The organism is Pseudomonas glycinis, assembly GCF_054871425.1.
On sequence record NZ_JBTYHF010000011.1, the window covers coordinates 112,157 to 169,827 of the forward strand.

At 60.2% G+C, this 57,671-nt stretch carries 45 protein-coding genes, 3 tRNA genes and 1 pseudogene (2 of these 49 running past the window's edge); 13 read left to right on the forward strand and 36 right to left on the reverse strand.

Annotated elements, in window-relative coordinates; genetic code table 11:
- A protein-coding gene (locus tag ACYSTU_RS24215; protein ID WP_071174376.1) for a peptide ABC transporter ATP-binding protein crosses the window boundary here: on the forward strand, window positions 1–272 show its 3' end. 709 nt of this gene lie to the left of the window's left edge; 272 of the gene's 981 nt are visible here — the last part of the coding sequence; the start codon falls outside the window, past its left edge; it ends in the stop codon at window positions 270–272.
- A 207-nt stretch (window positions 273–479) separates the two neighbouring features.
- On the opposite strand, the gene ACYSTU_RS24220 is transcribed toward ACYSTU_RS24215, so the two are convergent.
- The 3 genes from ACYSTU_RS24220 to ACYSTU_RS24230 all read right to left on the reverse strand — a co-directional run bounded on the left by ACYSTU_RS24220 (window position 480) and on the right by ACYSTU_RS24230 (window position 4,533).
- Entirely contained in the window at window positions 480–743 is a 264-nt protein-coding gene (locus ACYSTU_RS24220) for a hypothetical protein (protein WP_016771725.1), read from the reverse strand.
- Window positions 744–902: 159 nt separating this feature from the next.
- Window positions 903–2,033, reverse strand: coding sequence for an MFS transporter (locus ACYSTU_RS24225; RefSeq protein ID WP_499002048.1), 1,131 nt, complete (start codon window positions 2,031–2,033; stop codon window positions 903–905).
- Window positions 2,034–2,949: 916 nt separating this feature from the next.
- Window positions 2,950–4,533, reverse strand: a complete 1,584-nt coding sequence (locus tag ACYSTU_RS24230) for a peptide chain release factor 3 (protein WP_016771727.1) — start codon at window positions 4,531–4,533, stop codon at window positions 2,950–2,952.
- A 357-nt stretch (window positions 4,534–4,890) separates the two neighbouring features.
- On the opposite strand from ACYSTU_RS24230, the gene ACYSTU_RS24235 reads away from it, so the two are divergent.
- The 5 genes from ACYSTU_RS24235 (at window position 4,891) to ACYSTU_RS24255 (ending at window position 10,117) form a co-directional block, all read left to right on the forward strand.
- Complete coding sequence (locus ACYSTU_RS24235; RefSeq protein WP_166554532.1) at window positions 4,891–5,580, forward strand: ABC transporter permease; 690 nt, start codon at window positions 4,891–4,893, stop codon at window positions 5,578–5,580.
- A gap of 20 nt (window positions 5,581–5,600) precedes the next feature.
- Entirely contained in the window at window positions 5,601–6,494 is an 894-nt protein-coding gene (locus tag ACYSTU_RS24240) for a glycine betaine ABC transporter substrate-binding protein (RefSeq protein ID WP_130927378.1), read from the forward strand.
- Window positions 6,495–6,507: 13 nt separating this feature from the next.
- Window positions 6,508–7,161, forward strand: a complete 654-nt coding sequence (locus tag ACYSTU_RS24245) for an ABC transporter permease (protein ID WP_123443381.1) — start codon at window positions 6,508–6,510, stop codon at window positions 7,159–7,161.
- Entirely contained in the window at window positions 7,158–8,315 is a 1,158-nt protein-coding gene (locus ACYSTU_RS24250) for an osmoprotectant ABC transporter ATP-binding protein OsmV (RefSeq protein ID WP_016771732.1), read from the forward strand. The genes ACYSTU_RS24245 and ACYSTU_RS24250 overlap by 4 nt, the downstream gene beginning before the upstream one ends.
- A gap of 638 nt (window positions 8,316–8,953) precedes the next feature.
- Window positions 8,954–10,117 carry a type III PLP-dependent enzyme gene (locus ACYSTU_RS24255; protein WP_499002053.1) on the forward strand — a complete coding sequence of 388 codons (1,164 nt, stop codon included), beginning with the start codon at window positions 8,954–8,956 and terminating at the stop codon, window positions 10,115–10,117.
- 177 nt (window positions 10,118–10,294) lie between these two features.
- On the opposite strand, the gene ACYSTU_RS24260 is transcribed toward ACYSTU_RS24255, so the two are convergent.
- Both ACYSTU_RS24260 and ACYSTU_RS24265 read right to left on the reverse strand, forming a co-directional pair.
- The gene (locus tag ACYSTU_RS24260; RefSeq protein WP_499002056.1) at window positions 10,295–11,050 is read right to left on the reverse strand and encodes a tetratricopeptide repeat protein; all 756 of its coding nucleotides are present in this window, start codon (window positions 11,048–11,050) and stop codon (window positions 10,295–10,297) included.
- Entirely contained in the window at window positions 11,047–11,727 is a 681-nt protein-coding gene (locus tag ACYSTU_RS24265; protein WP_217879330.1) for a Fe2+-dependent dioxygenase, read from the reverse strand. Before ACYSTU_RS24265 ends, ACYSTU_RS24260 begins: the two co-directional genes overlap by 4 nt.
- Before the next feature lie 208 nt (window positions 11,728–11,935).
- Between ACYSTU_RS24265 and ACYSTU_RS24270 the strand changes: the two genes are divergently transcribed.
- The 3 genes from ACYSTU_RS24270 to ACYSTU_RS24280 all read left to right on the forward strand — a co-directional run bounded on the left by ACYSTU_RS24270 (window position 11,936) and on the right by ACYSTU_RS24280 (window position 17,616).
- Window positions 11,936–14,257, forward strand: coding sequence for a TonB-dependent receptor (locus tag ACYSTU_RS24270; protein WP_499002059.1), 2,322 nt, complete (start codon window positions 11,936–11,938; stop codon window positions 14,255–14,257).
- Window positions 14,258–14,493: 236 nt separating this feature from the next.
- A complete protein-coding gene (locus tag ACYSTU_RS24275) occupies window positions 14,494–17,022 on the forward strand; it encodes a PepSY domain-containing protein (RefSeq protein WP_499002154.1) in 2,529 nt (842 codons plus the stop codon).
- A gap of 225 nt (window positions 17,023–17,247) precedes the next feature.
- Window positions 17,248–17,616: an endonuclease domain-containing protein gene (locus ACYSTU_RS24280; RefSeq protein ID WP_024011583.1), complete on the forward strand. Its 369-nt coding sequence runs from the start codon at window positions 17,248–17,250 to the stop codon at window positions 17,614–17,616.
- Between the two features lie 741 nt (window positions 17,617–18,357).
- On the opposite strand, the gene ACYSTU_RS24285 is transcribed toward ACYSTU_RS24280, so the two are convergent.
- From ACYSTU_RS24285 to ptsP, 4 genes are all read right to left on the reverse strand, one after another.
- Window positions 18,358–19,899 carry an alkaline phosphatase D family protein gene (locus ACYSTU_RS24285; RefSeq protein ID WP_499002062.1) on the reverse strand — a complete coding sequence of 514 codons (1,542 nt, stop codon included), beginning with the start codon at window positions 19,897–19,899 and terminating at the stop codon, window positions 18,358–18,360.
- A gap of 175 nt (window positions 19,900–20,074) precedes the next feature.
- Window positions 20,075–21,808 (reverse strand): PTS fructose-like transporter subunit IIB, encoded by a 1,734-nt coding sequence (locus ACYSTU_RS24290; protein WP_499002065.1) that lies wholly within the window; start codon window positions 21,806–21,808, stop codon window positions 20,075–20,077.
- Between the two features lie 11 nt (window positions 21,809–21,819).
- Window positions 21,820–22,761, reverse strand: a complete 942-nt coding sequence (gene pfkB, locus ACYSTU_RS24295; RefSeq protein ID WP_499002067.1) for a 1-phosphofructokinase — start codon at window positions 22,759–22,761, stop codon at window positions 21,820–21,822.
- Complete coding sequence (gene ptsP, locus ACYSTU_RS24300; RefSeq protein ID WP_217879327.1) at window positions 22,761–25,622, reverse strand: phosphoenolpyruvate--protein phosphotransferase; 2,862 nt, start codon at window positions 25,620–25,622, stop codon at window positions 22,761–22,763. The genes pfkB and ptsP overlap by 1 nt, the downstream gene beginning before the upstream one ends.
- A gap of 305 nt (window positions 25,623–25,927) precedes the next feature.
- On the opposite strand from ptsP, the gene cra reads away from it, so the two are divergent.
- Both cra and ACYSTU_RS24310 read left to right on the forward strand, forming a co-directional pair.
- Entirely contained in the window at window positions 25,928–26,923 is a 996-nt protein-coding gene (cra, locus tag ACYSTU_RS24305; RefSeq protein ID WP_122699955.1) for a catabolite repressor/activator, read from the forward strand.
- A gap of 3 nt (window positions 26,924–26,926) precedes the next feature.
- Entirely contained in the window at window positions 26,927–27,703 is a 777-nt protein-coding gene (locus ACYSTU_RS24310) for a TatD family hydrolase (RefSeq protein ID WP_264364519.1), read from the forward strand.
- 124 nt (window positions 27,704–27,827) lie between these two features.
- Here ACYSTU_RS24310 and ACYSTU_RS24315 read toward each other — a convergent pair whose 3' ends face one another.
- The 5 genes and pseudogenes from ACYSTU_RS24315 to ACYSTU_RS24335 all read right to left on the reverse strand — a co-directional run bounded on the left by ACYSTU_RS24315 (window position 27,828) and on the right by ACYSTU_RS24335 (window position 33,707).
- Window positions 27,828–28,757, reverse strand: a complete 930-nt coding sequence (locus ACYSTU_RS24315) for a methyl-accepting chemotaxis protein (protein WP_371915159.1) — start codon at window positions 28,755–28,757, stop codon at window positions 27,828–27,830.
- Window positions 28,734–29,825 (reverse strand): annotated as a pseudogene (locus ACYSTU_RS24320) (methyl-accepting chemotaxis protein); the annotation flags it as partial. The gene ACYSTU_RS24315 and the pseudogene ACYSTU_RS24320, both read right to left, overlap by 24 nt.
- Before the next feature lie 243 nt (window positions 29,826–30,068).
- A complete protein-coding gene (gene ampE / locus ACYSTU_RS24325) occupies window positions 30,069–30,908 on the reverse strand; it encodes a regulatory signaling modulator protein AmpE (protein WP_016771744.1) in 840 nt (279 codons plus the stop codon).
- Window positions 30,905–31,465 (reverse strand): 1,6-anhydro-N-acetylmuramyl-L-alanine amidase AmpD, encoded by a 561-nt coding sequence (gene ampD, locus ACYSTU_RS24330; RefSeq protein WP_136491931.1) that lies wholly within the window; start codon window positions 31,463–31,465, stop codon window positions 30,905–30,907. Before ampD ends, ampE begins: the two co-directional genes overlap by 4 nt.
- A 64-nt stretch (window positions 31,466–31,529) precedes the next feature.
- Window positions 31,530–33,707 carry a DUF1631 domain-containing protein gene (locus tag ACYSTU_RS24335; protein WP_136491930.1) on the reverse strand — a complete coding sequence of 726 codons (2,178 nt, stop codon included), beginning with the start codon at window positions 33,705–33,707 and terminating at the stop codon, window positions 31,530–31,532.
- Between the two features lie 267 nt (window positions 33,708–33,974).
- Between ACYSTU_RS24335 and nadC the strand changes: the two genes are divergently transcribed.
- The gene (gene nadC / locus ACYSTU_RS24340; RefSeq protein WP_016771747.1) at window positions 33,975–34,823 is read left to right on the forward strand and encodes a carboxylating nicotinate-nucleotide diphosphorylase; all 849 of its coding nucleotides are present in this window, start codon (window positions 33,975–33,977) and stop codon (window positions 34,821–34,823) included.
- 89 nt (window positions 34,824–34,912) lie between these two features.
- On the opposite strand, the gene ACYSTU_RS24345 is transcribed toward nadC, so the two are convergent.
- The 17 genes from ACYSTU_RS24345 to rlmE all read right to left on the reverse strand — a co-directional run bounded on the left by ACYSTU_RS24345 (window position 34,913) and on the right by rlmE (window position 51,008).
- Window positions 34,913–35,212 (reverse strand): DUF6388 family protein, encoded by a 300-nt coding sequence (locus ACYSTU_RS24345; RefSeq protein ID WP_110603487.1) that lies wholly within the window; start codon window positions 35,210–35,212, stop codon window positions 34,913–34,915.
- Between the two features lie 229 nt (window positions 35,213–35,441).
- Window positions 35,442–35,517 (reverse strand) — tRNA-Thr (locus ACYSTU_RS24350).
- Window positions 35,518–35,674: 157 nt separating this feature from the next.
- Window positions 35,675–37,780 carry a polyribonucleotide nucleotidyltransferase gene (gene pnp, locus ACYSTU_RS24355; RefSeq protein ID WP_024011572.1) on the reverse strand — a complete coding sequence of 702 codons (2,106 nt, stop codon included), beginning with the start codon at window positions 37,778–37,780 and terminating at the stop codon, window positions 35,675–35,677.
- Window positions 37,781–37,984: 204 nt separating this feature from the next.
- Complete coding sequence (gene rpsO, locus ACYSTU_RS24360) at window positions 37,985–38,254, reverse strand: 30S ribosomal protein S15 (protein WP_016771751.1); 270 nt, start codon at window positions 38,252–38,254, stop codon at window positions 37,985–37,987.
- Window positions 38,255–38,397: 143 nt separating this feature from the next.
- Window positions 38,398–39,315, reverse strand: a complete 918-nt coding sequence (gene truB / locus ACYSTU_RS24365) for a tRNA pseudouridine(55) synthase TruB (protein ID WP_024011571.1) — start codon at window positions 39,313–39,315, stop codon at window positions 38,398–38,400.
- Window positions 39,316–39,319: 4 nt separating this feature from the next.
- Entirely contained in the window at window positions 39,320–39,721 is a 402-nt protein-coding gene (gene rbfA, locus ACYSTU_RS24370; protein WP_016771753.1) for a 30S ribosome-binding factor RbfA, read from the reverse strand.
- Window positions 39,722–39,880: 159 nt separating this feature from the next.
- Complete coding sequence (infB, locus tag ACYSTU_RS24375; RefSeq protein ID WP_024011570.1) at window positions 39,881–42,409, reverse strand: translation initiation factor IF-2; 2,529 nt, start codon at window positions 42,407–42,409, stop codon at window positions 39,881–39,883.
- Between the two features lie 27 nt (window positions 42,410–42,436).
- Window positions 42,437–43,918, reverse strand: coding sequence for a transcription termination factor NusA (nusA, locus tag ACYSTU_RS24380; protein WP_024011569.1), 1,482 nt, complete (start codon window positions 43,916–43,918; stop codon window positions 42,437–42,439).
- A 47-nt stretch (window positions 43,919–43,965) separates the two neighbouring features.
- Window positions 43,966–44,424 (reverse strand): ribosome maturation factor RimP, encoded by a 459-nt coding sequence (rimP, locus tag ACYSTU_RS24385; protein ID WP_125917891.1) that lies wholly within the window; start codon window positions 44,422–44,424, stop codon window positions 43,966–43,968.
- Window positions 44,425–44,563: 139 nt separating this feature from the next.
- A tRNA-Met gene (locus ACYSTU_RS24390) sits at window positions 44,564–44,640 on the reverse strand.
- A 97-nt stretch (window positions 44,641–44,737) separates the two neighbouring features.
- Window positions 44,738–44,823: transfer RNA gene (locus ACYSTU_RS24395), tRNA-Leu, on the reverse strand.
- A 22-nt stretch (window positions 44,824–44,845) separates the two neighbouring features.
- A complete protein-coding gene (gene secG / locus ACYSTU_RS24400; protein ID WP_016771756.1) occupies window positions 44,846–45,229 on the reverse strand; it encodes a preprotein translocase subunit SecG in 384 nt (127 codons plus the stop codon).
- A gap of 4 nt (window positions 45,230–45,233) precedes the next feature.
- Window positions 45,234–45,989 carry a triose-phosphate isomerase gene (gene tpiA / locus ACYSTU_RS24405; RefSeq protein WP_007915248.1) on the reverse strand — a complete coding sequence of 252 codons (756 nt, stop codon included), beginning with the start codon at window positions 45,987–45,989 and terminating at the stop codon, window positions 45,234–45,236.
- 65 nt (window positions 45,990–46,054) lie between these two features.
- Window positions 46,055–47,392, reverse strand: a complete 1,338-nt coding sequence (glmM, locus tag ACYSTU_RS24410; RefSeq protein ID WP_130910361.1) for a phosphoglucosamine mutase — start codon at window positions 47,390–47,392, stop codon at window positions 46,055–46,057.
- 16 nt (window positions 47,393–47,408) lie between these two features.
- Complete coding sequence (folP, locus tag ACYSTU_RS24415) at window positions 47,409–48,260, reverse strand: dihydropteroate synthase (RefSeq protein ID WP_499002080.1); 852 nt, start codon at window positions 48,258–48,260, stop codon at window positions 47,409–47,411.
- An 8-nt stretch (window positions 48,261–48,268) separates the two neighbouring features.
- A complete protein-coding gene (ftsH, locus tag ACYSTU_RS24420) occupies window positions 48,269–50,176 on the reverse strand; it encodes an ATP-dependent zinc metalloprotease FtsH (protein ID WP_016771759.1) in 1,908 nt (635 codons plus the stop codon).
- Window positions 50,177–50,378: 202 nt separating this feature from the next.
- Window positions 50,379–51,008 (reverse strand): 23S rRNA (uridine(2552)-2'-O)-methyltransferase RlmE, encoded by a 630-nt coding sequence (rlmE, locus tag ACYSTU_RS24425; protein WP_016771760.1) that lies wholly within the window; start codon window positions 51,006–51,008, stop codon window positions 50,379–50,381.
- Between the two features lie 101 nt (window positions 51,009–51,109).
- Here rlmE and ACYSTU_RS24430 point away from each other — a divergent pair, with 101 nt between their 5' ends.
- Window positions 51,110–51,418 (forward strand): YhbY family RNA-binding protein, encoded by a 309-nt coding sequence (locus ACYSTU_RS24430; RefSeq protein WP_003221534.1) that lies wholly within the window; start codon window positions 51,110–51,112, stop codon window positions 51,416–51,418.
- 9 nt (window positions 51,419–51,427) lie between these two features.
- On the opposite strand, the gene ACYSTU_RS24435 is transcribed toward ACYSTU_RS24430, so the two are convergent.
- From ACYSTU_RS24435 to dapB, 5 genes are all read right to left on the reverse strand, one after another.
- Window positions 51,428–51,832, reverse strand: coding sequence for a hypothetical protein (locus tag ACYSTU_RS24435; RefSeq protein WP_016771762.1), 405 nt, complete (start codon window positions 51,830–51,832; stop codon window positions 51,428–51,430).
- A gap of 28 nt (window positions 51,833–51,860) precedes the next feature.
- Window positions 51,861–52,337: a transcription elongation factor GreA gene (gene greA, locus ACYSTU_RS24440; protein ID WP_038861135.1), complete on the reverse strand. Its 477-nt coding sequence runs from the start codon at window positions 52,335–52,337 to the stop codon at window positions 51,861–51,863.
- A 2-nt stretch (window positions 52,338–52,339) separates the two neighbouring features.
- Window positions 52,340–55,561, reverse strand: coding sequence for a carbamoyl-phosphate synthase large subunit (gene carB, locus ACYSTU_RS24445; protein WP_016771764.1), 3,222 nt, complete (start codon window positions 55,559–55,561; stop codon window positions 52,340–52,342).
- Window positions 55,562–55,685: 124 nt separating this feature from the next.
- On the reverse strand, window positions 55,686–56,822 hold the full coding sequence (gene carA / locus ACYSTU_RS24450; RefSeq protein WP_016771765.1) for a glutamine-hydrolyzing carbamoyl-phosphate synthase small subunit: 1,137 nt from the start codon (window positions 56,820–56,822) through the stop codon (window positions 55,686–55,688).
- Window positions 56,823–57,079: 257 nt separating this feature from the next.
- Window positions 57,080–57,671 carry the 3' portion of a 4-hydroxy-tetrahydrodipicolinate reductase gene (gene dapB, locus ACYSTU_RS24455; protein WP_016771766.1) on the reverse strand. 212 nt of this gene lie beyond the right edge of the window, so the window shows 592 of its 804 coding nt (coding positions 213–804); its start codon lies beyond the right edge, outside the window — the gene reads right to left on this strand; the stop codon is at window positions 57,080–57,082.

Here is a 57,671-nt window from a genome sequence, read left to right on the forward strand (position 1 = left end):
CGAAAAACGACATCTACGAACGCCCGCTTCACCCGTACACCCAGGCGCTGTTGTCGGCGACCCCGACCATCCACCCGGACCCGAACAAGCCGAAAATCAAGATCGTCGGCGAACTGCCCAACCCGCTGAACCCGCCACCAGGCTGTGCTTTCCACAAGCGCTGCCCGTACGCGACCGAACGTTGCAGCACGGAAGAACCGCTGTTGCGCGAACTGGATAATCGGCAGGTGGCCTGCCACTACGCCGAGCAGTTTCTCGACGGCGCGGCGTAGGCCCACGAAATATCTCATGTGGGAGCGAGCCTGCTCGCGAATGCGGTGTAACAGTCACCAACATTGTCGACTGAAATGACGCTTTCGCGAGCAGGCTCGCTCCCACAGGGAGTTCGTGTTGATTCAGGAATTCATGCGATAACAAAACCCCTTCCACCTCGATTGCGCATCAGTCGAGGCCGAAGGGGTTTTTCTTTGCCCGGCGATCTATGTCTGGCTATCGCCTTCGTCATCCGGGTCATCGGTATCCGGCTCGTCCGTGGTCGAGTCGTCGTCATCGGCGCTGCCACCCTGATTCATATCCCCCGGTTCCGACTCGGACTTGGCCAGCATCAGGCCGCTATGCCCTACCTGGCCGTTAAACGCCTGAGATTCGTGATCCTCGCACTCGGCCCACGCCGTTGCGGTGCCGAGGGATAGCATCACCATCACTTTCAACAACATCAAAACCCGTAGCAATCTGCTTTTCATGGCCGACTCCATCCTGTTGCGCTAAGACATGCTTGCCGGACTGGCTCGATGTGAAATCTAGTTGCGATCCGACCGGCTCACCACTTAGGACGCGACCGCGCAGGCAGAAATGCCATCGACCGCCAGATTGCTTTCGAATAACCCTGATAACCGAATCAGCTAAGCGCCGCGCGTGGCCTGCCAGGTCAGTGGAATGGAGATCAACACCAGCAGCGCACTCATCACCCAGACGCTGTGCCCGCCAAACTCGCCATAGAGCTGCCCACTGAGCACCGGCGACAACAGCGCGCTGGCACTCCAGCTCATGAAGAACAAGCCGAAGTACTGACCGCTCTTGCCGCTCTGGGCAAACTGCATCGCCAGTACATTCAACGGCGGCATGAACAAGGCCTCGCCCAGCGTCCAGATCAGTGTCGACAGACAGACAAAAGCCAAGCCGGAACCGAACGGCAACATGCCCAATCCGCAGGCCAACAGCACACTGCCCACGAGCATTTGCCAACGCGAGCCCCAACGCTCGACCGAGTGCGACAGCGGGATTTGCAAAGCGATCACCAACAGCGCATTGAGCCCGAACTGCCAACCGATCGCTTCGGTGCTTAGGTGGTAGTAATCACGCAGATAATTGCCCAGCGTGCTGTAGACCGTGTCGAACGCAATGCCGAGCACGGCCGTCGCCGCCAGCAGCCAGAGGAACGGCTTGTCGCGATACGGCAGGCTTGAGCCATCGGTCGATTCGTCTTCAACCACCAGCACCGGCCGCCGCCACGTCGTGCGCACGAACCACAGCAACGCCAGCATCGTCATCGCCGCACTGGCAAAAAACACCCAACGAAAATCCGCCTGAGCCAGCACTCCGCCCGCCACCCCGGCAGCGGCCATGCCCAGATTACGCGCGACCCGGCTCAGAGCCTGCGCACGCGAGCGTTGCGCGACCTCGCAATACTCCATGATCAGGCGCTGATGCAACGTCCGAATCGCGCCGTCGATGACACCGCTGAGCAACAGCAAACCGGCCAGCCACGGCACCTGCGTCACCAGCCCCAACAGCATCAGCACCCACACCGAAACGAAAAACAGCGCCGCCGTCAGCCGCGCCGTGCGCACATGATCACTGAGCCAACCACCGAGCATCGAACCGACCAGCAACCCGGCGCCATAGGCTGAAAGCAACCAACCCACGGTTTCAATCGCCAGGCCCAGCTCCTGACGCAGGTACAGCGCCATGAACAGCTTGACCATGGCGCTGAGGCGATTGATGAACAACAGCGCCGCGAGGACCCAGGCCATGGGGGTGAAATAGCCTTTAAGAAGCAGCAGGGGATTCAGCCGACTTGTCACTCCATTGACCTCTTCGAACGACTTGCAGGGACTGGAACACTACCGGTCAACATGGCGGTTGTCGCATACCAGCACATCCAAAACACGGGAAAAAGGAACCGCCCTACAACACGCTGTAGGAAATGTCGCAGGCTGAGAACTTTTGACCTTGCTTTTCAGGCTCGCAGTCTTCAACGACCGAATTGGATTGAGTGCATCAAGCAGAAAATCGTCGGCTCGCAGATTGCCTTCGCGAGCAGGCTCGCTCCCACAATTTGACCGCGTACCTCCTCAGAAACAGGCCGGCTGTCAGGCCGCTTCGCGAGCAGGCTCACTCCTACAATTTGACCGCGTACCTCCTCAGAAACAGGCCGGCTATCAGGCCGCCTTCGCGAGCAGGCTCGCTCCCACAATGCAACCGCAAAGCAGCGCAGCTGCTCGCGGCGAAGCCGCCCCACTCAACAATGAGCGCAAGCTCGAGTGCTTTTGATCTTGCTGTTGATCCACTGGCGACGTCGGAAGGCTGAGTGTAGGGATTGATCCGGGGGTGGGAGCGTAGCGACCGTTCGACGCAGTCGAACACAGCGGAAGGAGGTGCAGCGAAGCAAACCGTAGCCGCTGCGCCCGGATCGATCCCGGAGCGAAGGAACCCGAGCCTGCGAGGGCCGAACGTAGGAGCAAGCCTTTTCGGTTACCTTTTTGGCGTTTGAAAAAGGTGACTCGCCGTAAGGGCGAAACCGCCAGCCGCAGCACCCGCAGCAACGGATATTCACCCAAAACCCCAACAGCCTGGTCGGCCCAACGGCCGCCAAGAGCAAAACCGGCAGCCCATAAAAAAGCCCCCAAGGCCTACACCTCAGGGGCTTTCAGAAAAACACCTCAAACCTTAATGATGCTCCCGCGTCGCGCGGAATTTCACATCCGGCCAGCGCTCTTCCATCAACGCCAGATTCACCCGCGTCGGCGCCAGGTAAGTCAGGTGACCACCGCCATCCAGCGCGAGGTTCTCCACCGCTTTGTTGGAGAATTCCTCAAGCTTCTTCTTGTCGTCACATTCGATCCAGCGCGCCGAATACACGGTGATCGGCTCATACGAGCACTCGACCTTGTATTCCTCTTTCAAACGGCTGGCGACCACATCGAACTGCAGCACACCGACGGCGCCGAGAATGATGTCGTTGCTGCGCTCGGGAAAGAACACCTGCGTCGCGCCCTCTTCCGCCAACTGCTGCAAGCCCTGACGCAACTGCTTGGACTTCAGCGGATCACGCAGACGCACGCGACGGAACAGTTCCGGGGCGAAGTGCGGAATACCGGTGAAACCGAGGACTTCGCCTTCGCTGAAGGTGTCGCCAATCTGGATCGTGCCGTGGTTGTGCAGACCGATGATGTCGCCGGCGTAGGCCTCTTCCAGTTGCTCACGCTCGGAGGAGAAGAACGTCAGGGCGTCGCCGATGCGCACGTCCTTGCCGGTACGCACGTGGCGCATCTTCATGCCTTTTTCGTACTTGCCGGAGCAGATACGCATGAAGGCGATGCGGTCGCGGTGTTTCGGGTCCATGTTCGCCTGGATCTTGAAGATGAAGCCCGAGAACTTCTCTTCCACCGGCTCGACAGTACGCTCGTTGGCTACACGGGCCAGCGGACGCGGCGCCCAATCGACGACAGCATCGAGCACGTGGTCGACACCGAAGTTGCCCAGCGCGGTACCGAAGAACACCGGGGTCAACTGGCCGTCGAGGAATTCCTGCTGGTTGAATTCGTGGCAGGCGCCCTGCACCAGTTCCAGCTGTTCGATGAAGCGCTCGTACTCATCGCCCAAGTGCGCGCGCGCCTCGTCGGAGTCGAGTTTCTCGATGATCTTGGTTTCGGTGCGCTCGTGACCGTGACCGGCGGTGTAAACAATGATGTAGTCGTCGGCCAGGTGATACACGCCCTTGAAATCGCGGTAGCAACCGATCGGCCAGGTGATCGGCGCAGCCTTGATCTTCAGAACGGCTTCGATCTCGTCGAGCAGTTCGATCGGGTCGCGGATGTCACGGTCGAGCTTGTTGATGAAGCTGACGATCGGCGTGTCACGCAGACGGCAGACGTCCATCAGCGCAATGGTCCGAGGCTCAACACCCTTACCGCCGTCGAGCACCATCAATGCCGAGTCCACCGCTGTCAGGGTGCGGTAGGTGTCTTCGGAGAAGTCTTCGTGGCCCGGGGTGTCGAGCAGGTTGATCATGTGTTCGCGATAGGGGAACTGCATGACCGACGTAGTAATGGAAATACCCCGCTGCTTCTCCATCTCCATCCAGTCGGATGTCGCATGGCGATCGGATTTACGGGATTTCACCGTACCGGCCACTGCAATCGCCTTGCCCATCAACAGGAGCTTTTCGGTGATCGTGGTTTTACCGGCATCGGGGTGGGAAATAATGGCGAAAGTGCGGCGTTTCGCGACTTCGGCGGCCTGTTGGGTCATGGGAAATCGCCTGGCGGTGATTCAAAAAAGGGCCGCGATTATAGCCCAACTCGCTGCAATAACCGAACCGTTGAGCACATTAAGGGTGGCCAAATGCTGCCGCAGATGGGAACCTTTTAAAGCACGGAGACGTCCATCCCCTGTTACGAACTTTCGTCAGGGGCTGAAAAATCAGCAAGTTAGCCTGACGAGGCTGCGCTCATGGCTCGCTTTCGCACCGCTTGGCCGGTGCTGGAAAACGGCTACTTTTCGCGAACGCTGACTCCGGCAGCCAGGAATGGCTTGCCACGCGGAGCAGCGCTCGCCGACTACAAAAAAAGGAGTCCGCCTGTGGCTATCCGCTATGGCAAAGGGCTGATGGGAGGTGCGGTGGTGATCGCGCTCCTGGCCCTGCTGGTCCACTGGATCGGCATCAACACGATCGAACACTACCGCGACGATTTGTTGTTTTACCTGCAAGCTCATCTGATTCTCGTCCTCGCTTCCATGCTGGCCGCCCTTGTCGTGGGCATTCCCGCCGGTATCTTCCTCAGCCGCCCGAGCATGGTCGGCCGCGCCGAACGCTTCATGCAGATCTTCAATATCGGCAACACCGTGCCACCGCTGGCCGTGCTCGCGATTGCGCTGGGCATCCTCGGCATCGGCAGTGGCCCGGCGATCTTCGCCCTGTTCCTCGCCTCGCTGTTGCCGATCGTGCGCAACACCTATGAAGGCCTGAAAAATGTGCAGGGCTCGCTGAAGGAAGCCGCTGTCGGCATCGGCATGACCCCGCGCCAAGTGTTGTGGAAAGTCGAATTGCCCAACGCCGTGCCGATCATCGTCGGTGGCGTGCGTGTCGCGCTGGCGATCAACGTCGGCACCGCGCCGCTGGCGTTCCTGATCGGCGCCAACAGCCTCGGCAGCCTGATCTTCCCCGGCATCGCCCTGAACAATCAGCCGCAACTGCTGCTCGGCGCCGCGTGCACCGCGCTGTTGGCGCTGTTGCTCGATGGCGTGGTCACCCTCGCCAGCCGCTTATGGCTGGAACGCGGTTTGCGCCCGTCTTAAGGCTTTGCGAAGGAATATTTATGAAACGACTTAGCTTGATCTTAGGCTGCGTCCTGCTGTTCGCAGGAATCGCGCAAGCCGCTGAAAAACCAGTGATCCGCCTCGGCGCCCGGGTCTTCACAGAGCAGACCCTGCTCGCCGAAATCACCGCGCAATACCTGCGCAGCAAAGGCTACGACGCGCAGATCACCGGCGGTCTGGGCAGCAACCTCGCCCGCAGCGCCCACGAAAGCGGCCAATTGGACCTGCTCTGGGAATACACCGGCGTGTCGCTGGTGGCCTACAACCATGTCACCGAGAAACTCGACAGCGCGCAATCCTACGCCCGGGTCAAAGAACTCGACGCGAAAAAAGGCCTGGTCTGGCTGACGCCGTCGAAATTCAGCAACACCTATGCCCTCGCTTTGCCGAAAAAAGTCGCCGAGCAATACCCGCAGATCGGCAATATCAGCCAGCTCAACGAAGTGCTGCGCGCCGAGGCCAAGACCAACCACCTGGTGGCGCTGGATACCGAGTTCGCCAACCGCTCTGACGGTCTCGACGGCATGGTCAAGCTCTACGACATGAACCTGACCCGCAAGAACATCCGCCAGATGGACGCCGGCCTGGTTTACACCGCGCTGCGTAACGGTCAGGTGTTTGCCGGTCTGGTCTACACCACCGATGGCCGTCTCAATGCCTTCGGCCTGAAATTGCTGGAAGACGACAAGCATTACTTCCCCGACTACACCGCCGCTCCCGTGGTGCGTCAGGCCACACTGAATGCCAACCCCAAACTGGCCGAACAACTCAAGCCGCTGGCCGAACTGTTCGACGACGAAACCATGCGCCAGCTCAACGCGCGGGTCGACGTCGACCACGAAAGCCCATCGTCCGTTGCCGCCGATTTCCTGCGCCAGCACCCACTGAATTAAGAGAGGAGAAGTCATGGAATTCCTGAACGCCTTTTCCCATCTCGACTGGCAGCAGGTGATGCACCTGACCTGGCAGCACATCACTCTGGTCGGCATCGCCGTGACCCTGGCGATCGTCATCGGCGTGCCGCTGGGCATCCTGATGACGCGTTTTCCCACCCTCGCCGGCCCGCTGCAAGCCAGCGCCACGGTGCTGCTGACCGTGCCGTCGATTGCCCTGTTCGGTCTGCTGCTGCCGTTCTACTCCAAGTTCGGCCAAGGGCTGGGGCCGCTGCCGGCAATCACCGCCGTGTTCCTCTATTCGTTGCTGCCGATCATGCGCAACACCTACCTCGCCCTGACCGGCGTCGAGCCGGGCATCCGCGAAGCCGCGCGCGGCATCGGCATGACCTTCGGCCAGCGCCTGCGCATGGTTGAACTGCCGATCGCGGTGCCGGTAATCCTCGCTGGCGTGCGCACCGCCGTGGTGATGAACATCGGCGTGATGACCATCGCCGCGACCATCGGCGCCGGCGGCCTCGGTGTGTTGATCCTCGCCTCCATCAGCCGCAGTGACATGTCGATGCTTATCGTCGGCGCGCTGCTGGTCAGTCTTCTGGCGATCTTCGCCGACCTCCTCCTGCAGTGGCTGCAACGCACGCTGACTCCAAAAGGACTCCTGAAATGATCGAACTTCAAAACCTCAGCAAAACTTTCCAAAGCAACGGCAAAGATGTCAAAGCCGTGGACTCGGTAAGCCTGACCGTCAATGAAGGCGAGATTTGCGTGTTCCTCGGGCCATCGGGTTGCGGCAAAAGCACCACGCTGAAAATGATCAACCGCCTGATCAAACCGACCTCGGGCAAGATCCTCATCAACGGCGAAGACACCACCGATCTCGACGAAGTGACCCTGCGCCGCAACATCGGCTACGTGATTCAGCAGATTGGTCTGTTCCCGAACATGACCATCGAAGAGAACATCGTCGTGGTGCCGAAACTGCTCGGCTGGGACAAACAGAAATGCCACGACCGCGCCCGCGAACTGATGAGCATGATCAAGCTTGAGCCCAAGCAGTATCTGCATCGCTACCCGCGTGAATTGTCCGGTGGTCAGCAACAGCGTATCGGCGTGATTCGTGCGCTGGCGGCTGACGCGCCGCTGCTGTTGATGGACGAGCCGTTCGGCGCGGTCGACCCGATCAACCGCGAGATGATCCAGAACGAATTCTTCGAGATGCAGCGCGCGCTGAACAAGACCGTGATCATGGTCAGCCACGACATCGACGAAGCGATCAAACTGGGCGACAAGATCGCTATCTTCCGCGCCGGCAAGCTGCTGCAGATCGACCATCCGGACACCCTGCTGGCGCATCCGGCGGATGATTTCGTCAGCAACTTCGTCGGCCAGGACAGCACGCTCAAACGCCTGCTGTTGGTGAAGGCCGAAGACGCGGCGGACAACGCGCCGTCGGTCAGCCCGGAAACGCCAGTGGCCGATGCGCTGGAATTGATGGACGAACATGACCGTCGCTACGTCGTGGTCACCTGCGCCGAGAACAAGGCGCTGGGTTACGTGCGCCGTCGCGACCTGCATCGCCAGACCGGCACCTGCGCGCAATTCCTGCGTGAGTTCAACGCCACTGCGGCGTACGACGAGCACCTGCGCATCCTGTTGTCGCGCATGTACGAGTTCAACCGCGCCTGGCTGCCGGTGATGGATGCCGAACGGGTATTCCTCGGTGAAGTGACGCAGGAATCGATCGCGGCATACCTCAGCTCGGGACGTTCGCGGGGGATGAAGACCAGTATCGTCTCGCCGGCTGAGACCGTCGTCGCCTAAAAATACAGACCCTGTGGGAGCGAGCTTGCTCGCGAAAGCGAAATATCAGTCAACAACGATGTCGACTGTGAAAATGCCTTCGCGAGCAAGCTCGCTCCCACAGGATCTACGCAATTTTGTTGATCTTCACAGGGTGACAAAGAATCTCAACAGCCTCTCCCGCAAGAGCGTCATCAATTCAGCTTCTTCAAGGTCCAAATCCCCCCTCAGCACCCTCTCTCGACGCCAACGTCGCCGATGTTGCCGCTATCACACTTACCTGCGATCTAGCCGACAAAAGCCACGAACGTGCAGATATGTTTAACACTCGAAAATTCACCGGGAACATCTGCCCGTCATCTCGGTCGGGTAAAAGGAGTGATGAACGCGACGCACGTCAGAAGCGTGCAAAAACGCGACATTTTTAGTTGATCTCGCGCCCCTCACGCCCTAAAGTTCGCGCCGAACGTCCATGCTGGAAACGATCCATCCGGCTCAAGTACTGACGACGAGACAGCGAGGCCAAGGGACAGCTGCACATCCCCAGGCCTTTTTGCTTTCGGCGGCAATGCCTTGGGAAGTAGGCGAACCAAAGTGGGGATACGGAGGGCGTTCATGCACCCATTGTTTTTACGAGTTTGCCCATAGGAGCACCCAGCATGTCGATCCAGGTCGAAGACTATTTCGCGCGCGCTACATTCGACACAATGAAGGCGTTTGCCGACAAACAGGAAACCCCGTTCGTGGTGATCGACACCGCGATGATCGCCCAGGCCTACGATGACCTGCGCGCCGGTTTCGAATTCGCCAAGGTCTACTACGCGGTCAAGGCCAACCCGGCCGTCGAGATCATCGACCTGCTCAAAGACAAAGGTTCGAGCTTCGACATCGCCTCGATCTACGAGCTGGACAAGGTGATGGATCGTGGCGTCAGCCCGGACCGCATCAGCTACGGCAACACCATCAAGAAATCCAAGGACATCCGCTACTTCTACGAGAAGGGCGTGCGTCTGTTCTCCACCGACTCCGAAGCCGACCTGCGCAACATCGCCAAGGCTGCCCCGGGCTCGAAAGTCTATGTACGTATTCTCACCGAAGGCTCGACCACGGCTGACTGGCCGCTGTCGCGCAAATTCGGCTGCCAGACCGACATGGCCATGGACCTGCTGATCCTCGCTCGCGACCTCGGTCTGGTGCCGTACGGCATCTCGTTCCACGTCGGCTCGCAACAACGCGACATCAGCGTCTGGGACGCGGCAATCGCCAAGGTCAAAGTGATCTTTGAACGCCTGAAAGAAGAAGACGGCATTCACCTGAAGCTGATCAACATGGGCGGCGGCTTCCCGGCCAACTACATCACCCGCACCAACAGCCTGGAAACCTACGCCGAAGAGATCATTCGCTTCCTGAAAGAGGACTTCGGTGATGACCTGCCGGAAATCATCCTTGAGCCGGGCCGTTCGCTGATCGCCAACGCCGGTATTCTGGTCAGCGAAGTGGTACTGGTTGCGCGCAAATCGCGCACTGCCGTCGAGCGTTGGGTGTACACCGATGTGGGCAAGTTCTCGGGCCTGATCGAAACCATGGACGAAGCGATCAAGTTCCCGATCTGGACTGAGAAGAAAGGCGAGATGGAAGAAGTCGTGATCGCCGGCCCGACCTGCGACAGCGCCGACATCATGTACGAGAACTACAAATACGGTTTGCCGCTGAATTTGGCAATCGGTGATCGTCTGTATTGGTTGTCGACGGGTGCTTACACCACCAGCTATAGCGCGGTTGAATTCAATGGCTTCCCGCCGCTGAAGTCGTTTTACGTTTAAGGAGCAGCTGAAAGTTTCGAGCTGCAAGCTGCAAGAGAAAAGCCCACGAATTTGTGGGCTTTTTTGTGGGTGTTCGGCTGGGGAGGTTTTTTGTACTGGATACCATAGCCCCTCATCGGAACGCCGCCCGCCCAGCCCTCTCCCGAGGGAGAGGGCTAGGGTGAGGGCTCGGCGGTTTCAGCCGCGCTGCAACTCTGCATACCGAGCGGCATACCGACTAGCCATCGCCTGAATTCGCAAGCCTGTCGCATCAGCCAGCGTCTGGCTCGCCACCCGCAGAAAATTCAGATTGCCGGCGGCCAAGGCTTTCTCCAGCCAATCGACCGCTTCATCAACCCGCCCCTCAGCCGCCAACACCGCGGCATAACTGAACTGCCCACGAAAATCCCCAGCCTCGGCCGAACGCTGATACCACTCGCGTGCAGCAATTGGATCCGCCGGACACACCTGCCCTTCCTCCAGATAACGCCCCAGCAAATTCATCGATTTCGCATGGCCCGACTCAGCCGCGCGCCGATACAACGCCAGCGCTTGCTGATGATCAACCGTCACCCCGCGCCCGGTGGCCAGTAGATTGGCCAGGTTGTACATCGCCCAGTCCAGCCCCGCCTCGGCAGCGATCCGATAATGCTGCGCCGCGACCGAGGCATCCGCCGCACAACCCCAACCCTGCTCATGACAACGCCCGAGCATGTTGCGCGCCATCAGATGCCCGCGCCCGGCGGCGATGCCGAACCAGCGCAATGCAAGCGGTTGATCCTGCGCGATGCCCTGACCGTCCAGCAGGATCTGCCCAAGCAGCGCCTGCGCTTCAACCTCGCCCTCGCCCGCCGCCAGCAAAATCGCCTGCGCAGCGCGGGCCGGGCTTTCTTCAAGCATTGCCGCCAACCCGGCCGCATCGAGGACTTCCTCTCGGCGTAGCTGGAAACTCATACCTCGACCCAGCGCCGCAGCAAGTTGTGATAAGTGCCGGTGAGGCGGATCAGCGAAGGGTGATCGGGGACGTCCTGAGTCAGCTGCTGAATCGCCCCGTCCATTTCGAACAGCAACGCGCGCTGGCTGTCTTCGCGCACCAGGCTCTGCGTCCAGAAAAATGACGCATAACGCGCACCACGTGTAACCGCATTGACCTTGTGCAAACTGGTGCCCGGATACAACACCATGTCGCCGGCTGGCAGCTTCACGCGCTGGGTGCCGTAGGTGTCCTGAATCTCCAGTTCGCCGCCGTCATAATCTTCCGGCTCGCTGAAGAACAGCGTCGCCGACAAATCGGTGCGCACCCGCTCGATGCTGCCCTTGGGCTGGCGCACGGCGTTGTCGATGTGAAAATCGAAACTGCCGCCGGCCGTGTAGCAGTTCACTAGCGGCGGGAAGACTTTGTGCGGCAGTGCGGCAGACATGAACAGCGGATTTTTCCACAGCCGCTCAAGCATCGCCGCGCCGATTTCCTTGGCCAGCGGGTGGCCTTCGGGCAGTTGCAGATTGTGCTTGGCCTTGGCCGACTGGAAGCCGGCGGTGATCTTGCCGTCGGCCCAATCCGCTTGCTCCAGAGCCTGGCGGATGCGCTGCATTTCGTCTTTTGCGAACAGCCCGGGAATGTGCAGCAGCATGGCGATGTCACCTGATGGCAAGAAGGCGGCAATGGTATTGATTCTTATTGACCGTGTAAAACCCGCAAGACGAACGAACAGGCAGAAACCCGTAAGGGCAAATTGTAAAGAATGTAAATTCAATGCGAATAACAATGTTTCGCAATTGATACGAATACCTGTTTACCCTATATTCCGCCGCCTCAAATCCTTGGGGAGGGGAATAAAAATGGCACGTCAACACGCACAATTACCGGTCAGTTCACCACGTCTGCTCGCCTCGGCAATCGGTGTCGCAATCACCGCCGGCTCCGCTGGGCAGATGGTCTTCGCGGCGGAAAAAACCGACAGCAAAGCGTCCGGCAACGCCATCGCCCTGGACGCCACCGCCATCACCGGCGAAGCCCAGGACTCGACGTCCTACCAAGTCGAAAAAGCCTCCTCGCCCAAGTACACCGCACCGCTGGTCGACACCCCGCGCTCGGTCACCGTCATCCCGCAACAAGTGCTCAAGGACACCGGCGCGCTGAACATGCAGGACGCGCTGCGCACCGTGCCGGGCATCACCTTCGGCGCCGGTGAAGGCGGCAACCCGCAGGGCGATCGTCCGTTCATTCGCGGCTTCGACGCCCAGGGCGACACCTATCTGGACGGCGTGCGCGACACCGGTTCGCAGAGCCGTGAAATCTTCGCTGTGGAAAACATCGAAGTCAGCAAAGGCCCGAACTCGGCGATTGGCGGTCGCGGCGCAGCCGGCGGCAGCATCAATCTGGTGAGCAAGAAAGCGCATCTGGGCAACTCGTTCGACGGCGGCTTCACCTACGGCTCCGACCAGACCCAGCGCTACACCCTCGACGGCAACTACCAGTTCAGCGACAGCGCTGCCGGCCGTCTCAACCTGATGAGCCACGAGAGCAACGTCGCCGGTCGCGACAAGGTCGATTACGACCGCTGGGGCATCGCGCCGTCGCTGGCCTTCGGCCTGGGCACCGACACCCGTGTCAACCTCGACTACTACCATCTGGAAAGCAACGACACCCCGGACTCGGGCATCCCGTACACCATTCCCACCGGTGGTTCGGCCGCACGCACCAAGTCCAACCCGGACAAGCCATACGCCGGTGGCGATCACGACAACTTCTATGGTCTGGATCGCGACTTCCGCAAGGGCCGCACCGACACCGCGACCTTCGCCATCGAGCACGACCTCAATGATGCACTGACCATCAAGAACACCCTGCGCCACGGCAGCAGCATGCAGGATTACATCCTCACCCAGCCGGACGACAGCAAGGGCAACGTCAACAACGGCAGCGTCTGGCGTCGGGCCAACACGCGGGTGAGCAATACTGAAACCACCACCAACCAGACCGACCTGTTCGGCACCTTCTACATGGCCGGTTTCAAGAACAGCTTCTCCACCGGTGTCGAATACACCCGCGAGCAGAGCGAGAAATCCTCGTACAACGTCAACACCGACACCACGCCGCGTACGACCAATGTGCCTTCCAGCAGCAACTGCACACCGGCGATGATTGGCGCCTCGAGCAATTACAACTGCACCTCGCTGTCGAACCCGAACCCGAACGATCCGTGGAACGGTGCGATCTCGCGCAACTACGCCGGCACCGACACCCAGGCCGACACCTACGCGCTGTACGTGTTCGACACGCTGGAGTTGTCCGAGCAATGGCTGGTGAACATGGGCCTGCGCTACGACCACTTCGACACCGACTACAAAACCTACAACGCCGCAGGGACCACCACCTCCAAGGGTGATGACACCAGCGAATTCGTCACCGGCCAGTTCGGCGTGGTCTACAAGCCGGCGGAAAACGGCAGCATCTACGCCTCTTATGCGACCTCGGCGACACCGCCGGGCAACACCTTGGGCGAAGGTCAGGAAGGCAACCCGCTGGGCGGCACCCCGGATCGCAGCGGCAACCTGCTGAGCAGCGACATGGAACCGGAAACCACCAAGAACTACGAAATCGGCACCAAGTGGGATCTGCTCAACGATCGCCTGTCGCTGACCGCCGACATCTTCCGCACCGAGAAGGAAAACGCTCGCGTGCAGGTCGACACCAGCTCCTACGAGAACGCCGGCAAGACCCGCGTGCAAGGCTTCGAACTGTCGGCCAGCGGCAAGATCACCGACAAGTGGCAGGTGTTTGCCGGTTACGCCTTCATGGACAGCGAACAGGTTGACGGTGGTCCGTTGGGTCGCGCCAACGACGGCAACGATCTGCCGAACACGCCGAAAAACAGCGCCAGCCTGTGGACCACGTATCAGGTCACGCCAAAGCTGACGATCGGTGGTGGCGCGTTCTACGTCGACGACGTCTACGGCAGTGTCGCCAACACAACGATGGTCGATTCGTACGTGCGTTACGACGCGATGGCGGCCTACAAGCTGACCAAGAACGTCGACCTGCAACTCAACGTGCAGAACCTGACCGACGAAACCTATTACGACAAAGCCTTCTCGACCCACTTCGCCAACCAGGCGGCGGGCCGCACGGCGCTGTTGAGCACCAATTTCCACTTCTGACCGATGTGAAAACCTGTGGGAGCGAGCTTGCTCGCGAAAGCGGTGGCTCAGTGAAGTCGATGCTGACTGACACGACGCCTTCGCGAGCAAGCTCGCTCCCACATAAGATCTGCGAAACGGATCAGGCCCCGTTCATTCAGTTGAACGGGGCTTTTGTGTGTTACGCAAAACGCATCTTGATAACCCACGGCATAATGCGCGCCGTGATGACAATTTCCGAACGGACGGCGAGTGACGTGTTGAAGAAAACCCTGTTCCAGTTGCACTGGTTTTTTGGCATCACCGCAGGACTGGTGCTGGCCCTGATGGGCATCACCGGCGCGGCCTATTCGTTTCAGGACGAGATCCTGCGCGCGCTGAATCCGTCCGTTCTGCAGGTGGAAAAACAGGTCGCTGGAGTGCTGCCGCCAGTTGAACTGGTGGAACGCATCGAAGCCGCGTCCGGCAAGAAAGTCGCGATGCTCTGGGTCGAGACCGACAGCGGTCACGCCGCACGGGTATTCTTCACTCCGCCCAAGGGTGAACGGCGTGGCGAAATGCGCTACTTCGATCCGTACACCGCCGAGTTCAAGGGCGACGCCACTGGCCAGGACTTCTTCGGCCTGATGCTGCAACTGCACCGCTTCCTCGCCATGGGCGACACCGGGCGCAACATTACCGGCGCCTGCACCTTGATGCTGCTGTTCTTCTGTCTCTCTGGCCTCTATTTGCGCTGGCCGCGCCAGTGGAACAGCTGGCGCGTGTGGTTGACCCTGGACTGGAAAAAGAAGGGCCGCGCGTTCAATTGGGATCTGCACTCGGTGGCCGGCACCTGGTGCCTTTTGGTCTATTTGCTGCTGGCGTTGACCGGTTTGTCATGGTCGTACGAGTGGTACAACAAAGGCCTGACCCGACTGCTTTCCGACGCGCCGCAAAACGAACGCGTACGTGGCGGTCGCGGCCCGGCGCCGGAAGGTCCGCCACCGACGGCCGACTACGCGGCGATGTGGAGCAGCATCTACAGCGCTGCCGGCCCGGGTCTGGCCGCATACAACATTCGCATGCCGGCGGTGGCCGGCCAACCGGCAACCGTGTTCTACCTGCTCGACAGCTCGCCCCATGACCGCGCGCTGAACCAGATCACCCTCGATCCGGCCACCGGCGTGGTCAAACGCGTCGACCGCTATGCCGACAAAAGCTTCAAGGCCCAACTGCTGACCAGCATTTATGCGCTGCACGTCGGCAGCTATTTCGGCCTTGTCGGGCGCATCATCGTGACGATCGCAGCGGTGTGCATGCCGCTGTTTTTCATCACTGGCTGGCTGCTGTATCTGGACCGTCGACGCAAGAAAAAGCAGATCAAGGATGCCCGCCAAGGTCTCGCACAACCGTCCACCGAGGCTTCGGCCTGGCTGATCGGTTTCGCCAGCCAGAGCGGTTTCGCCGAACAACTGGCGTGGCAGACCGCCGGACAATTGCAGGCCGCCGGATTGCCGGTCAACGTGCAGCCGCTGGCCAATCTCAGCGAACAGGATCTGCGTGAGTCGAACAACGCATTGTTCGTGGTCAGCACCTTCGGCGACGGCGAAGCGCCGGACAGCGCCCGTGGTTTCGAACGCAAAGTGCTGGCCAAGGCTTCGACACTCGACAGCCTCAACTACGCCGTGCTCGGCCTCGGCGATCGGCAGTACGCGCACTTCTGCGGCTTCGCCAAGCGCTTGCATCAATGGCTCGGCGAGCACGGCGGCAAGACCTTGTTCGCCCCGGTGGAGGTCGACAGCGGCGATCCTTACGCGTTGCGTCACTGGCAAACGCAACTCGGCCAGCTCACCGGACAGGCGCCGAGCGAAACCTGGCAAGCACCCAGCTACGACAACTGGACGCTGGTCCGTCGCGAACTGATGAACCCCGACAGCAGCGGCGCGCCGGTCTTTCTGCTCGGCCTCAAAGCCCCGGACACCCGCAGCTGGCTGGCCGGTGACCTGGTCGAAGTGCTGCCACGCAATTGCCCGTGGGCCATCGAACATTTCCTCGACGGCCTCGGCATTCGGGGCGAAACCCCGGTGAAGGTCAACGGCATCGACGAACCACTGGAAGTGGCCCTCGCCTCACGGCAACTGCCCGAGCACCGCGCGCATCTGGTCGGCCTGCATGCGCAGTCGCTGGTCGACGCAATGGTGCCGCTGGCGATGCGCGAATACTCGATCGCCTCGATTGCTGCTGACGGCGTGCTGGAACTGATCGTGCGTCAGGAACAGCACAACGACGGCAGCCTCGGCATCGGCTCCGGCTGGCTCACCGAACACGCGCCAGTGGGCGGCAGCATCAGCCTGCGCGTGCGGCGCAACAGCGGTTTCCATCTGCCGAACGAGCCGGTGCCGATGATCCTGCTGGGCAACGGCACCGGCCTGGCCGGCCTGCGCAGCCTGCTCAAGGCACGCATTGCCGACGGCCAGCAACGGCAGTGGCTGCTGTTCGGCGAGCGCAACCGTGAGCACGACTTCCTCTGCCGCGCCGAGCTGGAAGAGTGGTTGGTCAATGGCGATCTGGCGCGGCTGGATCTGGCGTTTTCCCGCGATCAGGCTGAGAAGATTTATGTGCAGGATCGCTTGCGTGAGTCTGCGGATGAATTGAAGAAATGGTTGGCAGATGGTGCTGTGATCTATATCTGCGGCAGCCTTCAAGGTATGGCCTCAGGCGTAGACCAGGCCCTCAACGATATCCTCGGCAGCGCCGAAGTCGAACGCCTGATCGAACAGGGCCGCTATCGCCGGGACGTTTACTAACGCCTGCGAAAAGCCCCTCACCCTAGCCCTCTCCCAATGGGAGAGGGGACCGATTGGGGGATGCTGGAGATCGACGCCGACCTGAGCGTTCTTCACTGAATCCATAGCCATAATCACCTCGGTCGGCTCCCTCTCCTCCTGGGAGAGAGCTGGGCGGGCCGCGTTCCGATGAGGGAAATGGGCTACTGTTAAATCTCCACTCAACTTCACAAGGACCGTGAAGCCATGCCAAGCCGCCCTACCCTCGCCCAATTCGCCCGCCACTTACGCACCAACCAGACAGATTGCGAACACCTGCTCTGGCAGCGCCTGCGTTCCCGGCAGATCGCCAACCTGAAATTTCGCCGACAGTTTCCATGTCCGCCGTTTGTGCTGGATTTCTATTGTGTGGAGTTGAGGTTGGCGATTGAGCTGGATGGTGGCCAGCACTATGAGACGGCCGGGGTGCTTCACGATCGGCGCCGGTCGAACTTCCTGTCTCAACAAGGCATTGAAGTCGTGCGATTCAGCAATCTTGAGGTGCTTCAGCAGATGGATGATGTATTGGAGCAGATCATCAGAATTGCGGCAGAGCGGAAAATGCCCTCACCCTAGCCCTCTCCCAGAGGGAGAGGGGACTGATTGGGGGATGCTCGAGATCGACGCCGACCTGAGCGTTCTTCACTGAATCCATAGCCATAATCACCTCGGTCTTCCAGGTCGATGCATAGCGCAAGACACCTCAGTCCCCTCTCCCTCCCAGAGGGAGAGGGGACTGATTGGGGGATGCTTGAGATCGACGCCAGCCTGAGCGTTCTTCACTGAATCCAAAGCCACAATCACCTCGGTCTACCAGGTCGATGCATGACGCAAGACACCTCGGTCGGCCCTCTCCCTCCCAGAGGGCGAGGGGACTGATTGGGGGATGCTCGAGATCGACGCCAACCTGAGCGTTCTTCACTGAATCCAAAGCCACAATCACCTCGGTCTTCCAGGTCGATGCATGACGCAAGACACCTCGGTCGGCCCTCTCCCTCCCAGAGGGCGAGGTGACTGATTGGGGGATGCTTGAAATCGACGCCGACCTGAGCGTTCTTCACTGAATCCAAAGCCACAATCACCTCGGTCTTCCAGGTCGATGCATAGCGCAAGACACCTCAGTCTGCCCTCTCCCTCCCAGGGGGTGAGGGGACTGATTGGGGATGCTCGAGATCGACGCCAACCTGAGCGTTCTTCACTGAATCCAAAGCCACAATCACCTCGGTCTTCCAGGTCGATGCATGACGCAAGACACTTCGGTCGGCTCCCTCTCCCTCCGGGAGAGGGCTGGGGTGAGGGGCTTTTGATCCAGCGTGATTAAACAGGCTGCAACTTCTGCTCAAACACTGCTACCCCATCCAGATCTCGCAACACCACGCTCATCTCCCCGCTCTGCGCTTCAATATTCACCTCACCAAAAAACTGAAACCCGGCAAACGGTGAGGTGTTCTGTGCGGGCGGTGCTTTCTCGAACACCACCTCAGGCCCGAACGTCTTGTCCAGTGGATTCGGCCCGAAACTGCCGGCGTTCAACGGCCCGGCAACAAATTCCCAGAACGGTTCGAAATCCTGGAACGCGGCGCGGTCCGGATGATAGTGATGCGCCGCGCAGTAATGCACGTCCGCCGTCAGAAACACGAAATTACGCACCTGCTGCGCACGTAAAAATCCGAGCAATTCGGCAATTTCCAGTTCACGCCCCTGCGCCGCGCCGGGGTCGCCGTTGGCCACGGCTTCCCAGCGTGCAACGCCCGGGCTGACCTCGCCGTCCGGCACGCCAAGGCCGATGGGCATGTCGGCGGCGATGACTTTCCACTGCGCCTTCGATGCCTGCAACTCACGCTTGAGCCAGTCCAGCTGCTCGCGGCCGAGAAACGGTTTTGCCGCGCCCAGGTTGTCGTCGTTGGCTTCGCGATAGCTGCGCATATCCAGCACGAATACGTCGAGCATCGGCCCGTAACTGAGCTTGCGATAAATGCGCCCGCCGCCGTCCGCCGCTTGCAAACGCATCGGCGCATATTCCAGCCACGCCTGCCGCGCGCGGCCCACCAGCTTGTGGATATCTTTCTCCTGATAGCGCTCATCCAGCTGCTTGCCCGGTGACCAGTTGTTGACCACTTCGTGATCGTCCCACTGCCAGATCTGCGGCACTTCGGCGTTGAAGCGGCGGATGTTTTCGTCCATCAGGTTGTAGCGATAGTTGCCGCGATAATCGTCGAGGGTCTGCGCGACTTTGCTCTTGGCTTCGGTGGTGACATTGCGCCAGATGCGCCCGCTTTCGGTGGTCAGTTGCGCGGGCACCGGGCCGTCGGCGTAGATGGTGTCGCCGCTGTGGATAAAGAAGTCCGGCAGGCGCAGGCGCATGGCTTCGTAGATGCGCATGCCGCCGATGTCCGGGTTGATCCCGAAGCCCTGGCCGACGGTGTCACCGCTCCAGACAAAACGGATGTCGCGTTTTGTCGTTGGCACGCTGCGCAGATGGCCGAACCATGGTTCGCTGGCGACGCCGCTCTGGGCGTCTTCGAAGTGCACGCGATAAAAGATCGCCTGATTGGCCGGCAGGCCGGTGAGCTCAACGCGGGCGGTGAAATCGCTGCGCGCATCGGCCAGTGGCGAGACGAATTTGCGCGGGTTGCCGAACAGGCTGCCGGTGTCCCACTCCACCACCATGCGCGCCGGGCGATCGCTGCGGCTCCAGATCATCGCGCGGTCGCCGAGCAGGTCGCCGGACTGCACGCCGTCGGTGAGCTGCGGACGATCCTTGACCGAGGCAATCACCGCCGGCGCCAGCCCCGGCAGCAATAGCCCGGCGCCGACCGCTTGCATGACGCGACGCCGACCGAGATTGAAATCGCTCATGGTGTTCTCCCTGCAAAAGGGAAAACTTAAGCACGGGTGTATGAATCCGCTATGACAATGCAGACTCCTGTGGGAGCGAGCCTGCTCGCGAAGGCGTCCTGCCAGCTACCAAATCTTCAGCTGACACTCCGCTTTCGCGAGCAGGCTCGCTCCCACAGGGATTTGGTGTTGTCGGTCAGGCCTTGGCGGGCTCCAGCGCTAACTCGACAGCCTCAGGCCTTTTGAGCAGCGCATACACCACCGCCGTGACCAGACTCCCCGCGACGATCGCCAGCAGATACAGCAGCGCATGGTTGATTGCATTGGGGATCGCCAGCACGAACAAGCCACCGTGCGGCGCCATCAGTTTGCAGCCGAAGTACATCGACAAGGCGCCGGTCAGCGCACCGCCAGCGATGCTCGCCGGGATCACCCGCAGCGGATCTTTCGCAGCGAAAGGAATCGCCCCTTCCGAGATAAAGCACAGGCCCAGCACGAAGGCCGCTTTGCCGGCCTCGCGTTCAGTCTGGGCGAACTTGCGCCGGGCAATGAAGGTGGCGATACCCAGGCCAATCGGCGGCACCATGCCGGCGGCCATGGTCGCGGCCATCGGTGCGTAACTCTGCGAGGCCAGCAGTCCCACCGAAAACGCATAGGCAGCCTTGTTGATCGGCCCGCCGAGGTCGACGCACATCATGCCGCCGAGCAACACACCCAGCAGAATTGCGTTGGTGGTGCCCATGCTGTCGAGGAACTGGGTGAGCGCGGCGAGCATGCCGGCGACCGGTTTGCCGACCACGTAAATCATCACCAGACCGGTGACCAGACTGGCCAGCAACGGGATGATCAGAATCGGCTTCAGCGCTTCCAGGCTCTGCGGCAATTTCACATAGCGAGCGATGGCTTTGGCGGCGTAACCGGCGATGAAACCGGCAATGATCCCGCCGATGAATCCGGCGCCCAGAGTGCCCGCCAGCAAGCCGCCGATCATCCCCGGCGCAAGGCCCGGGCGGTCGGCGATCGAGTAGGCGATGTACCCGGCGAGTAGCGGCACCATCAGTTTGAACGCGGTTTCGCCGCCGATCTGCATCAGCGCCGCCGCCAGCGTGCCTTCTTCCTTGTACGCGGTGATGCCGAACACGAACGACAATGCGATCAGCAAACCACCCGCCACCACCATCGGCAGCATGTACGACACCCCCGTGAGCAGGTGTTTGTAGACGCCGGTTTTTTCCGACTTGGCCGGAGCCTTGCCGTCGCTTGCCGCGCTTTCCACAGCGCCTTCGGCAAGGGCTTTTTTCAGGGTCGCTTCGGATTGCTTCAGGGCAACGCCCGTGCCGCAGCGATAGATTTTCTTGCCGGCGAAACGCTCGGTAGCGACGTCGATATCCGCCGCCAGCAGCACCACGTCAGCCTCGGCGATGGCCGTTGCGCTGAGTGGCGTTTTCGCGCCCACCGAGCCTTGGGTTTCGACCTGCAATTCATAGCCCAGGCGCTTGGCAGTCTGCTGCAACGCTTCGGCGGCCATGAAGGTGTGGGCGACGCCGGTCGGGCAGGCGGTGATAGCAACGATGCGCGGCGCACGGGGCGTATCGATCGCCGGTTCGACTGCGCTGGCGACGTAGACTTCGGCTTCTTCAGCACCGCGACGCAGTATCGCTTCGACATCCTGCAAAGCCTGCGCCGGAGCGATCTGGAACACGCGCTTGCCGACGAAGCGACTCATGTCCACCGCGCCGGTGGTGACCAGCAAGACCCACTCGGCGGCTTCGATGGTCGCCGCCGACAATTCGCGTTCCGGGTGCGCCGGATCGACCACTTCAACGCTGGTGCTCCAGCCCTGACGCTGCGCCGCTGCATCGAGCAGACGCGCGCACAGCACACTGGTGACCATGCCGTTCGGGCAAGCCGTAACAATGGCTAACTTCATGACAAACCCTCTTATTGTTCTGTCAGGGGACGCACGAGCACGCCCTGTTCGAGCTGCGCCAGTTGCGCAGCGTCGTTGATACCAAAACCGATCTGGGTCACCGCCATTGCCGCAATCGCGGTGGCGGTGCGCAGGGTTTGCTCGGGGGTGTCGGCGCTGAGCAGACCGTGGAGCATGCCGGCCAGCAAGGAATCGCCGGCACCGACCGTGCTGGCCACGCTGACCTTCGGCGGCGAGGCATGCAGGGCCGAGCCGACACTGAACCAGTTGACCCCGTCGGCGCCGTGGGAGATCACCACGTGCTCGATGCCTTGCCCGTGCAGACGTGCGGCGGCTTGTGCTTCGGCGATTGGCGAGACCACTTCGCAGCCGAGGGCGTGGGCCAGTTCTTCGGTGTTCGGCTTGATCAACCAGGGGCTGGCCTGCAACGCAGCGCGCAAGGCTTCGCCGCTGGAATCGAGGGCGACTTTCAAGCCGAGCGCGTTTAGCCGTTCAATCAGCTCGCGCAACCACTGCGCAGTGACACCACGCGGCAGACTGCCGGCGACCACCACCGCATCGTGCCCCGGTGCGATCTGCTGCAAGCGATCAAGCAAGGCTTGCTGCGCCGTTGCATCGACCACCGGGCCTGGCCCGTTGATGTCGGTGATGCGCCCGTCCTGCTCGGCGACTTTGATGTTGCTGCGCGTCTCGCCCGGCACGCGGATGAACGCGTCGACAAAACCGCGCTTGGCGAACAGGGTTTCGAACGCTTGCTGATTGTCTTCGCCGAGAAAACCGCTGACGGTGACCTGATGGCCGAGATCCGCCAGCACCTGGGCGACGTTGACGCCTTTGCCCGCAGCGTGGGTGTGCATCTCCTCGCTGCGATTGACCTGACCGGCATCGAGCCGCGACAGCTCAACGGTGAGGTCGAGAGCCGGGTTGAGGGTCAGGGTAAGAATCTTGGCCATTACAGGGCCTCCACTAATGCGCGCACTTCATTCGCGCTGCCCACGGCCAAGGCCTGTTGGGCGAGGGTTTGCGCCTGGGTCAGGCTGAGTTCACGGATGCGCGCTTTGACTTCGGCAATGCTGCGCCCGGACACGCTGAGTTCGTCGACACCGAGGCCGACGAGCACCGGCACCGCCAGCGGGTCCGCCGCCAGCTCGCCGCAGACGCCCACCCATTTGCCATGGGCATGGGCGGCGCGCACGGTGATGTCGATCAGTTGCAATACTGCTGGGTGCAAGCCATCCGCCTGTGCAGACAGGGTCGGGTGACCGCGGTCGATGGCCAGGGTGTATTGGGTCAGGTCGTTGGTGCCGACGCTGAAGAAGTCGACTTCCTTGGCCAGCACTGGCGCAAGCAACGCGGCCGATGGCACCTCGATCATGATTCCCAATTGCAGGTCGGCGACTGGAATTTCCAGACGCAGACGTTCGGTCATGTCGCGGGCCTGGCGCCACTCTTCTACGCTGCCGACCATCGGGAACATGATCCGCAGCGGACGGTTGTCGGCCGAGCGCAGCAAGGCGCGCAGTTGCGCTTCCATGATCTGCGGACGCTGCAGGGTCAGGCGAATACCGCGCACGCCGAGGAACGGGTTTTCTTCCTTGGCGATCGGCCAATACGGCAACGGTTTGTCGCCGCCGACATCGAGCGTACGCACCACCAGCGGCCGCCCGGCCAGACCATCGAGGACGCGACGGTATTCGGCTTCCTGGGTCGCCTCATCCGGTGCCTGTGGGTGGGCCATGAAAATCAGTTCGGTGCGCAGCAGACCAATGCCTTCGGCGCCCTGCTCCACCGCGCTGGTCACGCCTGCGCTTTCGCCGATGTTGGCGAACACTTCAACGGCGTGACCGTCGGTGGTGTGCGCCGGTTGATGGCGTTGTTCGGCGGCGATCTTCAGACGCTGCTCGCGGGTGTCGCGCTCTTCAGCGGCACGCTTGAGGGTCGCGGCATCGGCGTCGACATGCAGACGGCCACGCTGACCGTCGAGCAATAGCGGCGTGCCGGGCTCGAGCAACAGCACCGCCGCCCCCGCGCCGACCAGCGCTGGAATACCGAGCGCGCGGGCGACGATGGCGCTGTGCGCGGTAGCACCGCCGCGCGCGGTGAGAATCCCTGCCACTCGCGCAGGATCCAGGCGCGCGACATCGGACGGGCCGACTTCGTCCATCACCAGAATGTACGGTTGCTCAGGTTCGTTCGCGGTTTGCACGCCACACAGCTGCGCCAGCACCCGGCGACCGATGTCGCGCAGATCGGCGGCACGCTCGGCGAGCAAAGCGTCCTGCAGCGACTCCTGCTGTTTGGCGGCGGCTTCGATCACTGCCATCCACGCCGCTTCGGCGCTTTCGCCTTGCTTGAGGCGGGTGTCGACTTCGTCGGTCAGATCCGGGTCGTCGAGCATTTCCTGGTGGGTGATGAAAATCTCACGAATGGCCTTGGCCTTGCTGCGTTCGATCAAGCCCTGAATGTCGCGGCGCACGTCGCTCAGCGCTTGCTTGAGGCGCTCGCGCTCGATCGCGGCAGATTCGCCGCGCAACGGGTAATCGATGGCTTGCAACACCTGAATGTGCGCCGGGCCGATGGCGATGCCCGGTGCGGCAGAAATCGCCTGCAACAGGCTGCCGGAGGCCGGGGCGATCAGCACTTCGGCGATGTCGGCGATCACTTCGCGCTGCTGACTCACGGCCGGCAGCGGCTCGACTTCCTCACCGAGGCCCTCTTCAATCGCCGCGAGCAGGGCCGGCAAGGCATCGGCGGCGATGCTCGGCTCGGCGATCAGCTCCAGCACCTGACCGCGGCGGGCACCGAGACTGAGCAGTTTGCTCAGGCTCTTCACCGACACGGCGCTGTCCTGGCTGTCGACGATGCGCACGCGGATTTCGCCGTCAAAACTCTTCGCCAGTTGCGCAAGAATCTTCGCTGGTCGTGCGTGCAAACCATGGGCATTGGCCAGGGCAATACGTGCACTCGGCCAGTCGGCCGGCAGTTCACCGCCGAGCACTTCGAGGACTTTGCGGCTGCTGGTGGCGCGGCCGAGTTCGTGGCCGCGACCTTCGATCAGCAACGCGCACAAACGCTCGAGCAACGCCTGATGCGCTTCGCCCAGACTGGCGAGGCAAAACAGACCGCTGAGCGGCTGGCCGAGGTAGCGCATCGGTTTGTCCGGGGTGACGAACGCCAGCCCCGGACGCTTCACGGTCTGCTCACTGTGCAACCACCACAGGCCGTCGCCCAGTGGCAGCGCTTCGACTTGCTGCAACACGCCGGCAAAGCCGTTGCTCACACAATCGGCCTGACGCAGCAGACGTGCGCCGCGCCAGACCAGTTCTTCGAAATCGTCGGCCGACACGCCGAGGCCGATCATCTGCGCATCCAGCGCCAGTTCCTGCGGCGCGCCTTGCAACAGTTTAAGCAGCGCTTCGGGGGAGCTGGCGCGACGCAAGGCCTGGCCCAGATCGGTCTCGCCGAGGGCGCGGGTCAGCAGTTGCAGCAGGCGCAGGTGTTCGTCGGATTTCGCCGCGATGCCGATCGCCAGATAAACGATCTGGCCATCGCCCCAGTCGACGCCGTCGGGAAACTGCATCAGGCGCACGCCGGTGGCGAATACCTGATCGCGGGTTTCCGGGGTGCCGTGGGGAATGGCGATGCCTTGACCGAGAAAGGTCGAGCCCTGGGCTTCCCGGGCCTGCAGGCCGGCGAGGTAGCCGTCGGCAACCAGACCGTCGGCGACCAGATGACTGGCCAGCAATTGCAGGGCAGCGGGTTTATCCACGGCCGACTGGCCCATGGATATCTGCTCTATAGTGAGCTCGAGCATGCGATCTCCTTTTTGGCGCAGTTCAACGCCAGGTATTGTTTTGAATGGTTCACAGCTTAGGCGCTCTGCCGCGCTTTTCAGCGGCAGTTTTGGCGGTTTCACGGCAGGACCGTCCAAAGGCGTCTAAAACGTAGAAAATACGCTTGCTGAAACGTTTAATCTAGATTGATCGGCACGTTACTCGATAATGTCTCATCCTTGAAGTCCAACTGGTCGGATCTGCCCAGGCAATAAGTCGACTGCCCTTATCGGGTAGGATTGGCGAAAATGTCGCGGCATGCTCGAAAAAACAAGGAAATACCGGGTTGAAACTCAGTGATATCGCGCGGTTGGCCGGCGTCTCCGTCACCACCGCCAGCTACGTCATCAACGGCAAGGCCGAACAGCAACGCATCAGCAACGCGACCGTCGAGCGCGTGCGCGCGGTGGTCGATCTGCATGGCTTTACGCCCAATCCGCAAGCGGCCGGCCTGCGCAGTCGGCACACGCGCACCCTGGGCTTTATCCTGCCGGATCTGGAAAACCCCAGTTACGCGCGGATCGCCAAGTTGCTCGAACAAGGCGCACGGGCGCGCGGTTATCAATTGCTGATCGCCAGCTCCGACGATGCGCCGGACAGCGAGCGCCAGTTGCTGCAACTGTTCCGCGCGCGTCGCTGCGATGCGCTGATCGTCGCCAGTTGCCTGCCGGCCGGTGATGACAGCTATCGCCAGTTGCAGGCCAAGGGTCTGCCGATCATCGCCATCGACCGGGTCATGGAGCCGGAGCATTTCTGCTCGGTGATCAGCGACGACCGCGAGGCCAGCCTGCATCTGACCCAGAGCCTGCTCGATCCGCAGCCAAAGCAGATCGTGCTGCTCGGCGCACGCCCGGAGCTGAGCATCAGCCAGGAGCGTGCCGCCGGTTTCCGCGCAGCGCTCAAAGACTTCAAAGGTGAGGTGCTGATCGAGCACGCCGAGTCGTTCAGCCGCGAGTGCGGCAAGCAATTGATGGAAGAACTCCTGCAGCGTCTGGGGCATTTGCCTGACGCACTGGTGACCACCTCCTACGTGCTGCTGCAAGGCGTGTTCGATGCCCTGCATGATTTCCCGCTGAAATCGCGGCCGCTGCGCCTCGGCACCTTCGGCGACACGCAGTTGCTGGATTTCCTGCCGCTGCCGGTCAATGCCATGTCCCAGCAACACCAGTTGATCGCCGACAAGGCCCTGGAACTGGCCCTGGCCGCGGTCGAGCAGGACGACTACCAACCGGGCGTGCAAGCCATCGCGCGGACCTTCAAGCAGCGTATTCATCGGGACTGAATCGTGGAGCTGATCGACAGCCACACCCACCTCGACTTCCCCGACTTCGATGCCGATCGCGCGGCGCTGCTGGCCGAAAGCCGCGCCCTCGGCGTGCGGCGCATCGTCGTGCTGGGGGTGCATCAGCGCAACTGGCAACGGGTCTGGGATCTGGTGCAGAGCGATGCCGACCTGTACGCGGCGTTCGGATTGCACCCAGTGTTTCTCGATCAGCATCGCCCCGAGGATTTGCACGCGCTGGGGGACTGGCTGACACGGTTGCGCGGGCATCGGCAGTTATGCGCGGTGGGCGAAATCGGCCTCGATTATTTCATCGAAAACCTCGATCGCGAACGGCAACAGGCGTTGTTCGAAGCGCAGCTGCAACTGGCCGCGGACTTCGAGTTGCCGGCGCTGATCCACGTACGCCGCAGCCACGCAGCGGTGATCGCCACGCTCAAGCGCTTCAAGCTCAAACGCGCCGGCATCATCCACGCCTTCGCCGGCAGCCGCGAGGAAGCGCGGGAGTACATCAAGCTCGGTTTCAAACTGGGCCTCGGCGGCGCACCGACCTGGCCGCAGGCGCTGCGCATGCATCGGGTGCTGCCGGAACTGCCGCTGCAATCGGTGGTACTGGAAACCGACTCACCAGACATGGCCCCCGCCATGTTCCCCGGCCAGCGCAACAGCCCGGCGCATCTGCCGGCGATTTGCGCGGCGCTGGCCGAGCTGATGAATATCACGCCTGAACAACTGGCCAACGCCAGCACCGCCAACTGCTGCGAAGTCTTCGGCTGGTAACACCGCAATCCCTTGTGGGAGCGAGCCTGCTCGCGAAAGCAATCTGTCAGTGACATCGTCAGTGCCTGACCCGCCGCCTTCGCGAGCAGGCTCGCTCCCACATTTTTGATCCGGTTCCAGCCTTTCAGACGCGAAACGCACTGATCAGTTGTTTGAGCTCAACCACCTGCGCCGACAGCGCACGGCTGGCATCTTCGGTCTGGTGTGCACCTTGTGCTGTGCGTTCGCCAGCGCGATTGATCTCGACGATGTTCTGGTCGATGTCATGGGCCACGGCGGTCTGCTGTTCCACGGCAGCGGCGATTTGCTGGTTCTGGTCGACAATCATGCCCACCGCGCCAAGAATGTTCTCCAGCGCCTGCTGGACTTTTTCCGACTGGCCCACCGTGCCATTGGCCATCTGATGGCTGACGCCCATGGCCTTCACCGCCGCGCCGACGCCACCATGCAGTTTGGCGATCATCTGCTCGATTTCTTCGGTCGATTGCTGGGTACGCTTGGCCAACGTGCGCACTTCATCTGCGACCACGGCAAAACCGCGCCCCTGCTCGCCGGCCCGCGCGGCTTCGATAGCGGCGTTGAGCGCCAGCAGGTTGGTCTGTTCGGCGATGCTCTTGATCACCTCAAGCACACGGCTGATCGACTGGCTGTCGCTGGCCAGTTGATTGATCACCAGCACCGACTGGTCGATTTCGCTGGCCAGTGCGGCAATGCTGCCCTGTTGCGATTCCACCAGGCCGCGCCCGCTGAGGGTTTCGTCATTGACGCTGTGGGCGCTGCTCACCGCAGCGGCGGCACTGCGCGCGACTTCCATTGAGGTCGCCGACATCTGGTTCATCGCCGTCGCCACTTGTTCGATCTGCGAGCGCTGCCCGGCCACGGCCTGATTGCTCTGCGCCGAGACGCTTTCGACCTGTCCGGCCTGTCGCTCGACTTCGCCAACGGTGTGGCCCACGCGTTCGATCAAGTCGTGAATCTTCTTCACCGTGCCGTTGAACACCTCGCCCAACTCGCCCAGTTCATCGCGGCTGCTGGCCTTGAAGTTGACGGTCATGTCACCGGCCGCGACCTTGTCCATCATCGCGCCCAGGCTTTTCAGGGTGGTCCGGGTCGAGGCGTAGAAACCGCCATAAAGATAGAAAATCAGCACGAACACCACCGAAAGCGCCGAGGCTTGCAGAATCATGTGCGTGCGGTTCTGCGCCAGTCGCTGCTGCAACTGGTTGTCGAGGAATTTCAGCGTGGCCTGATTGAGCTGGTAGGTGTGTTCCATCAGCCCGGTGACCTGATCGTAGAATGCCTGCCACGGCGCATCGAGGGTGTCGGCCATTACCACTTGTTCTTCGAACAGCTCGCTGGCCTGTTTGAGCGAAGCCTTGCTGCTGTCGGCCTGCGCGCTGAGGGATTCGCGTGCAGCGCTGCTGGAACCGAGGGCGTCTTGCAGTTTCAGGGCGTACTCGGCCTGGAGTTTTTCGATCTGCACCAGCAGCTCGTCAAAACGCGTGCTCGAGGAACTGTTGAGAAAACCCTGACCTAACGAATACGAGCCCATCGCCCGGCCTTCGCCGAGGGTTTGCGTCACGCTGGGGGTAATCAGCGTCACCAGTTCGCTGAGCTGACGAATGTCGCTCTGGTTGTCGCGGCTCAACCCGGCCTGACTGGTGATGATCTGGCTGAAAATCTGCGCACTGGCCAGCAACTTGCCGATCAACGCGCTTTTGCTTTGCAGCGAAGTCTCCGCCTGCTGGGCCTTGAACGCGGCGATCATTTCATCGCGCTTGGCCTCGAACTGCTTGATCTGCTCGGGATCTTCGGTCATCGCCGTCAGCCCTTCGAGGCGCGCGAGCACAGCCTGCTCCAGCGTCTGGATCTGCGCTTCGACATTGCCGGCCTTGCCGGACTGGCCGAGGGTGACGTCGATCTGCACCAGATTGTTCAGGGTTTCCACATCCCGACGCAGGCTCAGGCTGCTGCCCAGCAGGTCGAGGCTTTGCAGTTCGACGCGGGTGCCCTGAAATTCGCGATAGGAGTCGCGCACCAGATAGAAATTGGTCACCAGCATCGGCACCAGGAACAGCACGCTGATCAGGCTGAACTTCATGCCGAAGCTCAGACGGTTCATCAGCGAGACGGCGGGATAGAGCAAGCTCTTCACTGGAAGTCTCCCTTGGTTTTTCTTGTTTTTATTGGCAGGCGCGGGACGACAGCAGATAGCCACTATCGGGCGCTATCTCTGTATAGCGTAAATCGGCGGGAGGTTTTGTAACTTATGGTTACTGATGAATGGTGGAACAGGGTTTTCAGGGCTGCGGCGCAGCCCCTCGGGGATGAATCCCCTCGCCACAATGAGTTTCACTCTGGCTTATCAGTGAACCAGAACTGTCCACAAGGCAAACCCGGCATACCACAGCACCGCCGCGCGCAGCAGCAATTCCCACAGGCAATCGAGGGTGTTGATGCCGTCCGGGCCGACCACTGGCGGTGGAACTTCCCCGGCTGCCAGGCCGACCTTGTTGATCAACTGCGCAGCGCTGATGTTCCAGTTCAGCAGCTCATGCAGCATCACCCGGCTGACCGCGACGAAGTTGCCGACCAATGCCAGACTCGCCGCCAGCAAGCGCACCGGCACCCAATCGAAGGCATGACGCAACTGCGCAGCACGCTCGACCAGCGCCGGATTGCAGCCGTGCTCTTCGGCCAGCGCCAACAAGCGATAAGCCAATGCCGCCACCGGCCCGAGGAGGAAGTACCAGAAGATCACCGCGAAGAAACTCTGATACGCCTGCCACAGCAGATGCCCCTGCACTTGCTCAAGCAATTGCTCGCCACTGTCGGCGCAGATGTCCAGGTCGCGCTTGGCCACGTGGGCCGCCGCTTGCAGATCCTCACGGCGCCAGGCATCGCGGAACGGTCCGAGGCCGCCGAGCAGGTCGCCACGCCCGAGGCTGTAAATCACCACCAGCAAATGCACCGGCAGCGCCAGCAAACCGTACGCCACCGGTTCCAGCACCAGCAGCAACAGCGCCAGCAACGCCACCGGGCACAGCACCAGAATCGTCAGCACCAGCCACGGTTGCCTGGCCAGCCGTTTGCTGTTTTCGAGTTTGTGCAGTTCGCGGATCCATCCGCCGTCGCGTTGAAGCCGATGGCGCAGGGCCGAAAACTTCTCGATCCACACCGCCAGCAGTAACACCAGAAAACTCATTGTCCTTCCTCTTTTGCCAGGGCTGCGCGGTAGCGTGCCCAGTCGAATGCCGGTCCCGGATCGGTCTTGCGCCCCGGCGCGATATCGCTGTGGCCACAGATACGCTGATCGGTGATCGCCGGAAAGCGCTTCTGCAACTGCCGGGTCAGCGCAGTCAACGCTCGATACTGTTCATCGGTAAACGGCAGATCATCGGTGCCTTCCAGCTCGATGCCGACGGAAAAATCGTTACAGGTTTCACGACCCTCGAACACTGAAACCCCTGCGTGCCACGCCCGCTCCAGACAAGAGACAAACTGGGTGACCTTGCCGTCACGTTCGATCAGAAAATGCGCCGAGACGCGCAGGTCAGCGATGCCTGCAAAGTACGGGTGTTCGGTGACATCCAGACGATTCTGGAAAAATTCCTGAACCTTGCCCGTGGCGAATTGCGCCGGCGGCAGGCTGATGTTGTGGATGACCAACAGGGACACTTCGCCCGTCGGGCGCTCATTGAAGTTGGGCGACGGGCAGATCTGCACGCCATGACACCACCCGCTCGCGGGATCCAACTGCATACCGATTCCTTCAACGCCGACCATGTGGGCGCCCAGTATGCCGCGATCCGCCCCCGGCGCGCGATCACTTGCCGCGATTGAGTCGCCGCAGGTCGCCCAGCACCGATTCCAGTGCGCGGTCGAATAGCAAGGTGTCATCCAGCGCACGCGCGGCGCCACGGCTGAAAGCCAAGGCGAGGTCGGTGCGGCTGTGCTCCAGCACCTTCGTCCCGGTGCGGTCGACGAAGACATATTTGCCGGTCTCTTCGATGATCGCGGCGAGTTTGCAACGCAAGGTCTGTTCGTCGTCTGCGTCGAACACCACCCAGTGGCCCACACGCAACTGCTCGACCTGAGACAGACCGGCAGCGTCTTGCGCCAGGCGCGGCGCCGGGGTGGCTGCTGCCTGGTCGGCACTGTGCTGCAAGACCTCGGGCGTGACTTCGACCAGCGGCATGGCGCTGTGCTCGGCATCGTCGGAACGCTCCAGCACGCGTACGTGCAGAGCCTCCAGCTCACTGAAAAATTCGCTGGTGGCAAACGGGTCGAACGCGGTGCTGCTCAGGCCATCGCGCAGTGACTTGAGCAAACCCGGGACCAGTGCCAGCAGGCGCAGGCTGGATTCGCCGTCGTCATGGCGCTGCACGCTCCAGACCAACTGTTCCATGGTCTGCACGTCGGCGTGCCATTCGGCGGACTGATCACCGTGCTTAAGGCAGGTCAGCAACAGCACTTTGCTCCAGGCCTGCTGGACGAAACTCACCACCGTCGCCGGCAGCACTTTGCCCAGTAGCGCCTGTTGCAACGCCTGCGCAACGCGATGCTGAGCCAGCTCGGCCTTCGCCCGGCCTTCCTCGGCATCGCGCAAGCGTTGTTCCAGCAGTTCGGTGCGGCGGCGCTCTTCCTGAGTGAAGGCGAGGAAGTCGGCGAGCAGTTCGGAGAAGATCGCCGGGTCGTCGACAAATTCGCTCAGCAAGCGCTGCACCACTTGCTCGATGCGCACGTAGAGACTGTCGCGCTCAGCGCCGTCAAAATCACCCCAGCCCATCGCGGCCTCAGCGATTTCGTTGAGCAGGCGCCGCGCCGGGTGAGTGCTGCGGCTGAAGAAACTCTTGTCCAGCACGGCGACCTTGAGCATCGGAATCTGCAGTCGGCCGATCAGCGCCTTGAGCGCGTCAGGCACATTGCGATCGTCGAGGATGCAGTCGAAGACCATGGCGATCAGGTTGATCACATCCTCGTCGGCAGTCGCGACGACGCGGGAGCGGCCGCTCCTGACGCTGACCCGGGTCAGCAATTGTTCGAGCTGATGGCGCAGATCGAAATCTTCCTGGGCCTCAAGCGCCGGTACGTATTGCTGCAAGTGCGACAACAACCGCAGCAGGTCGCGGGTGTTGATCGGATGCGCCGGGGCGCCGGGCTCCAGGGTCGGTGTGACGCGGCCGCGCACCTGGGCGAGCAATTGCTGCATCGCGGCGAACACTTCCTCGATGCCTTCGTCCGCTGGCGGCTCGTCGAGATCTTCAATCAATGTGTCGCTGTCCGCAGGCTCGACCATGCGACGAGCCACGGCGGGCTTCAGATGTGGCAACACGCCGGTCGCGAGCAACAGCTGATTGGCCTCGCCATACAGCTGCTCGGTGTCAGCCAGCACATAGCGTTCGAACAGTTTGAGCAGGATCAGCTTGACCTTGATCTCGACGCCGAGGTTACGCCCGGCCTGCAGGAAATATTCGCAGAGCATCGCCGGACTCAGCGGGTTGTGCTGATCGTCCAGACGCTTGCCGAGCATCGAGCTGAAGCGTGCGGTCAGTTGATCGAGAGCGAAGCCGTCGCGCTTGAGCACGCGACTGACCATGGTCTGCACGGCGACGGTACGCTCCACGGCATCGTTGCGCGGCGCCGATTCTTCGACCACTGGCGTGCGTGGCAGGGTGTTGGCGGCGGGATCGTATTGGGTAAGGCCGGCGAAAGCCTCAAAGAACAGTTCAAGAAAACCGCGCTCAATGTTCTTGCGCTTAAGGCGCAGGTCGCGCATCGCTTCGAAAAAGATGTTCTGATCGACGTCGTTGCGCGCCCGGTCGGCCATTTCGAACAGCGTGTCGTCAGCGTTATCGAACAGCTCCTGCAAATCGTGGCGCAGCTGCTGCGCAGCCTTGTCGCGAACCTGCAGCAGAATCACCGGCAAGCGGGCAAGCGGCGAGTGGTCCGCCAGATCGGCAGTCGCCCGGTGCAAAGGCACCACTTTCCCGTCGTTGCGCATCCAAGCCTCCTGGAACGGTGATTCGGTTCGTCGCTTTCGACACTGCCCCAGCGGAGTCGTTCGTCAAAGCCATGACGTCAAATACAAGGCGGATTATCTGGCAAAAGAGGCCGGCGATGCTATAGGCCTCAGGGTTTCCCCTATACGCCATACACCTCGCACTCAGCGCAGGAAAATCGACCAGATGCGCCAGGCACGCACGTTCTCGCCTTGGGTTGGCTCACGCCCTGCCCCTATAATCGAACCACTTTGTTTGTGGAGTCCGTTATGCCGAATCTACGTCTCGCCGATCTGACCGCCGAAATCGAAAACAACGTGCGCCGTGCGTTGCTCGAAGACGTCGGCAGCGGCGACATCACCGCGCAACTGATCCCGGCCGAACGCCTGGCCAAAGCCACCATCATCACCCGTGACGACGCCGTCATCTGCGGCACCGCATGGGTCGATGCGGTGTTTCGCCAGCTCGATCCGCGCGTTGCGGTGCATTGGCAAGTGGTCGACGGCCAGCGGGTCAAAGCCAATCAGCCGCTGTTTCATCTGGAAGGCCCGGCGCGCTCATTGCTGACCGGTGAACGCAGCGCATTGAACTTCCTGCAGTTGCTGTCTGGCGTGGCGACGCGCGCGCAGTACCTGGCAGACTTCGTCGGCGAGACGCAGGTCAAGTTGCTCGACACCCGCAAAACCCTGCCCGGCCTGCGTCTGGCACAGAAATACGCCGTAACCTGCGGCGGCTGCCACAACCATCGCATCGGTCTCTACGACGCCTTCCTGATCAAGGAAAACCACATCGCCGCCAGCGGTGGCATCGCCGAAGCCGTGGCCGCCGCACATAAGATCGCCCCGGGCAAACCGGTGGAGATCGAAGTGGAAAGTCTTGAAGAGCTGAAGCAGGCGCTGGAAGCCGGCGCCGACATCATCATGCTCGACGAACTGAGCCTGGACGACATGCGCGAAGCGGTTCGCCTGACCGCCGGCAAAGCGAAACTGGAAGCCAGCGGCGGCATCAACGAAAGCACGCTGCTGCCGATCGCCGAAACGGGCGTGGATTACATTTCGATTGGTGCGATGACCAAGGATGTCAAAGCGGTGGATCTGTCGATGCGACTGAGTCTCTGAGCTGCAAGCTGCAAGCTGCAAGCTGCAAGCTACAAGCCAAGCGACTCTGCTTTGACTTGCAGCTTGTAGCTAGAAGCTCGCAGCTGCTCTCATACGACGAGATTGTTCATCTCGCAGTACTCTTCCCACTCAACACCCAAGACTTCCGCCGCTTCCTTGTGCAGCACGAGGCGCTGCGCCTCGAACTCCTCCGGCGTGCTCGTGTACTTGAGGGTCAGCTCCCACGGCTGCAAGCCCTGCGCTTCGGCTTCGTCTTCGAAGGACCACTGGATCTGGTCTTTCTGATCATCGGGACTCAGATCCTTGATCTCGACCTTCAGGTCCGGCACATCCAGAAGGTATTTTTCCAGCGCTTGTTCGTGGCGTTGCTCTTGGGTCAATTCAGTCATGGGGTTCTCGCTGATCTTAGGAATGGAGGATGGATCTGGATCATCAAGGATCTCTCTGACGCGGACTGGCCGGCCTTCGGAACCATTCGGGATCATCTGAAAACTGCTAAGCGATGCTCATGCAGGCACCGAATATAGGACGTTTGCATGACGAATTACACGGCTCTTTACATCTCTTGCACAAAAAGCTGACCTGCGGAACATGAATCGACGTGGCGCGCTGAGGAGTTGGTGCCCGAGACAGGAATCGAACCTGCGACCTTCGCGTTACGAGTGCGCTGCTCTACCGGCTGAGCTACACGGGCGGTGGGCTAAACCTAGCACCGGTCTCGAGCTGCGGCAAATTTGTGGGTTGTCTGATGGTTTTCTTTTGAGAACTACAATTTCTTTATTTCAGATAAAAAAATACCCCCGCCGTTTGCACGGCGGGGGCATCTTCATTGCGCTAAAGCGTTGGGGTGATTAAACGCCCGAAGCCTTGGCAGCTGCCACGTCTTTGATGGACAGCTTGATACGGCCGCGGTTGTCCACGTCCAGTACCAGCACTTCCACTTCCTGACCTTCTTTCAGAATGTCGGTGACTTTCTCTACGCGAGCGTCGCTCAGCATCGAGATGTGCACCAGACCGTCCTTGCCCGGCAGGATGTTGACGAATGCGCCGAAGTCGACGATGCGCTCAACCTTGCCGACGTAGATCTTGCCGATCTCGGCTTCTGCAGTGATGCTCAGAACGCGCTGACGAGCAGCTTCTGCGGCATCCTTGGTTTCGCCGAAGATCTTGATCGAGCCGTCGTCTTCGATGTCGATCGAAGCCTTGGTTTCTTCGCAGATCGCACGGATGGTCGCGCCACCTTTACCGATAACGTCACGGATTTTGTCGGTGTCGATCTTCATTGCGATCATGGTCGGAGCGTTGGCCGACAGTTCGGTACGCGACTGGCCAATGATCTGGTTCATCTGGCCGAGGATGTTCAGGCGCGCTTCAAGGGCCTGGCCCAGAGCGATTTCCATGATCTCTTCGGTGATGCCCTTGATCTTGATGTCCATCTGCAGTGCGGTAACGCCTTTGGCGGTACCGGCTACCTTGAAGTCCATGTCGCCCAGGTGATCTTCGTCGCCGAGGATGTCGGTCAGGACGGCGAACTTCTCGCCTTCTTTAACCAGACCCATGGCGATGCCGGCCACCGGTGCCTTCATCGGTACACCAGCGTCCATCAGTGCCAGGGAAGCGCCGCACACGGAAGCCATCGAGCTCGAACCGTTGGATTCGGTGATTTCCGACACCACGCGGATGGTGTACGGGAACACGTCAGCGGCTGGCAGCATGGCCGAAACCGAACGACGGGCCAGACGGCCGTGACCGATTTCGCGACGACCGGCGCCACCCATGCGACCACACTCGCCTACCGAGAACGGCGGGAAGTTGTAGTGCAGCATGAACGGGTCTTTCTTTTCGCCTTCCAGGGTGTCCAGCAGTTGCGCGTCACGGGCGGTGCCCAGTGTTGCCACAACCAGCGCCTGGGTTTCGCCACGGGTGAACAGTGCCGAACCGTGAGTCTTCGGCAGAACGCCGACTTCGATGTTCAGCGGACGTACAGTCTTGGTGTCGCGACCGTCGATACGTGGCTTGCCGTTAACGATGTTTTCGCGAACGGTGCGGTATTCGATTTCACCGAAGGCTGCTTTGACTTCAGCAGCGCTTGGCTGGCCTTCTTCACCGGACAGCTTGGCAACCACCTGGTCCTTCAGCTCACCCAGGCGAGCGTAACGGTCGGCCTTGATGGTGATGGTGTAAGCCTGGGAGATCGCTTCGCCGAACTCGGCACGGATAGCGCCCAGCAGTTCGGTGGCTTCTGGCGCAGGAGCCCAGTTCCAGGTTGGCTTGGCGGCTTCGGCAGCCAGTTCTTTAACAGCGTTGATCACAACCTGGAATTCGTCGTGAGCGAACAGTACCGCGCCCAGCATCTGGTCTTCGGTCAGCTCTTTGGCTTCCGATTCAACCATCAGCACGGCGTCGGAAGTACCGGCAACGACCATGTCCAGGCTCGAAGCGGCCTGCTGTTCGTAGGTCGGGTTCAGCAGGTAGCCGGTGCTTTCGTGGAAAGCCACGCGAGCGGCGCCGATCGGGCCGTCGAATGGAATGCCGGAGATGGCCAGGGCAGCCGAGGTACCGATCATCGCAGCGATGTCCGGATCGGTCTTCTTGCTGGTGGAAACGACGGTGCAGACAACCTGCACTTCGTTCATGAAGCCTTCTGGGAACAGCGGACGGATCGGACGGTCGATCAGTCGGGAAGTCAGGGTTTCTTTCTCGGAGGGACGGCCTTCACGCTTGAAGAAACCGCCAGGGATCTTACCGGCAGCGTAAGTCTTTTCTTGGTAGTGCACGGACAGAGGGAAGAAACCCTTGCCCGGATCGGCTTGCTTTGCACCGACAACAGTCACCAACACGCTGACGTCGTCGTCAACGGTGACCAATACTGCGCCGGAGGCCTGACGGGCGATACGGCCTGTCTCGAGGGTAACGGTCGATTGACCGAACTGGAATTTTTTGATTACCGGGTTCACGGTGTCCTACCTTCTTTGTGGCTCTTGGGGGAAACGGTTTCTTGCGAATTCTTGGGCAATCTCGGGAATCGGCCCGATGGCAATTGTCCGGGTACTACAGGTAAAGCCATGCTGCAGATAAAACTTGAGGCTGGGAGCCTGCAAGGCGCCAGCGGAAAACCGCTGACGCCCGACAGACCACCAACCTCATAGCGCAATCGCTGATTAGCGACGCAGACCCAGGCGAGCGATCAGCGCGGCGTACCGGCTTACGTCCTTGCCTTTCAGGTAGTCCAGCAGCTTGCGACGCTGGTTAACCATGCGGATCAGACCACGACGGGAGTGGTGATCTTTACCGTTGGCCTTGAAGTGACCTTGCAGTTTGTTGATGTTGGCGGTCAGCAGTGCAACCTGCACTTCTGGCGAACCAGTGTCACCAACAGCTTGCTGGTAGTCAGCAACGATTTGAGCTTTTTCTTGAACGTCGAGAGCCATGAGGCAATCCTTCCTTATCAGGAAACTGTTTCAGGGAAACAGCTTCAACAGGCCAGGGACAAATCCCTGTATCTATAAATGAGTAGTGACCATGCCTGTTAACAGCCACACTCGCCGGCCCGCTTAACGCAGACCGGTTCCGGTCATTCTGACCGAATCAAGCGACGCGGCGCGATGCGCCCGTCTTCGCTCACTTCACCGATACCGATGAAACGACCATTGTGATCCTGTACCCGCACCATGCCGAACTTCGGCGCATCCGGGGCACGTACCGGCTGGCCGTTGAGCCAGTAGAACGCGCTCGCTTCGGAAAAGTGCAGCAACGGCCAATCCTGCAGGCCGCTGTCCGATGGCATCAGGAAGCGATCGACCGCTTCGTTGCCGCCTTCGGCATGTACCGCTTCCAGCTCTTCGAGAGTAACAGTCTGCGCCAGGGTGAAAGGCCCGGCCTGGGTCCGACGCAATTCTGCGACGTACGCACCACAACCGAGTTGCTCACCGATATCCTCCACCAGGGTCCGAATATAGGTGCCCTTGCTGCAGTCCACCGCAAGCCGCGCAGTATCGCCTTCGAAGGCCAGCAATTCCAAGCGCGCAATAGTAACAGAACGCGGTTCGCGCTCCACTACTTCGCCTGCACGTGCCAGTTTGTACAGCGGCTGGCCATCACGCTTGAGTGCCGAGTACATCGGCGGTATCTGACTGATTTGCCCACGAAATTTCGGCAGAACCGCTTCGACATCGGCGCGACCAACGGTCACCGGACGCTCCTGCAAAACCTCACCTTCGGCATCGGCCGTGGTGGTGGTCTTGCCCAGTTGCGCCAGAGTCTCGTAGCCCTTGTCGGAATCGAGCAGGTATTGCGAGAACTTGGTCGCCTCGCCGAAGCACAGCGGCAACACGCCGGTGGCCAACGGGTCGAGGCTGCCGGTGTGCCCGGCCTTCTCGGCATTGAGCAGCCAGCGCACCTTCTGCAAGGCAGCGTTGGAGGTGAACCCCAATGGCTTGTCGAGCAGGATGATGCCGCTGACGTTACGACGGATACGTTTGACCTGAGCCACCGAATTACTCCTTGGTGTCTTCAGGTGCTGGAGCGGCAACGTGCTGATTGTCTTCAGCCACGGCGCGCTCGATCAATGCCGACAGGTGCGCGCCACGCACGACGGATTCGTCGTAGTGGAAGTGCAATTGCGGCACGCTGCGCAGCTTCATTTCGCGGGCCAACTGCATGCGCAGGAAGCCTGCGGCGGCGTTGAGCACCTTGATGCTTTGCGCGATGTCTTCAGCGTTGTCCTGACCCATTACGGTGATGAAAATCTTCGCGTGACCGACGTCACGGGACACTTCCACAGCGGTGATGGTGACCAGGCCGACGCGCGGGTCTTTGACTTCGCGACGGATCAGTTGCGCCAGCTCGCGCTGCATCTGATCGCCGATACGTTGGGTACGGCTGTATTCTTTTGCCATGATTTGTTACCTGTTACTGCCCAGCGGTGAAACCCGCAAGGTCTGAAAGCGGCAAACGCCCGGCCTGACAAAAGCCAGACCGGGCGTTGCGTTTAGAGTCCGGACGCTGTGCCGTGCATTTGCATGCTACGGCCCATCGTGGCCCTTGAAGTACGCGAGTCAGAGGCTGCGAGCAACCTGAACCTTCTCGAAGACTTCGATCTTGTCGCCGACTTTGACGTCGTTGTAGCTCTTCACGCCGATACCGCATTCCATGCCGGCACGTACTTCGGAAGCGTCATCCTTGAAGCGGCGCAGGGATTCCAGCTCGCCTTCGAAGATAACGATGTCTTCACGCAGTACACGGATCGGACGGTTACGGTGCACGACACCTTCGATCACCATGCAACCGGCGATCGCGCCAAACTTCGGCGAACGGAACACGTCACGCACTTCGGCCACACCCAGGATGTTCTCGCGAACATCGCTGCCGAGCATGCCGGTCAGGGCTTTCTTGACGTCTTCGATGATGTCGTAGATCACGTTGTAGTAACGCATATCCAGACCTTCCTGCTCGACGATCTTGCGAGCGCCGGCATCGGCACGCACGTTGAAGCCGAACAGTACAGCGTTGGAAGCCAGTGCCAGGTTGGCGTCGGATTCGGTGATACCACCGACACCGCCACCCACGACGCGCACTTGTACTTCGTCGTTGCCCAGGCCATTCAAGGCACCGTTCAACGCTTCCAGCGAACCACGGACGTCGGATTTGAGGACGATGTTGAGCGTCTTCTTCTCGGCCTGACCCATGTTTTCGAAGATGTTTTCCAGCTTGCCGGCGTGAGCGCGAGCCAGTTTGACTTCGCGGAACTTGCCTTGACGAAACAGAGCCACTTCACGGGCTTTCTTCTCGTCGGCAACCACGCTCATCTCGTCGCCAGCGTCCGGGGTACCGTCCAGGCCGAGGATCTCGACAGGGATGGATGGACCGGCTTCCTTGATTGGCTTGCCGTTCTCGTCGAGCATGGCACGTACACGGCCGTAGTTCGAACCGACCAGGACCATGTCGCCTTGACGCAGCGTACCGTCCTGAACCAGCACGGTTGCCACCGGGCCACGACCCTTGTCGAGACGCGATTCAACCACCACACCACGGCCAGGAGCCGACGGAGTAGCTTTCAGTTCGAGAACTTCGGCCTGCAGCAGAACGGCTTCAAGCAGCTCGTCCACGCCAGTACCCATCTTCGCCGAAACCGGAACGAATGGCGTGTCGCCACCCCAGTCTTCGGAAGTCACGCCGTGAACCGACAGTTCGCTGCGGATGCGATCGAGATCGGCGCCCGGCTTGTCGATCTTGTTCACTGCTACCACCAGCGGCACGCCAGCTGCCTGAGCATGCTGAACCGCTTCGATGGTTTGCGGCATCACACCGTCGTCCGCTGCAACCACGAGGATCACGATGTCGGTCGCCTTGGCACCACGGGCACGCATTGCGGTAAACGCAGCATGACCCGGGGTGTCGAGGAAAGTGACCATGCCGCGATCAGTCTCAACGTGGTATGCACCGATGTGCTGAGTGATACCGCCGGCTTCGCCAGCAGCTACCTTGGCACGACGGATGTAGTCGAGCAGGGAAGTCTTACCGTGGTCAACGTGGCCCATTACGGTCACGACTGGTGCACGGGAGAACGACTCACCTTCAAACTTCAGGGACTCGGCCAGGGAATCTTCCAGAGCGGTGTCGCTGACCAGGGTCACTTTGTGGCCCAGTTCTTCGGCTACCAGTTGAGCAGTTTCCTGATCAAGCACCTGGTTGATGGTCGCTGGGGTACCCAGTTTGAACATGAACTTGATGATTTCAGCCGCTTTGACCGACATCTGATTGGCCAGATCGCCAACCGTGATGGTCTCGCCGATCTGCACATCACGCACGACAGGGCCGGTCGGGCTCTGGAAACCGTGGGCGTTGCGCTTCTTCAGCTTGGCCTTGCCGCGACCACCACGACGGAAGCCATCGCTTTCTTCGTCGGTAGTGCGTGGCGCCACACGTGGCGCCGGAGCTTTTTCTTTGACCGATGCGCGATGCGGAGCGTTTTTGCGCTCGCCATCACCACCACCGCTGCGACGATTGTTGTCGTCGGCACGTGGCTTGTCCGGACGGCGCTGTTCGTTCTGCTTGTTGCGAACGTCAGCCGATGGAGCAGGAGCAGCAGCCACCGGTGCGCTTTCGCGAACGGGTTCGGCAGCGGCAGCCGGCGCCGCAACGGCGTCGCTGGCAGCGGTTTGCGCAGCAGCAGGCTGGCGACGCGCTTCTTCTTCGGCGCGTTGCTTGGCTTCTTCTTCAGCCTTCTGACGGGCAGCATTTTCTACTGCGCGACGCTCATCCAGTTCACGCTTGCGCTCGGCTTCGATTTCTTCCGGGCTGCGCTGTACGAAAACTTTCTTCTTGCGAACTTCAACGCTGATGCTCTTGCTACCAGCCACACGCAGGGTGCTGGTGGTTTTACGCTGCAGCGTGATCTTGCGTGGTTCTTCCACTTTCGCCTTGTGACTGCTCTTCAAGTGAGTCAGCAGGGATTGCTTCTCACTGTCAGTCACATTTTCGTCGGCGGCGGTGTGCGGCAGACCTGCCTCACGCATCTGCTGCAACAGGCGCTCTACCGGTGTTTTGACCTCATCGGCCAGTTGTTTCACCGTGACTTGCGTCATGCACTTCTCTCCTCAGGCCGCGCCTAATTACTCGAACCAGTGGGCTCGGGCGGCCATGATCAACTTGCCGGCACGATCATCGTCAATGCCGTCGATGTCGAGCAGGTCGTCAATAGACTGCTCGGCCAGGTCTTCGCGGGTAATTACGCCGCGCACCGCCAGTTCCATCGCCAAATCCTTGTCCATACCCTCAAGCGAGAGCAGGTCTTCGGCCGGATGGGCGTCTGCCAGCTTTTCCTCAGTAGCGATGGCTTTGGTCAACAAGCGATCCTTGGCGCGAGCACGAAGCTCGTTGACGATGTCCTCGTCAAAGCCGTCGATGTTGAGCATCTCCTCCACCGGTACGTAGGCAATCTCTTCCAGGCTGGTGAAGCCTTCATCTACCAGCACCTGAGCCAGTTCTTCGTCGACTTCCAGCTCGTCGATGAAGTTGCGCAGGATGTCGCCGGTTTCTGCTTGCTGCTTAGCCTGGATGTCCGATTCGGTCATCACGTTCAGGGTCCAGCCAGTCAACTGGCTGGCCAGACGCACGTTCTGACCACCGCGACCGATGGCCTGAGCCAGATTGTCTGCGCCAACGGCGATGTCCATGGCATGGGCATCTTCGTCAACGATAATTGCCGCAACCTCGGCCGGGGACATGGCGTTGATGACGAACTGGGCCGGGTTGTCGTCCCACAGCACGATATCAACACGCTCACCGCCCAACTCACCCGATACCGCCTGGACGCGCGAACCGCGCATACCGATGCAGGCACCTTGTGGGTCGATGCGTTTGTCCTTGGAACGGACGGCGATCTTGGCACGCGAACCCGGATCACGGGAGGCGGCCATGACCTCGATGAGGCCTTCGGCGATTTCCGGCACTTCGATACGGAACAGCTCGATCAGCATTTCCGGCGCGGTACGCGACAGGATCAGCTGCGGGCCGCGGTTCTCGGTGCGGATTTCCTTGAGCAGCGCACGCAGACGCACGCCGACACGGAAGGTTTCGCGAGAAATGATGTCTTCACGGGCCAGCAATGCTTCAGCGTTGTTGCCCAGATCAACGATCACGTTGTCGCGGGTAACTTTTTTCACGGTGCCGGAGATGATTTCTCCCAGGCGCTCGCGATAGGCGTCGACCACTTGAGCGCGCTCGGCTTCGCGAACTTTCTGCACGATGACCTGCTTGGCAGTCTGTGCAGCGATGCGGCCGAATTCGATGGATTCGATTTTCTCTTCGACGACGTCACCGACCTTGGCACCAGGATGCGTTTCGGCAACCTTGCTTGGCCAGGTCTCGATGGCCGGATCGTCGAGATCATTCTCTTCGACGACCGTCCAGCGACGGAAGGTTTCGTAGGAACCGGTGTGGCGGTTGATTTCCACACGCAGGTCCACTTCGTCTTCAAAACGCTTTTTGGTAGCAGTGGCCAGAGCCAGCTCCAGCGCTTCAAAAATTACGCTTGCCGGTACACCCTTTTCATTGGATACCGACTCAACAACCAGCAGTACTTCTTTGCTCATCGTACGCCTCGCCTTTCGCAAGCCATTGGATCCGCGGGATCCGCGTCTCAGTCAAAACTGGGAATAATGTTGGCCTTGTCGATCATATCGATCGGCAACAGGAACTCGTGGTCTTCTACCTGCACCACGACGTCCTGCTCTTCTACACCGCGCAGAAGGCCCTGAAAATTGCGTCGACCTTCGAAAGGCGAGCGCAGCTTGATCTTCACTTGTTCACCGGCAAATTGGGCAAACTGCTCAAGAGTGAACAGCGGGCGCTCCATGCCAGGCGAGGAAACTTCGAGGGTGTATTCAACGGAGATAGGATCTTCAACATCCAGAACACCGCTGATCTGACGGCTGACAATGGCGCAATCGTCCACCAGCACGCCACCCTTTTTATCGATATAAACGCGCAACATCGAGTGACGACCCTGAGCCGAAAACTCGATACCCCAGCATTCATAGCCCAGGGCCACGACCACCGGGGCCAGCAAGGCCTGCAACTCTTCTAGCTTGCTCGACACCTGAACCCCCTAGTGCATGATATGTGCATGCTTTGCAAAATAAAAAAATGGGCATAACGCCCATCCTTGAAACGCCGTCGAACAGCGGCGTTGAAAGTATCCAGCTAACAAAAAGCCCCTTAAAAGGGGCTCCTTAAACTGGTTGCGGGGGCCGGATTTGAACCGACGACCTTCGGGTTATGAGCCCGACGAGCTACCAGACTGCTCCACCCCGCGACAAAGCTGGGGCGGAAGTATACGACCGATCCCTTTTAGGGTCAATGTAACCTTCCACCTGCAAGAAAGCCCGCAACAGCGGGCTCTCCTGACTAATTGGTACCGAGAAGGGGACTCGAACCCCTACACCCTATGGGCACAACCACCTCAAGGTTGCGTGTCTACCAATTCCACCACCTCGGCAATACTACGTTTGGAACTCTTCTTACTTCTGCTCTTGAGCTGGAGGCACGTCAGTCGCTGGAGTAGCCGACTTTTGCTCTTGAAGCACCGGGACATCATCAGAAGCCGGTTGTTGCTTAGGTACTTCCAACACTGCCGGATCTGGAAGACCTGCTTGAGTCAGCTGATGAGCTTTCTCTTTAGCAAAGTAACCTAACCCCAAGCTGGTTATGAAGAAACCGGCGGCAAGTATAGCAGTAAACTTACTAAGAAAGGTAGAGGAACCTTGGCTTCCGAACACAGTATTTGAAGCACCTGCTCCGAAAGACGCGCCAGCGTCCGCACCCTTACCCTGCTGCAGCAAAACCAGAGCAACTACGCCCAATGCACCCAGCAGATGAAAAACGACTACGACTGTTTCCAGCATTTTTTCAGTTTCCCGCGGCGCGACAGATCGCACCGAACTCATCTGCATTCAGGGAAGCCCCACCAATGAGCCCCCCATCGATATCCGGCATGCCGAACAGTTCGACCGCATTGGCCGCCTTCACGCTGCCGCCGTATAGAAGCCGCACACCTCGTGCGACTTCAGAATTCTCTGCCGCCAACTGCTCGCGAATGGCTTTATGCACATCCTGAGCCTGTTGCGGCGTTGCAGTCAGCCCGGTACCAATGGCCCAGACCGGCTCGTATGCAATCACTGCCTTGGCAAAGGCACCGACACCCAGCTCCTCGATGATGCTGCCCAGCTGACGCCCGACAACTTCAAGAGTTTTTCCGGCTTCGCGCTGCTCGAGGGTTTCCCCTACACACAACACCGGAATCAAGCCACATGCCTGTGCCGCTGCGAACTTGCGATTCAACATCCCGTCTCGCTCGCCCATAATCTGGCGGCGTTCGGAGTGCCCGACAAGCACCAGGGAACAACCTGCATCCACCAGTTGGCTGGGAGCAATCTCACCAGTCAACGCACCTTGCATGGCTTCCACCGCAGAATTCTGCGCGCCGACCGAAATCGACTTGCCTTTCAAGCCATCAATCACTTGATTGATATACAAGCAAGGCGGGAACACCGCGACATCAACACCGCTTGGCAAGGCCAGATGACGAAGGCCGTTGATCAGCTCAGCGACGCTGGCGCGGGTACCGTGCATCTTCCAGTTACCAGCTACCATAGGGCGACGCATGCTGTACCTCGTCGGTCAAAGTGGGCGCAGATGTTACCCAACACAATCATGGCTTGCAAGCCGTATCAGGCAGAAACTTCGGTTACCAGTTTTGCCAGCTCTTCGGCATAGCCGCGAACCTGGTTTTCGTCCTCGCCTTCGACCATTACGCGCACCAGAGGCTCTGTGCCGGACTTGCGCAGAAGCACGCGACCGCGTCCCGCCATCGCCTGAGTGACACGGGCACTGGCTTCCTTGACAGCAGGATGCTCCAGTGGGCTTTCACCGCCGCCAAAGCGAACGTTGATCAGCACCTGAGGGCACTTGCGCAACGCCTGGCGCGTTTGTGCCAGACCTTCATTGCGGGATTTCAGAGCCATCAACACCTGCAAGGCCGCAATGATGGCGTCGCCCGTGGTGGTGTGGTTGAAGCAGACCACATGCCCGGAATTTTCCCCGCCTACGAGCCAGTTGCGCTCTTGCAGCTCGGCAATCACGTAGCGGTCACCGACATTGGCGCGAACGAACGGGATCGACAGATCCGCAAGGGCCAGTTCGAGACCAAGATTGCTCATCAAAGTACCGACGACGCCACCCTGCAACTTGCCACGCTCATGCAGATCGCGGGCAATGATAAACAGCAGGTCGTCACCATCAACAATGGCGCCGGTGTGATCGACCATCAATACCCGATCGCCATCACCATCGAAGGCGATACCCAGGTCCGCATGCTCGGCCAGAACGGCGGCCTGCAACGGCTCCATATGCGTGGAACCGCAGTTATCGTTGATGTTCAGCCCGTTCGGCTGAGCGGAAAGCACGACGACTTCGGCACCCAATTCACGGAAGACGCTCGGCGCTACCTTATAGGTCGCACCATGCGCGCAGTCGATAACGATCTTCAGACCGGCGAAATTGGTCCCGGTAGGCACGCTGCTCTTGCAGAACTCGATGTAGCGGCCCGATGCATCATTGATTCGCGACACTTTACCGATCTTGCTCGACTCGACGACGGTCATTGGCGTATCCAGCAACTCTTCGATCATCAGCTCCAATTCATCGGGCAGCTTGGTGCCTTTGCCGGAGAAGAACTTGATGCCGTTGTCATCATGAGGGTTGTGCGAAGCACTGATCACGATGCCGGCTTCAGCCTGGAACGTACGCGACAGATAAGCGATGGCAGGCGTCGGCATCGGGCCGAGCAGCATCACATCGGCACCCGCCGAGGTCAGGCCCGCCTCGAGCGCCGACTCGAACATATAACCGGAGATCCGAGTGTCCTTGCCGACCAGCACCTTGCAGGCACCCATCTTGCGGAAAGCCATACCAGCCGCCCAGCCAAGCTTGAGCATGAAGTCAGGCGTGATCGGGTATTCACCAACGCGACCGCGAATGCCGTCGGTACCAAAATATTTCTTGCTCATAAGTGCTCCATCATTCTTATTCGGCTGATTCAACGGCCGCGATCATTCGCACAACATCGACGGTTTCCGCCACATCGTGAACGCGCAATATACGTGCGCCTTTAACTGACGCCAGCGCCGCCAGTGCCAGGCCGCCATACAGACGCTCGCCCACGGGACGATTCAAAGCGTGACCAATCATACTCTTGCGCGAAACACCTACCAGCAGTGGTCGACCCAGTGCATGCAGGGCCTCCATGTGTTTGAACAAGCTTAGATTGTGCTGCAGGGTTTTGGCGAAGCCGAAGCCGGGATCAAGAATGATCCGCTCGGCGGGAATACCCGCCTGCGCGCACTGTTCCATGCGCTCGGCGAGAAACTCGCCGACCTCGCGGGTGACATCCTGATACTGCGGATTATCCTGCATATCACCCGGCTCGCCGAGCATGTGCATGAGACAGACCGGCAACCCTGTCGCCGCCGCCGCATCCAGCGCACCATCGCGACGCAACGAACGCACATCATTGATCAGGCCGGCACCGAGCCGTGCGGTTTCGCGCATGACTGCTGGGGTGGAAGTATCGACCGAGATGATGACATCCAGCTCGCGATTGATCAGCTCGACAATCGGCGCGACGCGCTCAAGCTCCTCCAGAGGAGAAACCGCTCGCGCGCCTGGCCGGGTCGATTCGCCGCCGACATCAATCAGCGTCGCGCCAGCCAGCACCATGGCTTCGGCATGGCGCAGCGCCGCATCGAGCTGGCTGTAGCGGCCGCCGTCGGAAAAGGAATCAGGAGTGACATTGAGAATGCCCATGACATGCGTCTGGGCCAAATCAAGAACCCGGTTGCCGCAAGGCAACCGGGTCAGGGACTGTACAGAAGTCATTTCAAGCCTTAAACGTCAGCAGCCGGACCGCCAATCGGTTTTTCCGGACGCTCGTCCTGCACGACAGGAGGCGGAGGCGTACCGGTGCCACCCGACCAGTCGCGAGGCTCGCGAGGTGTGCGGCCGGCCATGATGTCGTCAATCTGCTCGGCATCGATGGTTTCGTACTTCATCAGCGCATCAGCCATGGCATCCAGTTTGTCACGGTTATCCGTGAGGATCTGCTTGGCGGTGCCGTAGCACTGATCAATGATGCTGCGCACTTCGGAGTCGATCAGCTTGGCGGTCTCACCGGAGAAGCTGGCAGCCTGGCCGCCACCGCCGCGACCGAGGAACACTTCGCCCTCTTCTTCGGCATACATCAGCGGACCGAGTTTTTCCGACAGGCCCCATTTCGTCACCATGTTCCGGGCAATCTGACTTGCACGCATGATGTCGTTGGACGCACCGGTGGTTACACCGTCAAAGCCCAGGGTCATTTCTTCTGCGATACGGCCACCGTACAACGAGCAGATCTGGCTGATCAGCGCACGTTTGGACAGGCTGTAACGATCTTCTTCCGGCAGGAACATGGTCACACCCAGCGCACGACCGCGCGGGATGATCGACACCTTGTAGACCGGATCATGCTCAGGCACGACGCGACCAACGATGGCGTGGCCGGCTTCGTGGTAAGCAGTGTTCTGCTTTTCTTTCTCGGACATGACCATGGATTTGCGCTCGGCGCCCATCATGATCTTGTCTTTCGCCAGTTCGAACTCTTTCATTTCGACGATGCGTTTGCCGCTACGGGCAGCGAACAACGACGCTTCGTTGACCAGGTTGGCCAGGTCAGCACCGGAGAAGCCCGGAGTACCGCGTGCGATCACTGCCGGAGCAACGTCGTCGCCCATTGGCACTTTGCGCATGTGAACTTTAAGAATCTGCTCGCGACCACGAATGTCCGGCAAGCCGACGACCACCTGACGGTCGAAACGGCCCGGACGCAGCAGCGCAGGGTCGAGTACGTCCGGACGGTTGGTCGCAGCAATAACAATGATGCCGTCATTCATTTCAAAGCCGTCCATCTCTACCAGCAACTGGTTGAGAGTCTGCTCACGCTCGTCATGACCGCCACCCATGCCGGCGCCACGATGGCGACCCACGGCATCGATTTCGTCGATGAAGATGATGCAAGGGGCGTGCTTCTTGGCCTGCTCGAACATGTCGCGGACGCGGCTCGCGCCGACACCGACGAACATTTCGACAAAGTCGGAACCGGAAATGGTGAAGAATGGCACTTTCGCTTCGCCGGCAATCGCCTTGGCCAGCAAGGTTTTACCGGTACCCGGCGGGCCGACCATCAGCACGCCGCGCGGGATACGACCACCCAGACGCTGGAACTTGCCCGGATCACGCAGGAACTCGACCAGCTCGCCGACTTCTTCCTTGGCCTCGTCGCAACCGGCAACGTCAGCCAAAGTGGTTTTCACCTGATCTTCGGAGAGCAGGCGTGCCTTGCTCTTGCCGAAGCTCATCGGCCCGCCCTTGCCACCGGCACCACCCTGCATCTGGCGCATGAAGAACATGAACACCGCGATGATCACCAGGATCGGGAAGCTGGCCACCAGGAGCTGAGTCCAGATGCTTTGCTGTTCAGGCTGCTTGCCTTCAACCACAACGTGATTGTCGACCAGATCGCCGATCAGGCCATTGTCCTGAATTGCCGGACGAATGGTCTTGAAGCTGTCGCCATCGGTGCGCTTGCCGGTAATCACATAGCCGTCAACAGCTACGCGCTCGACCTTGCCATCCTTGACCTGCTGGATGAAGTCGGAATAGTTGAGGGTCTGCGGCTCGTTAGGGCTGGAGAAGTTGTTCATCACCGTCACCAGGACTGCCGCGATGATCAACCACAGGATCAGATTCTTTGCCATATCGTTCAATTAACTACCCTCTGAAGCAAGCTCCGCTACTGGCGCGCGCTTCGCATGATATTCACCGGCCTAACTTACTACATTACCTACAACTCTGGCAGGCGCCGTCTGTAACCCTTTGTGAAACACTTTCTACACAATATTCGCTTATGCCTGCAGAGCGAAATATGAAAAACCTATCGCCCTGCCGAAAAACCTCGTTTTACGCATCACCGCCACGATAACCCCAGGCCAGCATGTACTGCTCACGGGAGCTGCCACGGGAAGAGTCTGGCTTGATCATCTGGATCTTGTCGAATTTCTTCCGAGCATCCTTCAGATAAACGTCAAACCCTTCGCCCTGAAAAATCTTGATGACGAAATTGCCACCGGGCTTGAGGATCCGTTCCGCCAGGTCCAGCGCCAGCTCACAGAGGAACATGGCCTTGGGCATATCCACTTCGGGCGTACCACTCATATTGGGGGCCATATCGGAAATCACAAGGTCAACCTGCGAATTACCCACGGCCTCCAGGATTTCAGCGAGCACCGAGTCCTCCGTGAAGTCGCCCTGGATAAAATGCACGTCCGGAATGCTGTCCATTTCCAGGATGTCCGAAGCGATCAGACGACCCTGACCGCCGATCAACCGACTGGTCACCTGGGACCAGCCACCCGGCGCGGCGCCGAGGTCGACCACGCTCATGCCGGGACGGATCAGTTTGTACTTTTCCTGGATCTCCAGAAGCTTGTAACTTGCACGCGAGCGGTAGCCATCCTTCTGCGCCTGCTTCACATAAGGATCGTTGACATGTCTTTTCAGCCAACCAAGGCTTGTCTTGGAACGCGCCATTGGGCACCTCGATGATTAGGGTCGTGATTAGTTGGGCGGATCCACGAACCCTCGGGTAAAATGGCCGCCATTTTACAGAATCCAGACGAAAGGGTCAGATTATGCCGCTCACTCCAGAGCAGAAGAAACAGTACAAATCCATCGGCCACCACCTCAAACCAGTGTTGACGGTGGCGGACAACGGTTTGACTGAAGGTGTTTTAGCCGAACTTGAACGCGCCTTGGCCGATCACGAGCTGATCAAGATCAAGCTCAATATCCTCGATCGCGAGTCGCGCCTGGCGCACATCGCCGAACTGTGCAAGGTCGGCAAAGCGGACCTGGTTCAGGTCATCGGCAAGATGGCACTGGTCTACCGCAAGAACTTCAGCGTCAACAAGCAGCTGTCGAACGTTCATCGCTTCAAGTGATGCGCAGGGTCAAGGGTGTGCTTCGCGCACCCTGCCACTCCATCCCGGCACCGGCTGCATGACCAGCACCAGCCCGGAAAATCCCAGCACCAGATAACTGAATACCTGCCAGCGCTGCGCATCCGGCCAGCCGACACGCACAGCGACATACATCGCGCACGCGTACAACGCCATCAACAGCACCTGCCCGCGAAAATCCCGCCATAGACTGCCAAGGCCCTCGGCCTGTACCAGCACCAAAGCCTGAAAGATCACGCACAGAGCGGCGAACCCCACCACCAGCACTTCGAATGCACTGGCGACTTCGTCGATCAACAGCGGCGCCAGGCCGATCTGACCCAACGCCGGCTGCAAACCGATATGAATCAACCATAGGCCACCGACCCAAAGCATCTGGGTCAGTTGCCAAAGCATGGCGCCCGCATGCAGCGGGCGCCTTCTTTCAGATGTGACGAACTTCGACAATCTCATACTCGATCACGCCGCTTGGCGTTTTGACGGCGACCACGTCACCCTCTTCCTTGCCAATCAAGGCGCGGGCCAGCGGCGAACCGACGGAGATCTTGCCGAGTTTGAAGTCAGCCTCATCCTCACCCACGATGTGGTAAGTGACGCTTTCATCAGTCTCGACGTTGGCGATCTCGACGGTGGTACCGAAAATCACTTTGCCGGTATGAGGAATGGTCGTGACATCGATGATGACCTGATTCTGAATCCGGCCCTCGATGTCACGAATACGCGCTTCGACCATGCCTTGCTGTTCGCGGGCAGCATGGTATTCAGCGTTTTCCTTCAAGTCACCCAACTCGCGGGCCGTACCGATGTCCTGGCTGAGCTTCGGACGGACGACCTTGGTCAGGTGAGCATGCTCCTCTTCCAGGGCGCGAGCGCCCTGAACAGTCATTGGGTACTTGGTTATGCTCATGCCTTCAATCCTGCGTGTAGATCCTGCAAGCGGCGCACGGTCTTTTCCGGACCGAACTTCAGCGCTTCGCAGATCGCTTCGCCCGCAGCGATAGTGGTGGTGCAGTAGATCTTGTGCTGCAGGGCGTTGCGACGAATGGAGTACGAATCGGCGATCGACTGACGACCTTCGGTGGTGTTGATGATCAGCGTGACTTCGTCATTCTTGATCATGTCGACCACGTGTGGACGACCCTCGGTCACCTTGTTCACGCGGCGCACTTTCAGGCCTGCGGCTTCGATCAGCTTGGCAGTGCCGGCAGTGGCGACCACTTCGAAGCCCAAGTTGATCAGATCACGGGCCACGCCTGCAACCAGTGGCTTGTCGTCATCGCGCACGCTGATGAACGCGGTACCGCCGGTCGGCAGCACTTCGCTGGCGCCCATCTGCGCCTTGGCGAATGCTTCACCGAAGGTGTCGCCGACGCCCATTACTTCACCGGTCGACTTCATCTCTGGGCCGAGGATCGGGTCAACGCCAGGGAACTTGGCGAACGGGAACACCGCTTCTTTAACGCTGTAGAAGTTCGGGATGATTTCTTTGGTGAAGCCGATTTCCTTCAAGGTCTTACCGGCCATTACGCGCGCGGCGATCATGGCCAGGGAAACACCGATGCACTTGGAAACGAACGGCACGGTACGCGAGGCGCGCGGGTTGACTTCGATGACGTAGATATCTTCGCCCTGCAAGGCCAATTGCACGTTCATCAGGCCGACAACGCCCAGTTCCAGAGCCATTTTCTTGACCTGTTCGCGCATCTCGTCCTGGATGTGCGCCGGCAGCGAGTACGGCGGCAACGAGCAAGCGGAGTCACCGGAGTGAACGCCCGCCTGTTCGATGTGCTGCATGATCGCGCCGATCACCACGTCCTTGCCGTCACAGACCGCATCCACGTCCATTTCGATGGCGCAGTTGAGGAAGTGGTCGAGCAGCACCGGGCTGTCGTTGGACACTTGCACCGCGTCACGCAGATAGCGCTTGAGTTCGTCTTCTTTGTATACGATTTCCATCGCACGGCCGCCCAACACGTAGGACGGGCGCACCACCAGCGGATAACCGATCTTCGCCGCAGCGCGAACAGCTTCATCTTCGCTGCGCACGGTGGCGTTTGGCGGCTGACGCAGGTTCAGGCGCTCGACCATTTGCTGGAAGCGCTCGCGGTCTTCGGCGCGGTCGATCGCGTCAGGGCTAGTGCCGATGATCGGCACGCCAGCAGCTTCCAGAGCACGAGCCAGTTTCAGCGGAGTCTGGCCGCCGTACTGGACGATCACGCCTTTCGGCTTCTCGACGCGGCAGATTTCCAGTACGTCTTCCAGGGTTACCGGCTCGAAGTACAGACGGTCGGAAGTGTCGTAGTCGGTGGAAACGGTTTCCGGGTTGCAGTTGACCATGATGGTTTCGTAGCCGTCTTCGCGCAGGGCGAGAGCAGCGTGAACGCAGCAGTAGTCGAACTCGATGCCTTGGCCGATACGGTTCGGACCGCCGCCCAGAATCATGATCTTGTCGCGACCCGACGGCGCTGCCTCGCACTCTTCCTCGTAGGTCGAGTACAGGTAAGCAGTGTCGGTGGCGAATTCGGCGGCGCAGGTGTCAACGCGCTTGTAGACCGGGAACACTTCCAGCTTCTGACGGTGCGTACGCAGGTTTTTCTCGGTGACGCCCAGCAGCTTGGCCAGACGCTGATCGGAGAAGCCTTTGCGCTTGAGCTTGAACATCAGGTCGCGGTCGATCGAGGACAGACCGAGGGTCTTGACCTTCTCTTCGTCCTTGATCAGGTCTTCGATCTGCACCAGGAACCACGGGTCGATCATGTTCATGCCGAAGATATCTTCGACCGACAGACCGGCGCGGAAGGCGTCAGCCACGTACCAGATGCGCTCGGCGCCCGGCACGGTCAGTTCGCGCTTGAGCACGCTCATGCTGTCCGGGTTGCTCAGATCGAGCTTCTCGTCCAGACCGCAAACGCCGACTTCCAGACCGCGCAGGGCTTTCTGCAGGGATTCCTGGAAGGTCCGGCCGATGGCCATGACTTCACCGACCGACTTCATTTGCGTGGTCAGGCGTGCGTCAGCCTTGGCGAATTTCTCGAAGGCGAAGCGTGGCAGCTTGGTGACGACGTAGTCGATCGACGGTTCGAAGGACGCCGGGGTCTTGCCGCCGGTGATGTCGTTCGACAGCTCGTCGAGGGTGTAACCCACAGCCAGTTTGGCCGCGACCTTGGCGATCGGGAAACCGGTGGCTTTCGAAGCCAGTGCCGAGGAACGCGATACACGCGGGTTCATTTCGATCACGACCATGCGGCCAGTGTTCGGGCAGATACCGAACTGCACATTCGAACCGCCGGTCTCGACGCCGATCTCGCGCAGTACCGCCAGCGAGGCGTTACGCAGGATCTGGTATTCCTTGTCGGTCAGGGTTTGCGCAGGAGCTACGGTGATCGAGTCACCGGTGTGCACGCCCATCGGGTCGAAGTTTTCGATCGAGCAGACGATGATGCAGTTGTCCTTTTTGTCGCGGACAACTTCCATTTCATATTCTTTCCAGCCGATCAGCGATTCGTCGATCAGCAGCTCTTTGGTCGGCGACAGGTCCAGACCACGGGCGCAGATTTCTTCGAACTCTTCACGGTTGTAAGCGATACCGCCACCGGTGCCGCCCATGGTGAAGGACGGACGGATGATGCACGGGAAACCGAGGGTTTCGAGAACCGCGTTGGCCTCTTCCATGCTGTGGGCAATGCCGGAACGCGGGCACGCCAGGCCGATGGATTTCATCGCCTTGTCGAAACGCGAACGGTCTTCAGCCTTGTCGATGGTATCGGCATTGGCACCGATCATCTCTACGCCGAACTTCTCGAGAACGCCTTCGCGCTCCAGATCCAGTGCGCAGTTCAGAGCGGTCTGGCCACCCATGGTCGGCAGTACGGCGTCCGGACGCTCTTTTTCGATGATCTTGGCCACGGTCTGCCATTTGATCGGCTCGATATAGGTGGCGTCGGCCATGTCCGGGTCGGTCATGATGGTGGCCGGGTTGGAGTTCACCAGGATGACGCGGTAACCCTCTTCGCGCAGGGCTTTGCAGGCCTGGGCGCCGGAGTAGTCGAATTCGCAGGCCTGGCCGATCACGATCGGGCCAGCGCCGAGAATCAGGATGCTTTTAATGTCTGTACGTTTTGGCATGGTTTGTCACTCAAATCCGCAGGTCAGTCGGCAAGCCGTCTTGATCGATTTCTGAAGTCCCGAAGGGGCCGCCGGAACCGGGGCCGCCCTCGAGGGCTTCTCTCTACAGTCTCAAGGCGAACGCTTAGCGTCGCTTGGCCATCTCGTTGATGAAGCGGTCGAACAGTGGCGCAACATCGTTCGGGCCCGGGCTCGCTTCAGGGTGACCCTGGAAGCTGAACGCGCTCTTGTCGGTGCGCTCGATGCCTTGCAGGGTGCCGTCGAACAGCGATTTGTGGATCGCGCGCACGTTGGCTGGCAGGGTGGCTTCGTCTACCGCAAAACCGTGGTTCTGGCTGGTGATCATCACCACGCCTGTGTCCAGATCCTGCACCGGGTGGTTGGCACCGTGGTGGCCGTGGCCCATTTTCAGGGTCTTGGCGCCGGAGGCCAGAGCCAGCAACTGGTGGCCGAGGCAGATGCCGAATACCGGCGTCTCGGTTTCCAGCACTTCCTTGATCGCCTGGATCGCGTAGTCGCATGGCTCCGGATCACCAGGGCCGTTGGACAGGAACACGCCGTCCGGCTTCAGCGCCAGCACATCGGCGGCTGGTGTCTGCGCAGGCACTACGGTGACGCGGCAGCCGCGCTCGACCAGCATGCGCAGGATGTTGACCTTGACGCCGTAGTCGTAGGCGACCACGTGATATGGCAGCTCGGAAGCTTCGATGGTCGCGTGGCTGTCGGTTTTCAGATCCCAGACAGTCGAGCGCCATTCGTATTGGGTCTTGGTGCTGACGACTTTCGCCAGGTCCATGCCCTTCAGGCCCGGGAAGCCTTGCGCAGCGGCGATGGCTGCTTCTTCGGAGATGTTGTCGCCGGCCATGATGCAGCCGTTCTGAGCGCCTTTTTCACGCAGGATGCGGGTCAGGCGACGGGTGTCGATACCGGCGATTGCCACAACATTGTTGGCTTTCAGGTAATCGGACAGGGACATCGTGTTACGCCAGTTGCTCGCTACCAGCGGCAGGTCACGGATGACCAGGCCAGCGGACCAGACGCGGTCGGACTCGGCGTCTTCCGGCGTGGTGCCGGTGTTGCCGATGTGCGGATAAGTCAGGGTAACGATCTGTTGGGCGTAGGAAGGATCGGTAAGGATTTCCTGATAGCCGGTCATTGCGGTGTTGAACACCACCTCACCAACGGTCTGACCGTCGGCTCCAATGGCTTCGCCGCGAAAAATGCTGCCATCAGCAAGGGCGAGTATGGCTGGCTTAGTCAAGAAGACCTCCCGTAAATAACGCATGAAAGGGCAATCGCAGGTTGTAAAAAAGCGGAGTGACGTATGGACACGTCACCCCGCTTCTTCACTGAAATTATTCTGCGCGCTTTTAGTGGACACACTAAAGCTGTAGCTTACAGAAAAGGGCGTTTTTGGTCCACCGCTAAAGAGCCTTAAAGGCCGGAGAATGCGACAGGTCGTCGCCAAGCGGTAAAAACCGGCGCAAAACGGGACATTTGCGCCGGTTTAGCAACGACTCAACGCAGGTCGAGTACGTCTTGCATGTCGTACAGGCCCGGCTCGCGACCGTCCAGCCACAGCGCCGCACGCACCGCGCCCTTGGCGAAGGTCATGCGACTCGATGCCTTGTGGGTGATCTCGACGCGCTCGCCATCGGCAGCGAACAGCACGGTGTGATCACCGACGATATCGCCAGCACGCACGGTGGCGAAACCAATGGTTTCACGCTCACGCGCACCGGTCTGGCCTTCACGACCGTAGACCGCGACCTTCTTCAGATCACGCCCCAGGGCATCAGCAATCACTTCACCCATGCGCACCGCCGTACCGGACGGAGCATCGACCTTGTGGCGGTGATGGGCTTCCATGATCTCGATATCGACATCGTCGCCCAGCACGCGCGCAGCGGTGTCGAGCAACTTCAGGCAGAGGTTGACGCCGACGCTGAAGTTGGCGGCGAAGACGATCGGAATGTCCTTGCCCGCCTCGGCCAGCAATTGCTTCTCTTCAACACTGAAACCGGTGGTGCCGATGATCATCGCTTTGCCGTGTTTGCGGCAGAACGCGAGATTCTTCAGGGTCACGGTCGGGTGAGTGAAGTCGATCAGC

What these genes read in the sequence shown, in the direction of transcription:
- ACYSTU_RS24220 (WP_016771725.1), bottom strand. Translation starts at nt 743, where the DNA reads ATGAAAAGCAGATTGCTACGGGTTTTGATGTTGTTGAAAGTGATGGTG.
- ACYSTU_RS24225 (WP_499002048.1), bottom strand. Translation starts at nt 2,033, where the DNA reads ATGGCCTGGGTCCTCGCGGCGCTGTTGTTCATCAATCGCCTCAGCGCC.
- ACYSTU_RS24230 (WP_016771727.1), bottom strand. Translation starts at nt 4,533, where the DNA reads ATGACCCAACAGGCCGCCGAAGTCGCGAAACGCCGCACTTTCGCCATT.
- ACYSTU_RS24235 (WP_166554532.1), top strand. Translation starts at nt 4,891, where the DNA reads ATGGGAGGTGCGGTGGTGATCGCGCTCCTGGCCCTGCTGGTCCACTGG.
- ACYSTU_RS24240 (WP_130927378.1), top strand. Translation starts at nt 5,601, where the DNA reads ATGAAACGACTTAGCTTGATCTTAGGCTGCGTCCTGCTGTTCGCAGGA.
- ACYSTU_RS24245 (WP_123443381.1), top strand. Translation starts at nt 6,508, where the DNA reads ATGGAATTCCTGAACGCCTTTTCCCATCTCGACTGGCAGCAGGTGATG.
- ACYSTU_RS24250 (WP_016771732.1), top strand. Translation starts at nt 7,158, where the DNA reads ATGATCGAACTTCAAAACCTCAGCAAAACTTTCCAAAGCAACGGCAAA.
- ACYSTU_RS24255 (WP_499002053.1), top strand. Translation starts at nt 8,954, where the DNA reads ATGTCGATCCAGGTCGAAGACTATTTCGCGCGCGCTACATTCGACACA.
- ACYSTU_RS24260 (WP_499002056.1), bottom strand. Translation starts at nt 11,050, where the DNA reads ATGAGTTTCCAGCTACGCCGAGAGGAAGTCCTCGATGCGGCCGGGTTG.
- ACYSTU_RS24265 (WP_217879330.1), bottom strand. Translation starts at nt 11,727, where the DNA reads ATGCTGCTGCACATTCCCGGGCTGTTCGCAAAAGACGAAATGCAGCGC.
- ACYSTU_RS24270 (WP_499002059.1), top strand. Translation starts at nt 11,936, where the DNA reads ATGGCACGTCAACACGCACAATTACCGGTCAGTTCACCACGTCTGCTC.
- ACYSTU_RS24280 (WP_024011583.1), top strand. Translation starts at nt 17,248, where the DNA reads ATGCCAAGCCGCCCTACCCTCGCCCAATTCGCCCGCCACTTACGCACC.
- ACYSTU_RS24285 (WP_499002062.1), bottom strand. Translation starts at nt 19,899, where the DNA reads ATGAGCGATTTCAATCTCGGTCGGCGTCGCGTCATGCAAGCGGTCGGC.
- ACYSTU_RS24290 (WP_499002065.1), bottom strand. Translation starts at nt 21,808, where the DNA reads ATGAAGTTAGCCATTGTTACGGCTTGCCCGAACGGCATGGTCACCAGT.
- pfkB (WP_499002067.1), bottom strand. Translation starts at nt 22,761, where the DNA reads ATGGCCAAGATTCTTACCCTGACCCTCAACCCGGCTCTCGACCTCACC.
- ptsP (WP_217879327.1), bottom strand. Translation starts at nt 25,622, where the DNA reads ATGCTCGAGCTCACTATAGAGCAGATATCCATGGGCCAGTCGGCCGTG.
- ACYSTU_RS24315 (WP_371915159.1), bottom strand. Translation starts at nt 28,757, where the DNA reads ATGACCGTCAACTTCAAGGCCAGCAGCCGCGATGAACTGGGCGAGTTG.
- ampE (WP_016771744.1), bottom strand. Translation starts at nt 30,908, where the DNA reads ATGAGTTTTCTGGTGTTACTGCTGGCGGTGTGGATCGAGAAGTTTTCG.
- ampD (WP_136491931.1), bottom strand. Translation starts at nt 31,465, where the DNA reads ATGCAGTTGGATCCCGCGAGCGGGTGGTGTCATGGCGTGCAGATCTGC.
- ACYSTU_RS24335 (WP_136491930.1), bottom strand. Translation starts at nt 33,707, where the DNA reads ATGCGCAACGACGGGAAAGTGGTGCCTTTGCACCGGGCGACTGCCGAT.
- nadC (WP_016771747.1), top strand. Translation starts at nt 33,975, where the DNA reads ATGCCGAATCTACGTCTCGCCGATCTGACCGCCGAAATCGAAAACAAC.
- ACYSTU_RS24345 (WP_110603487.1), bottom strand. Translation starts at nt 35,212, where the DNA reads ATGACTGAATTGACCCAAGAGCAACGCCACGAACAAGCGCTGGAAAAA.
- rpsO (WP_016771751.1), bottom strand. Translation starts at nt 38,254, where the DNA reads ATGGCTCTCGACGTTCAAGAAAAAGCTCAAATCGTTGCTGACTACCAG.
- rbfA (WP_016771753.1), bottom strand. Translation starts at nt 39,721, where the DNA reads ATGGCAAAAGAATACAGCCGTACCCAACGTATCGGCGATCAGATGCAG.
- infB (WP_024011570.1), bottom strand. Translation starts at nt 42,409, where the DNA reads ATGACGCAAGTCACGGTGAAACAACTGGCCGATGAGGTCAAAACACCG.
- nusA (WP_024011569.1), bottom strand. Translation starts at nt 43,918, where the DNA reads ATGAGCAAAGAAGTACTGCTGGTTGTTGAGTCGGTATCCAATGAAAAG.
- secG (WP_016771756.1), bottom strand. Translation starts at nt 45,229, where the DNA reads ATGCTGGAAACAGTCGTAGTCGTTTTTCATCTGCTGGGTGCATTGGGC.
- tpiA (WP_007915248.1), bottom strand. Translation starts at nt 45,989, where the DNA reads ATGCGTCGCCCTATGGTAGCTGGTAACTGGAAGATGCACGGTACCCGC.
- glmM (WP_130910361.1), bottom strand. Translation starts at nt 47,392, where the DNA reads ATGAGCAAGAAATATTTTGGTACCGACGGCATTCGCGGTCGCGTTGGT.
- folP (WP_499002080.1), bottom strand. Translation starts at nt 48,260, where the DNA reads ATGACTTCTGTACAGTCCCTGACCCGGTTGCCTTGCGGCAACCGGGTT.
- ftsH (WP_016771759.1), bottom strand. Translation starts at nt 50,176, where the DNA reads ATGGCAAAGAATCTGATCCTGTGGTTGATCATCGCGGCAGTCCTGGTG.
- rlmE (WP_016771760.1), bottom strand. Translation starts at nt 51,008, where the DNA reads ATGGCGCGTTCCAAGACAAGCCTTGGTTGGCTGAAAAGACATGTCAAC.
- ACYSTU_RS24430 (WP_003221534.1), top strand. Translation starts at nt 51,110, where the DNA reads ATGCCGCTCACTCCAGAGCAGAAGAAACAGTACAAATCCATCGGCCAC.
- ACYSTU_RS24435 (WP_016771762.1), bottom strand. Translation starts at nt 51,832, where the DNA reads ATGCTTTGGCAACTGACCCAGATGCTTTGGGTCGGTGGCCTATGGTTG.
- carB (WP_016771764.1), bottom strand. Translation starts at nt 55,561, where the DNA reads ATGCCAAAACGTACAGACATTAAAAGCATCCTGATTCTCGGCGCTGGC.